The 56,674-nt window shown below is 59.8% G+C and carries 54 protein-coding genes and 2 pseudogenes (1 of these 56 cut by a window edge); 30 read left to right on the forward strand and 26 right to left on the reverse strand.

Going from position 1 to position 56,674, the window contains the following annotated elements:
- Positions 1-93: 93 nt before the first annotated feature.
- Positions 94-2,007, reverse strand: a complete 1,914-nt coding sequence (locus tag ACSFE6_RS14135; RefSeq protein WP_435428189.1) for a sigma-54-dependent Fis family transcriptional regulator — start codon at positions 2,005-2,007, stop codon at positions 94-96.
- Positions 2,008-2,306: 299 nt separating this feature from the next.
- Here ACSFE6_RS14135 and exaC point away from each other — a divergent pair, with 299 nt between their 5' ends.
- The 11 genes and pseudogenes from exaC (at position 2,307) to ACSFE6_RS14190 (ending at position 12,811) form a co-directional block, all read left to right on the forward strand.
- A complete protein-coding gene (exaC, locus tag ACSFE6_RS14140) occupies positions 2,307-3,827 on the forward strand; it encodes an acetaldehyde dehydrogenase ExaC (RefSeq protein WP_435428190.1) in 1,521 nt (506 codons plus the stop codon).
- 223 nt (positions 3,828-4,050) lie between these two features.
- Complete coding sequence (gene eat / locus ACSFE6_RS14145) at positions 4,051-5,424, forward strand: ethanolamine permease (protein WP_435428191.1); 1,374 nt, start codon at positions 4,051-4,053, stop codon at positions 5,422-5,424.
- Positions 5,425-5,613: 189 nt separating this feature from the next.
- Positions 5,614-7,008: an ethanolamine ammonia-lyase subunit EutB gene (locus ACSFE6_RS14150; protein WP_435428192.1), complete on the forward strand. Its 1,395-nt coding sequence runs from the start codon at positions 5,614-5,616 to the stop codon at positions 7,006-7,008.
- Between the two features lie 8 nt (positions 7,009-7,016).
- Complete coding sequence (gene eutC / locus ACSFE6_RS14155) at positions 7,017-7,841, forward strand: ethanolamine ammonia-lyase subunit EutC (protein ID WP_435428193.1); 825 nt, start codon at positions 7,017-7,019, stop codon at positions 7,839-7,841.
- A 114-nt stretch (positions 7,842-7,955) separates the two neighbouring features.
- Positions 7,956-8,417: a GNAT family N-acetyltransferase gene (locus ACSFE6_RS14160; RefSeq protein ID WP_435428194.1), complete on the forward strand. Its 462-nt coding sequence runs from the start codon at positions 7,956-7,958 to the stop codon at positions 8,415-8,417.
- Between the two features lie 321 nt (positions 8,418-8,738).
- Entirely contained in the window at positions 8,739-9,395 is a 657-nt protein-coding gene (locus ACSFE6_RS14165; RefSeq protein WP_435428195.1) for a DedA family protein, read from the forward strand.
- Between the two features lie 6 nt (positions 9,396-9,401).
- Positions 9,402-10,214 (forward strand): zinc-dependent peptidase, encoded by an 813-nt coding sequence (locus ACSFE6_RS14170; RefSeq protein WP_435428196.1) that lies wholly within the window; start codon positions 9,402-9,404, stop codon positions 10,212-10,214.
- 89 nt (positions 10,215-10,303) lie between these two features.
- A complete protein-coding gene (ppa, locus tag ACSFE6_RS14175; RefSeq protein ID WP_007933577.1) occupies positions 10,304-10,831 on the forward strand; it encodes an inorganic diphosphatase in 528 nt (175 codons plus the stop codon).
- A gap of 229 nt (positions 10,832-11,060) precedes the next feature.
- On the forward strand, positions 11,061-11,807 hold the full coding sequence (locus ACSFE6_RS14180) for a S24 family peptidase (protein WP_435428197.1): 747 nt from the start codon (positions 11,061-11,063) through the stop codon (positions 11,805-11,807).
- Between the two features lie 475 nt (positions 11,808-12,282).
- Positions 12,283-12,521: pseudogene (locus ACSFE6_RS14185) on the forward strand (type II toxin-antitoxin system RelB/DinJ family antitoxin).
- Positions 12,511-12,811, forward strand: a pseudogene (locus ACSFE6_RS14190) (type II toxin-antitoxin system RelE family toxin). The pseudogenes ACSFE6_RS14185 and ACSFE6_RS14190 overlap by 11 nt, the downstream one beginning before the upstream one ends.
- Positions 12,812-13,008: 197 nt before the next feature.
- On the opposite strand, the gene ACSFE6_RS14195 reads toward ACSFE6_RS14190, so the two are convergent.
- The 4 genes from ACSFE6_RS14195 to ACSFE6_RS14210 form a co-directional block, all read right to left on the reverse strand.
- Positions 13,009-13,746, reverse strand: a complete 738-nt coding sequence (locus ACSFE6_RS14195) for a hypothetical protein (protein ID WP_435428198.1) — start codon at positions 13,744-13,746, stop codon at positions 13,009-13,011.
- A gap of 9 nt (positions 13,747-13,755) precedes the next feature.
- A complete protein-coding gene (locus ACSFE6_RS14200; protein WP_435428199.1) occupies positions 13,756-14,241 on the reverse strand; it encodes a hypothetical protein in 486 nt (161 codons plus the stop codon).
- Positions 14,242-14,357: 116 nt separating this feature from the next.
- Positions 14,358-14,552, reverse strand: coding sequence for a hypothetical protein (locus ACSFE6_RS14205; protein WP_435428200.1), 195 nt, complete (start codon positions 14,550-14,552; stop codon positions 14,358-14,360).
- Between the two features lie 47 nt (positions 14,553-14,599).
- Positions 14,600-14,854: a hypothetical protein gene (locus ACSFE6_RS14210; protein ID WP_435428201.1), complete on the reverse strand. Its 255-nt coding sequence runs from the start codon at positions 14,852-14,854 to the stop codon at positions 14,600-14,602.
- A gap of 119 nt (positions 14,855-14,973) precedes the next feature.
- On the opposite strand from ACSFE6_RS14210, the gene ACSFE6_RS14215 reads away from it, so the two are divergent.
- The 7 genes from ACSFE6_RS14215 to ACSFE6_RS14245 all read left to right on the forward strand — a co-directional run bounded on the left by ACSFE6_RS14215 (position 14,974) and on the right by ACSFE6_RS14245 (position 23,069).
- A complete protein-coding gene (locus tag ACSFE6_RS14215) occupies positions 14,974-15,846 on the forward strand; it encodes a WYL domain-containing protein (RefSeq protein WP_435428202.1) in 873 nt (290 codons plus the stop codon).
- 173 nt (positions 15,847-16,019) lie between these two features.
- Positions 16,020-16,715 (forward strand): hypothetical protein, encoded by a 696-nt coding sequence (locus ACSFE6_RS14220; protein ID WP_435428203.1) that lies wholly within the window; start codon positions 16,020-16,022, stop codon positions 16,713-16,715.
- Positions 16,716-16,986: 271 nt separating this feature from the next.
- Entirely contained in the window at positions 16,987-18,102 is a 1,116-nt protein-coding gene (locus ACSFE6_RS14225) for an ankyrin repeat domain-containing protein (protein WP_435428204.1), read from the forward strand.
- 81 nt (positions 18,103-18,183) lie between these two features.
- A complete protein-coding gene (locus ACSFE6_RS14230) occupies positions 18,184-19,143 on the forward strand; it encodes an ATP-binding protein (RefSeq protein WP_435428205.1) in 960 nt (319 codons plus the stop codon).
- Between the two features lie 10 nt (positions 19,144-19,153).
- Positions 19,154-20,386, forward strand: coding sequence for a hypothetical protein (locus ACSFE6_RS14235; protein WP_435428206.1), 1,233 nt, complete (start codon positions 19,154-19,156; stop codon positions 20,384-20,386).
- Positions 20,383-22,404 (forward strand): hypothetical protein, encoded by a 2,022-nt coding sequence (locus ACSFE6_RS14240; RefSeq protein ID WP_435428207.1) that lies wholly within the window; start codon positions 20,383-20,385, stop codon positions 22,402-22,404. The genes ACSFE6_RS14235 and ACSFE6_RS14240 overlap by 4 nt, the downstream gene beginning before the upstream one ends.
- Before the next feature lie 8 nt (positions 22,405-22,412).
- The gene (locus ACSFE6_RS14245; RefSeq protein ID WP_435428208.1) at positions 22,413-23,069 is read left to right on the forward strand and encodes an OmpA/MotB family protein; all 657 of its coding nucleotides are present in this window, start codon (positions 22,413-22,415) and stop codon (positions 23,067-23,069) included.
- Between the two features lie 54 nt (positions 23,070-23,123).
- Here the strand turns inward: ACSFE6_RS14245 and ACSFE6_RS14250 are convergent, their stop codons facing one another.
- Genes ACSFE6_RS14250 through ACSFE6_RS14275 form a run of 6 tightly spaced genes read right to left on the reverse strand, consistent with a single transcriptional unit; the run spans position 23,124 to position 33,307 of the window.
- Positions 23,124-23,933 carry a YfaP family protein gene (locus tag ACSFE6_RS14250; protein ID WP_435428209.1) on the reverse strand — a complete coding sequence of 270 codons (810 nt, stop codon included), beginning with the start codon at positions 23,931-23,933 and terminating at the stop codon, positions 23,124-23,126.
- Between the two features lie 7 nt (positions 23,934-23,940).
- Positions 23,941-25,560 carry a DUF2300 domain-containing protein gene (locus ACSFE6_RS14255; protein WP_435428210.1) on the reverse strand — a complete coding sequence of 540 codons (1,620 nt, stop codon included), beginning with the start codon at positions 25,558-25,560 and terminating at the stop codon, positions 23,941-23,943.
- 1 nt (position 25,561) lies between these two features.
- Positions 25,562-30,127 carry an alpha-2-macroglobulin family protein gene (locus tag ACSFE6_RS14260; protein ID WP_435428211.1) on the reverse strand — a complete coding sequence of 1,522 codons (4,566 nt, stop codon included), beginning with the start codon at positions 30,125-30,127 and terminating at the stop codon, positions 25,562-25,564.
- Positions 30,124-30,789 (reverse strand): DUF1175 domain-containing protein, encoded by a 666-nt coding sequence (locus ACSFE6_RS14265; RefSeq protein ID WP_435428212.1) that lies wholly within the window; start codon positions 30,787-30,789, stop codon positions 30,124-30,126. The genes ACSFE6_RS14260 and ACSFE6_RS14265 overlap by 4 nt, the downstream gene beginning before the upstream one ends.
- A complete protein-coding gene (locus ACSFE6_RS14270) occupies positions 30,759-32,483 on the reverse strand; it encodes a DUF2138 domain-containing protein (RefSeq protein ID WP_435428213.1) in 1,725 nt (574 codons plus the stop codon). Before ACSFE6_RS14270 ends, ACSFE6_RS14265 begins: the two co-directional genes overlap by 31 nt.
- A 35-nt stretch (positions 32,484-32,518) precedes the next feature.
- Positions 32,519-33,307 (reverse strand): YfaP family protein, encoded by a 789-nt coding sequence (locus tag ACSFE6_RS14275; protein WP_435428214.1) that lies wholly within the window; start codon positions 33,305-33,307, stop codon positions 32,519-32,521.
- Between the two features lie 514 nt (positions 33,308-33,821).
- Here ACSFE6_RS14275 and ACSFE6_RS14280 point away from each other — a divergent pair.
- The 4 genes from ACSFE6_RS14280 (at position 33,822) to ACSFE6_RS14295 (ending at position 38,970) form a co-directional block, all read left to right on the forward strand.
- Entirely contained in the window at positions 33,822-34,064 is a 243-nt protein-coding gene (locus ACSFE6_RS14280) for an exodeoxyribonuclease VII small subunit (protein ID WP_007894317.1), read from the forward strand.
- On the forward strand, positions 34,061-34,948 hold the full coding sequence (gene ispA, locus ACSFE6_RS14285; RefSeq protein ID WP_435428215.1) for a (2E,6E)-farnesyl diphosphate synthase: 888 nt from the start codon (positions 34,061-34,063) through the stop codon (positions 34,946-34,948). The genes ACSFE6_RS14280 and ispA overlap by 4 nt, the downstream gene beginning before the upstream one ends.
- Positions 34,949-35,039: 91 nt before the next feature.
- On the forward strand, positions 35,040-36,938 hold the full coding sequence (gene dxs / locus ACSFE6_RS14290; protein ID WP_435428216.1) for a 1-deoxy-D-xylulose-5-phosphate synthase: 1,899 nt from the start codon (positions 35,040-35,042) through the stop codon (positions 36,936-36,938).
- Between the two features lie 148 nt (positions 36,939-37,086).
- On the forward strand, positions 37,087-38,970 hold the full coding sequence (locus ACSFE6_RS14295; RefSeq protein ID WP_435428217.1) for a TonB-dependent receptor domain-containing protein: 1,884 nt from the start codon (positions 37,087-37,089) through the stop codon (positions 38,968-38,970).
- Positions 38,971-39,018: 48 nt separating this feature from the next.
- Here the strand turns inward: ACSFE6_RS14295 and ACSFE6_RS14300 are convergent, their stop codons facing one another.
- The 12 genes from ACSFE6_RS14300 to nrdR all read right to left on the reverse strand — a co-directional run bounded on the left by ACSFE6_RS14300 (position 39,019) and on the right by nrdR (position 48,024).
- Positions 39,019-39,819 carry a cobalamin-binding protein gene (locus ACSFE6_RS14300; protein WP_435428218.1) on the reverse strand — a complete coding sequence of 267 codons (801 nt, stop codon included), beginning with the start codon at positions 39,817-39,819 and terminating at the stop codon, positions 39,019-39,021.
- On the reverse strand, positions 39,819-40,238 hold the full coding sequence (locus ACSFE6_RS14305; protein WP_435428219.1) for an MFS transporter: 420 nt from the start codon (positions 40,236-40,238) through the stop codon (positions 39,819-39,821). Before ACSFE6_RS14305 ends, ACSFE6_RS14300 begins: the two co-directional genes overlap by 1 nt.
- The gene (gene ribA, locus ACSFE6_RS14310; protein WP_044465292.1) at positions 40,235-40,852 is read right to left on the reverse strand and encodes a GTP cyclohydrolase II; all 618 of its coding nucleotides are present in this window, start codon (positions 40,850-40,852) and stop codon (positions 40,235-40,237) included. The genes ACSFE6_RS14305 and ribA overlap by 4 nt, the downstream gene beginning before the upstream one ends.
- A 250-nt stretch (positions 40,853-41,102) precedes the next feature.
- Complete coding sequence (locus tag ACSFE6_RS14315; protein ID WP_435428220.1) at positions 41,103-41,840, reverse strand: substrate-binding periplasmic protein; 738 nt, start codon at positions 41,838-41,840, stop codon at positions 41,103-41,105.
- A 53-nt stretch (positions 41,841-41,893) separates the two neighbouring features.
- Positions 41,894-42,397: a phosphatidylglycerophosphatase A family protein gene (locus ACSFE6_RS14320; protein ID WP_435428221.1), complete on the reverse strand. Its 504-nt coding sequence runs from the start codon at positions 42,395-42,397 to the stop codon at positions 41,894-41,896.
- Positions 42,394-43,359 (reverse strand): thiamine-phosphate kinase, encoded by a 966-nt coding sequence (gene thiL, locus ACSFE6_RS14325; RefSeq protein ID WP_435428222.1) that lies wholly within the window; start codon positions 43,357-43,359, stop codon positions 42,394-42,396. Before thiL ends, ACSFE6_RS14320 begins: the two co-directional genes overlap by 4 nt.
- A gap of 28 nt (positions 43,360-43,387) precedes the next feature.
- Entirely contained in the window at positions 43,388-43,888 is a 501-nt protein-coding gene (gene nusB / locus ACSFE6_RS14330; RefSeq protein WP_435428223.1) for a transcription antitermination factor NusB, read from the reverse strand.
- The gene (gene ribH, locus ACSFE6_RS14335; RefSeq protein ID WP_224541369.1) at positions 43,885-44,361 is read right to left on the reverse strand and encodes a 6,7-dimethyl-8-ribityllumazine synthase; all 477 of its coding nucleotides are present in this window, start codon (positions 44,359-44,361) and stop codon (positions 43,885-43,887) included. The genes nusB and ribH overlap by 4 nt, the downstream gene beginning before the upstream one ends.
- A gap of 91 nt (positions 44,362-44,452) precedes the next feature.
- Positions 44,453-45,544 carry a bifunctional 3,4-dihydroxy-2-butanone-4-phosphate synthase/GTP cyclohydrolase II gene (gene ribBA / locus ACSFE6_RS14340; RefSeq protein ID WP_435428224.1) on the reverse strand — a complete coding sequence of 364 codons (1,092 nt, stop codon included), beginning with the start codon at positions 45,542-45,544 and terminating at the stop codon, positions 44,453-44,455.
- 31 nt (positions 45,545-45,575) lie between these two features.
- The gene (locus ACSFE6_RS14345) at positions 45,576-46,241 is read right to left on the reverse strand and encodes a riboflavin synthase (RefSeq protein WP_223444952.1); all 666 of its coding nucleotides are present in this window, start codon (positions 46,239-46,241) and stop codon (positions 45,576-45,578) included.
- Between the two features lie 191 nt (positions 46,242-46,432).
- Positions 46,433-47,563 carry a bifunctional diaminohydroxyphosphoribosylaminopyrimidine deaminase/5-amino-6-(5-phosphoribosylamino)uracil reductase RibD gene (gene ribD / locus ACSFE6_RS14350; protein ID WP_435428225.1) on the reverse strand — a complete coding sequence of 377 codons (1,131 nt, stop codon included), beginning with the start codon at positions 47,561-47,563 and terminating at the stop codon, positions 46,433-46,435.
- Complete coding sequence (gene nrdR, locus ACSFE6_RS14355) at positions 47,560-48,024, reverse strand: transcriptional regulator NrdR (protein ID WP_162634909.1); 465 nt, start codon at positions 48,022-48,024, stop codon at positions 47,560-47,562. Before nrdR ends, ribD begins: the two co-directional genes overlap by 4 nt.
- A 118-nt stretch (positions 48,025-48,142) precedes the next feature.
- Between nrdR and ACSFE6_RS14360 the strand changes: the two genes are divergently transcribed.
- The 3 genes from ACSFE6_RS14360 to trxA all read left to right on the forward strand — a co-directional run bounded on the left by ACSFE6_RS14360 (position 48,143) and on the right by trxA (position 50,294).
- On the forward strand, positions 48,143-48,607 hold the full coding sequence (locus tag ACSFE6_RS14360; protein WP_435428226.1) for a YbaY family lipoprotein: 465 nt from the start codon (positions 48,143-48,145) through the stop codon (positions 48,605-48,607).
- On the forward strand, positions 48,604-49,257 hold the full coding sequence (locus ACSFE6_RS14365; RefSeq protein WP_435428227.1) for a class I SAM-dependent methyltransferase: 654 nt from the start codon (positions 48,604-48,606) through the stop codon (positions 49,255-49,257). The genes ACSFE6_RS14360 and ACSFE6_RS14365 overlap by 4 nt, the downstream gene beginning before the upstream one ends.
- 164 nt (positions 49,258-49,421) lie before the next feature.
- Positions 49,422-50,294 carry a thioredoxin gene (gene trxA, locus ACSFE6_RS14370; RefSeq protein WP_435428228.1) on the forward strand — a complete coding sequence of 291 codons (873 nt, stop codon included), beginning with the start codon at positions 49,422-49,424 and terminating at the stop codon, positions 50,292-50,294.
- A 75-nt stretch (positions 50,295-50,369) separates the two neighbouring features.
- Here trxA and ACSFE6_RS14375 read toward each other — a convergent pair whose 3' ends face one another.
- Positions 50,370-50,711 (reverse strand): hypothetical protein, encoded by a 342-nt coding sequence (locus tag ACSFE6_RS14375; RefSeq protein ID WP_435428229.1) that lies wholly within the window; start codon positions 50,709-50,711, stop codon positions 50,370-50,372.
- 136 nt (positions 50,712-50,847) lie between these two features.
- Here ACSFE6_RS14375 and ACSFE6_RS14380 point away from each other — a divergent pair, with 136 nt between their 5' ends.
- The 5 genes from ACSFE6_RS14380 to ACSFE6_RS14400 all read left to right on the forward strand — a co-directional run bounded on the left by ACSFE6_RS14380 (position 50,848) and on the right by ACSFE6_RS14400 (position 55,000).
- A complete protein-coding gene (locus ACSFE6_RS14380) occupies positions 50,848-51,426 on the forward strand; it encodes a DUF2796 domain-containing protein (RefSeq protein WP_435428230.1) in 579 nt (192 codons plus the stop codon).
- 148 nt (positions 51,427-51,574) lie between these two features.
- A complete protein-coding gene (locus tag ACSFE6_RS14385) occupies positions 51,575-52,285 on the forward strand; it encodes an ABC transporter ATP-binding protein (protein WP_435428231.1) in 711 nt (236 codons plus the stop codon).
- A gap of 1 nt (position 52,286) precedes the next feature.
- Positions 52,287-53,552, forward strand: a complete 1,266-nt coding sequence (locus tag ACSFE6_RS14390; protein ID WP_435428232.1) for an ABC transporter permease — start codon at positions 52,287-52,289, stop codon at positions 53,550-53,552.
- Between the two features lie 11 nt (positions 53,553-53,563).
- Entirely contained in the window at positions 53,564-54,082 is a 519-nt protein-coding gene (locus tag ACSFE6_RS14395; protein ID WP_435428233.1) for a DUF3299 domain-containing protein, read from the forward strand.
- Between the two features lie 219 nt (positions 54,083-54,301).
- Positions 54,302-55,000 (forward strand): OmpW/AlkL family protein, encoded by a 699-nt coding sequence (locus tag ACSFE6_RS14400; RefSeq protein WP_435428234.1) that lies wholly within the window; start codon positions 54,302-54,304, stop codon positions 54,998-55,000.
- Between the two features lie 112 nt (positions 55,001-55,112).
- On the opposite strand, the gene ACSFE6_RS14405 is transcribed toward ACSFE6_RS14400, so the two are convergent.
- Complete coding sequence (locus ACSFE6_RS14405; protein WP_435428235.1) at positions 55,113-56,042, reverse strand: NAD-dependent epimerase/dehydratase family protein; 930 nt, start codon at positions 56,040-56,042, stop codon at positions 55,113-55,115.
- Positions 56,035-56,674, reverse strand: partial view of a sugar nucleotide-binding protein gene (locus tag ACSFE6_RS14410; protein ID WP_435428236.1) — the 3' portion only. The gene runs 245 nt beyond the window's last position; 640 of the gene's 885 nt are visible here — the last part of the coding sequence; the start codon falls outside the window, past its right edge; its stop codon occupies positions 56,035-56,037. The genes ACSFE6_RS14405 and ACSFE6_RS14410 overlap by 8 nt, the downstream gene beginning before the upstream one ends.

Genomic DNA, 56,674 nt, shown 5'->3' on the forward strand with positions numbered 1-56,674 from the left:
GATTTGTTCGTTGGTAGCGTCGGATGTGGATAAGAGAAAGGGAATACATAATCCCTGTGGGAGCGAGCCTGCTCGCGAAAGCCGCGACGTGGTTTAACGGGCTATTCCGTGCTTACGAAGCTTGCGATAAAGCGTATTGCGACTCACGCCAAGCTGTTCCGCCGTATGCGTCATATGCCACCGCGTATGCTCCAGCGCGTTCAACAGCGCCAGCCGCTCGGCATCCTCCAGCGGACTATCGGACGACTCTTCAACAATCTGCGCCACCACCGGTCGCGCCTGACGGATCATGGCCGGCAAATCCTCCAGCCCGATTCGCCCGCCGTCACACAACGCCGTCAACGTGCGCAGCACATTGCGCAATTGCCGGACGTTCCCCGGCCAGGCAAACGCCAGCAACGCCTCCCGAGCCGGTCCATCGACCAGCACCGTTTCCCCACCCGCCTCTTCGGCCAGCAAGAAGTCGAGCAACTGCGACTTGTCACTGCGATCACGCAACGCCGGCAAAGCGACTTCCAGTCCATTGAGCCGGTAATACAGGTCCTCGCGAAAGCTGCCGTCCTGCACCCGCTCCAACAGATTGCGGTGCGTGGCGCTGATGATCCGCACGTTGATGGCCTGCGGTTCGCCACCGATCGGCACCACCTGGCGATCTTCCAGCACCCTTAACAGCCGTGTCTGCAAGGCCAGGGGCATGTCACCGATTTCGTCGAGGAACAAGGTTCCGCCATCGGCTTGTTGCAGCTTGCCGCGCATGCCTTCCTTGCGCGCCCCGGTGAAACTGCCACCGCGATAACCGAACAGCTCGCTCTCGATCAGGCTTTCCGGAATGGCCGCGCAATTGAGGGCCACGAACGCCTTTTCGGCCCGTTGACTGGCCTGATGGACGGCTTTGGCAAAGGCCTCTTTACCGGACCCGGTTTCACCGTTGATCAGCAGCGGCACATCCCGCTCATAAACTCGCAGGGCCTTGCGGAAATCCCCCTGCAATGCAGCATCGCCCAGGCAAATGCCGGACAATGGCGCCGATTTCTCGATGATCGGACTCGGCGTCAACGGTATCGGCACCCGTCGAGGTTGGCCGCGCAATACGACAAAAAGGCGGCGCCCGTCACGGGTGCGTAGCGGCCAACTGGCGGCGGCGTTGACGCTCGCGCGGCCGAGCAAATCATCCAGGGAGCAGTCGAAAAACGCCTCTACCGGCTTGCCCAGCAAGCCGCCGCGCACATGCCCCAGCAGGTTCAGTGCGCTCTGATTGACCGCGCAAATCCGCCCTTCCCCATCGAACGCCAACAGCCCTTCACTGAACAGCCCGACGGACTCCGCTTGCAAATGAAAGCGCAGCAACCATTGGTTGTCGAAATAGCGCAGGAAATAGCAGCTTTCGATCATCTTCGCCGACAGATTGACCAGGGCCATGGTGTGGAACTGACTCTGGCGCGAGACGTCGTGGCGTGCCGAGGACACATCGAGCACCGCAAGCAGTTCGCCATGAGGGTCGAACACCGGGCTCGCCGAGCAGGTCAGGCCGGTATGGCGACCGCGAAAATGTTCGTCCTGGTGAATCGTCAGCGCCTGGCGCTCCACCAGGCAGGTGCCGATGCCATTGGTGCCTTCGCAGGCCTCGCTCCAGTCGGCGCCGAGCCAAAGCCCGGCACGCTCGAAAATCTTCCGTTCGGCGGGGTCCGTCACGCAGTTGAGGATCACGCCCCGGGCATCGGTCAACAGGACTGCATGCCCGGCGCCGGACAGCTGCTGGTGCAGGCTGGTCATCTCGTTGCCAGCGATGTGCAGCACTTGCTGCAAGCGTTCACGACTTTCGAGCAAGCGACCATGCTCCAGCACCGTCGGTGCCATGGTCAGGGCAGGATCGAGATGGTAGTCCTCAAGACAGCGCAGCCAGGAACGAGCGATAGACGGATCGCTGCCAGGGCCGTGCAGATGGGTTTTGCCCTGGGTTACGGTCAACACTTGCTGGGCATGGCGACTCAAATGACTGTCGTGCATTTCTTATTATTCTCCCCGGGGCTCGGCGACCCGTGCGTGAGGTGATGCCCGAGCATCCTCCAGCCTAGCCCGCATTGCAATGCTGGCAAGACCGGGCCGTCACAGCCTGTGCCAGAAACGGTACAAAGTGTCACCCAGGCTGTACCGAAAGCGTCACATCCACGGTCCGTCCGTCCGACAAAAAATGCGCAAGACCTTGATTTATCTGAGCTACGGGGCGATGGCCCGGCCTTTGCTCTACGCTTATACAAGCGCACATGCGCCTCTCTTATAAGTACAAAAGCCAAGGAGAAAACATCATGCGTTACGCTCACCCCGGTACTGAAGGCGCTATCGTTTCGTTCAAAGCCAAATACGGTAACTACATCGGCGGCGAGTTCGTCGCGCCTGTCAAAGGTCAGTACTTCACCAATACATCGCCAGTGAATGGCCAACCGATTGCCGAATTCCCCCGTTCCACGGCCGAAGACATCGACAAGGCCCTGGACGCTGCCCACGCGGCGGCCGATGCCTGGGGCGCCACGTCCGTCCAGGCACGCTCCCTGATCCTGCTGAAAATCGCCGATCGCATCGAACAGAACCTGGAAACCCTGGCACTCACCGAAAGCTGGGACAACGGCAAGGCCGTTCGCGAAACCCTCAACGCCGACATCCCGTTGGCTGCCGACCACTTCCGCTACTTCGCTGGTTGCCTGCGTGCCCAGGAAGGCAGCGCCGCCGAAATCGACGGCAACACCGTGGCCTATCACATCCATGAACCGCTGGGCGTGGTCGGGCAGATCATTCCGTGGAACTTCCCGATCCTGATGGCGGCCTGGAAACTCGCTCCGGCGCTGGCTGCCGGTAACTGCGTGGTACTCAAGCCCGCCGAGCAAACCCCGCTGGGCATCAGCGTGCTGGTCGAACTGATCGGCGACCTGCTGCCACCGGGCGTGCTGAACGTCGTGCAAGGCTTCGGCAAAGAGGCCGGTGAAGCGCTGGCCACCAGCAAACGCATCGCCAAGATCGCCTTCACCGGCTCGACCCCGGTCGGCTCGCACATCATGAAATGCGCGGCCGAAAACATCATTCCGTCCACCGTGGAGCTGGGTGGCAAATCGCCAAACATCTTCTTCGAAGACATCATGCAGGCGGAACCAACCTTCATCGAGAAGGCCGCCGAGGGCCTTGTGCTGGCGTTCTTCAACCAGGGCGAAGTCTGCACCTGCCCTTCCCGTGCATTGGTGCAGGAGTCGATCTACGACGAGTTCATGCAAGTGGTGATGAAGAAGGTCCTGCAAATCAAACGCGGCGACCCGTTCGACACCGACACCATGGTCGGCGCCCAGGCGTCCGAACAGCAATTCGACAAAATCCTTTCGTACCTGGAAATCGCCAAGGGCGAAGGCGCCGAGCTGCTGACCGGCGGCAAGGTGGAAAAACTCGAGGGCAACCTGGCGACCGGGTATTACATCCAGCCGACCCTGCTCAAGGGCACCAACAAAATGCGTGTGTTCCAGGAAGAAATCTTTGGCCCGGTGGTGAGCATCACCACCTTCAAGGACGAAGCCGAAGCCCTGGCCATCGCCAACGACACCGAGTTCGGCCTGGGCGCCGGCCTCTGGACCCGCGACATCAACCGCGCCTATCGCATGGGCCGCGCCATCAAGGCCGGTCGTGTGTGGACCAACTGCTACCACCTGTACCCGGCGCACGCCGCGTTCGGTGGCTACAAGAAGTCCGGCGTCGGCCGTGAAACCCACAAAATGATGCTCGACCACTATCAGCAGACCAAAAACCTGCTGGTGAGCTACGACATCAATCCGCTGGGCTTCTTCTAAAAACCGGGGCGATTCAGGGTATCCCTGCGTCGCCCTTCCAGCCGCTTTCGCGAGCAGGCTCGCTCCCACAATGTGAAATGCGTTCTCCTGCTCGCGAAGGCATCCGCCATGACACACCCAATACCGCCCTGCCGCTCTGGCACGGGCTTCGCATGCCTGTTCCAAACATAAACGTCGCACCCGAAAGTCCAAATGTTCGAACAATAAAAAATAGAGAGGACTTATGACTATTTCTTCCACACAGCTCAAACCCACACTCGGCACCCTGCATTTATGGGGCATTGCCGTCGGCCTGGTTATTTCCGGCGAATACTTCGGCTGGAGTTACGGCTGGGGCACCGCAGGGACCCTGGGTTTTCTGGTCACGGCCTTGATGGTCGCAACCATGTACACCTGCTTCATCTTCAGCTTTACCGAATTGACAACGGCGATTCCCCATGCGGGCGGGCCGTTTGCCTACAGTCGGCGGGCCTTTGGCGAAAGAGGCGGATTGATCGCAGGCATCGCCACCCTGATCGAATTCGTCTTTGCGCCCCCCGCCATTGCCATGGCCATCGGCGCTTATCTGAATGTGCAATATCCAGAACTGGACCCGAAAATCGCCGCGGTAGGTGCCTACTTCGTGTTCATGACCCTCAATATTCTTGGTGTCAGCATTGCCGCCACCTTTGAATTGGTGGTCACCGTCCTGGCCGTCGCGGAATTGCTGGTGTTCATGGGCGTGGTGGCGCCGGGCTTCAGCTTCAGCAATTTCGTGCTCAATGGCTGGTCGGGCTCCAACGAATTCACCCTAGGCTCCATTCCCGGCATTTTCGCCGCCATTCCCTTCGCAATCTGGTTCTTTCTCGCCATCGAAGGTGCGGCCATGGCGGCAGAGGAAGCCAAGGACCCGAAACGCACGATTCCCAAGGCCTATGTCAGCGGCATTCTTACCCTGGTATTCCTGGCCATCGGCGTGATGGTGATGGCCGGTGGTGTCGGCGACTGGCGCCAGCTCTCCAACATCAACGATCCGCTGCCCCAGGCGATGAAAGCAGTGGTGGGCAATAATTCGACCTGGATGCACATGCTGGTCTGGATCGGCCTGTTCGGCCTGGTGGCCAGTTTCCACGGGATCATTCTCGGCTATTCGCGACAGTTCTTTGCCCTGGCCCGCGCCGGCTACCTGCCTCGCGGCCTGGCGAAACTCTCGCGCTTCCAGACACCGCACCGGGCCATCCTGGCCGGTGGTGTGATCGGCATCGCGGCGATTTACAGCGACGGTCTGGTCAATCTACAGGGCATGAGCCTGACAGCGGCGATGATCACCATGTCGGTGTTTGGCGCCATCGTGATGTACATCATCAGCATGTTGAGCCTGTTCAAGCTGCGTAAAACCGAGCCGCATCTGGAGCGCACCTTCCGCGCCCCGGGTTATCCGATCGTGCCGGGGATCGCACTGTTTCTGGCGCTGGTGTGCCTGGTGGCGATGGCCTGGTTCAACACCTTGATCGGCATGATCTTCCTCGGCTTCATGGTCGCCGGTTATCTGTATTTCCAGCTGACCGCCCGGCAACGTTCCGAGGCGCCAGTGGACGCTATGCTCGAAGGTATATAAATGCACCGGCGCCGGGCCGAAAGCCCGGTGCCTGCCATATTGAAGTGCACACCCATTCCCTGTGGGAGCGAGCCTGCTCGCGAATGCTTCACCGAGGTGTAATGTTGGACCGAGTCGCCTGCTTCGCGAGCGGGCTCGCTCCCATAGGGTTAGCGGTGTATTTGAGTCTTGTCAGAATCAGGAGCCTCCATGGCCGTATTTGCCCATTCCATCGGCGCCCAGACCTATCGCTTCGACAGCCTCAAGGATGTGATGGCCAAGGCCAGCCCGGCGCGCTCCGGGGACTTTTTGGCCGGTGTCGCCGCTCTCAACGATGGCGAACGTGTTGCCGCGCAAATGGCGTTGGCTGACACTCCGTTGAGCTACTTCCTACAGGAAGCACTGATTCCTTACGAAACCGACGAAGTCACCCGCCTGATCATCGACACCCACGACAAACAGGCTTTCGCGGTGGTCAGTCACCTGACCGTTGGCGGATTTCGCGATTGGCTGCTCAGCGATGCCGCCGACGAACAGGTTCTACGCGCCCTCGCCCCCGGCCTGACCCCGGAAATGGTGGCTGCCGTATCGAAAATCATGCGAGTGCAGGATCTGGTGCTGGTGGCTCAGAAGATCCGCGTGGTTACGCAGTTCCGCGGCACCCTCGGCCTGCGCGGGCGGTTATCCACACGCCTGCAACCCAACCATCCAACCGACGAACCAGCCGGTATCGCCGCCAGTATTCTCGATGGCCTGCTGCACGGTAACGGCGACGCCATGATCGGGATCAATCCGGCCACCGACAGCATCGCCTCGATCTGCGCCTTGCTGGAAATGCTCGACGCGATCATCCAGCGCTACGAAATTCCGACCCAGGCCTGCGTGTTGACTCACGTCACCACCTCGATTGAAGCGGTCAATCGCGGCGTTCCACTGGACCTGGTGTTTCAGTCGATCGCCGGCACCGAGGCGGCCAACGCCAGCTTCGGGATCAATCTGAACGTACTGAAAGAAGGTTACGACGCCGGATTGAGCCTCAATCGCGGCACCCTCGGGCAAAACCTGATGTATTTCGAAACCGGCCAGGGCAGCGCGCTGTCGGCCAACGCCCACCACGGCGTCGATCAACAGACCTGCGAAACCCGGGCCTACGCTGTGGCACGGCATTTCAATCCGTTTCTGGTGAACACCGTCGTAGGGTTCATCGGCCCGGAATACCTCTACAACGGCAAACAAATCATCCGCGCCGGCCTCGAAGACCACTTCTGCGGCAAGCTGCTGGGCGTACCGATGGGCTGCGACATCTGTTACACCAACCATGCCGAGGCCGACCAGGATGATATGGACACCTTGCTGACCCTGTTGGGCGTGGCCGGGATCAACTTCATCATGGGCATCCCCGGCTCCGACGACATCATGCTCAACTACCAGACCACTTCATTCCACGACGCGCTCTATGCCCGGCAGACACTGGGACTCAAGCCTGCACCGGAATTCGAACAGTGGCTGGCGAAAATGGGCATCTTTACGCAGCCGGACGGCAAGGTTCTGTTCGGCAACAGTCTGCCACCGGCCTTTCGCCAGGCCTTGGCGCAATTGGGATGAGCGTTGATATGGAAAAATTACCCTTCGATCCGCACAACCCCTGGCAAGAGCTGCGACGCCTGACACCGGCGAGGATTGCCCTGGGCCGCACCGGCACCAGCCTGCCCACCCGCGCTCAACTGGACTTTCAATACGCCCATGCCCAGGCCAGAGATGCGGTGCATTTGCCGTTCGATCACGCCAATCTGCGCTCGCAACTGGCGGAACGTGGGCAACAAAGCCTGTTGTTGCATAGCGCGGCGATTGACCGAAACAGTTACCTGCAACGCCCCGATCTGGGTCGAAAGTTGAGCGCCGAGTCGGCTCAGGCGTTACGTGATCACGCCGCGGCCCATCCGGGCAGAGTCGATTTGGTCATTGTGGTCGCCGACGGTTTGTCAGCATTGGCCGTTCACCGTCATACACTGCCATTTCTGGCACGGCTGGAAGAACAGATCCGCGCGGAAAACTGGTCCGTAGCCCCCGTGGTTCTGGTGGAACAGGGACGCGTTGCGGTGGCTGATGAAATCGGCGAACTGCTGGGCGCAAAAATGACGGTAATCCTGATCGGCGAACGCCCTGGACTCAGCTCGCCAGACAGCCTGGGATTGTATTTCACCTACAATCCCAAGGTCGGCCTGACGGACGCCTACCGTAACTGCATCTCGAACGTGCGCCTTGAAGGACTGAGTTACGGCATGGCGGCACACCGTTTGCTGTACCTGATGCGCGAAGCCTGCCGGCGGCAGCTGTCGGGTGTCAATCTGAAGGACGAAGCGCAGGTTCAGACACTGACGTCAGACGAGGGAGCTGACATGAAGGGAAATTTCCTGCTGAGTCCGCCGCAAGCCTGAATCGCTTCTGCATTGCACTATCGTTCCGTTTTGAGGCAGGATCGACGAACGGCCGCCAGGGTTTCCCGTTGCCGTCCCAGCCTGCAAGACAGCCACTTGAAGACGAGACCTACCATGCGGATTATTCAAGCGACCCTCGAACACCTGGATCTGCTGACCCCGTTGTTCGTCAAGTATCGCGAGTTTTATGGTTCCCTGCCGTATCCGGACTCGTCCCGGGCGTTTCTCGAAAAACGCCTGCGCCGTAAGGAATCGGTGATCTACCTGGCTCTTTCCGATGAAGACGACAACAAGCTGATGGGGTTCTGTCAGCTGTACCCAAGCTTTTCTTCGCTTTCACTGAAGCGCGTGTGGATTCTTAACGATATTTATGTCGCCGAGGACGCCCGTCGCCAGCTGGTCGCCGACCATTTGATCCGTACCGCGAAGAAGATGGCCAAGGAAACCAATGCCGTGCGCATGCGTGTTTCCACCAGCAGCAACAACGAAGTCGCGTGCAAGACCTACGAATCCATCGGATTCAAGGAAGACACCAAGTTCAAGAACTACGTGTTGCCGATCAGCGACGAGTTGTAATGCGCGATCGGATTTACCCTTTGTAGAAGCGAGCATGCTCGCGATGGTCGTGAACGATAACGCGGGAAACCAGGTACTCAGCGGTGTCCTTGGTTCATCGCGAGCAGGCTCGCTCCTACAGGGTTACGGGGTTATTAATTGTCATCAGTCTGCCAATTACCCTCCCGACATCCCCCGCTACAATCTCGACGCGCTTTTCACTTCGCAGAACGTATAATTCCGACCTTTCCGACTTGTAAGAAAAACTACACCCGTCTGTAGGCTTACGCGTAGTCATCCGCACAGGCCCGCCGAGTCGGGCCGTCATCACAGGTGCCGTCCATGGATTTCAACCCGCTCGATCTCGTCCTGCATCTCGATGTTTACCTCGACTTGCTGGTCACCAACTACGGGCCATGGATCTACGCCATTCTATTTCTCGTGATCTTCTGCGAAACCGGCCTGGTGGTCATGCCCTTCCTGCCGGGCGATTCGCTGCTGTTCATCGCCGGTGCCGTGGCGGCCGGCGGCGGCATGGATCCGGTGCTGCTCGGCGGCCTGCTGATGCTCGCGGCGATTCTGGGGGACAGTACCAACTACATCATCGGACGAACGGCGGGCGAACGATTGTTCAGCAACCCGAACTCGAAAATTTTCCGTCGCGACTACTTGCAACAAACCCACGACTTCTACGACAAGCACGGTGGCAAAACCGTGACCCTGGCGCGTTTCCTGCCGATCATTCGCACCTTTGCCCCCTTCGTCGCCGGCGTGGCAAAAATGCCTTACCCACGCTTCTTCGCCTTTAGCGTGCTGGGTACGATTCTCTGGGTCGGTGGCTTGGTCACCCTCGGCTTCTTCTTCGGCAACGTACCGTTCATCAAGTCCAACCTGTCTCTGTTGGTGGTCGGCATCATCCTGCTGTCGCTGGTGCCGATGATCATCGGCGTGATTCGCAGCCGCATTGGCAATGCTGCATCAAAAGCCCACCCGCGCTGACTCACGATGTGGTCCCTGAGCGCCTGGCGACGCCGGCGCACCCTGGCCAGGCACCCGATTGCCGATGACATGTGGCAACGGGTGCGCCGCCACCTGCGGTTTCTCGACGGCATCAGTGCCGCCGAAGACCGGTGGCTGCGCGAAGCCTGCGTCCTGTTCCTGCAAGACAAACACCTGACCGCCCTGCCCGGCGTCGAACTGCATCAGGAACAACGCCTGCTGCTCGCCGCCCAGGCGCAACTGCCCCTCATGCACCTGGGAGATCTGAACTGGTACCAGGGCTTTCACGAAATCATTCTCTATCCCGACGACTTCCTCAGCCCCCAGCGCCATCGTGACGCCAGCGGTGTCGAGCACGAGTGGGACGGTGAACACAGCGGCGAAGCCTGGCAGCAGGGACCTGTCATCCTCGCCTGGCCCGGCGTCATGGCCAGTGGTAACTGGGAAGGCTATAACCTGGTGATTCACGAACTGGCGCACAAGCTCGACATGCTCAATGGCAACGCCAACGGCTTGCCACCGTTGCACGCCGATATGCGGGTCAGCGACTGGGCCAGAATCATGCAAGAGGCGTACGACGACCTCGATCGGCAACTGGAACGCAATCCTGACGCCGAGACCGCCATCGATCCCTATGCCGCCGAAAATCCTGCCGAATTCTTCGCCGTCACCAGCGAATATTTCTTCAGCGCCCCGGATTTGCTGCAGGAGGCTTATCCACAGGTGTATGAGCAGTTGAAGCTGTTCTACCGACAGGACCCGCTGGCGAGGCTCAGGCAACTTCTCGCCAATGACCCTGTCTATCAGGCACATGACTGAGGTTCTACGACTTCTGGTACATGGCGCAGGCGTAGGAATATGCCTATAATCGCCGCCACTTTTTGGTCAACTAACGGGGGCAACGCCCAATGAGCTACAGCAAGATTCCGGCTGGCAAAGACCTGCCGAACGACATCTACGTCGCGATCGAGATTCCGGCCAACCACGCGCCGATCAAATACGAAATCGACAAAGACAGCGATTGCCTGTTCGTTGACCGTTTCATGGCCACCCCAATGTTCTACCCGGCCAACTACGGTTACATCCCGAACACCCTGGCTGACGACGGTGATCCCCTGGACGTGCTGGTTGTCACCCCTTACCCGGTTGCTCCAGGCTCCGTGATCCGCGCTCGTCCGGTCGGCATCCTGAACATGACCGACGACGGCGGCGGCGATGCCAAAGTGATCGCTGTCCCACACGACAAGCTGTCCCAGCTGTACGTCGACGTGAAGGAATACACCGACCTGCCAGCCCTGCTGATCCAGCAGATCGAGCACTTCTTCGCGAACTACAAAGACCTCGAAAAAGGCAAGTGGGTGAAGATCGAAGGCTGGGACGGCGCTGACGCTGCCCGTGCTGCGATCACCAAGTCGGTTGCTGCCTATAAAGGCTAAGAGCAACTGCCAGCCTTGAGCTGCAAGCTTCAAGAAAAACCCCGGTGATCCGGGGTTTTTTGTGGCCGCTCGAAAAGCACCTGTTAAACGTCTTGTTTAATATGGCTTGCTTCGGTGTTTTCTTGTTTAAAATTCCTCAAGAACGTCTTACATCCGGTCGTAAATTTCCCTCGAAATTTGAACGGTGCGTTTATTCAAAGCCTTTTGCCGCGTCAGTAGACTCGTGTTTATGAAAAAGAACACTAGCGGCCCTCGATTCAAAGCGCTCCTTGGAATCGCCAACATCACAACAACCGGGTTTGCCGACTTCCTGAACACGGCCCCGCAAAATGTCCATAACTGGTTCACGCGTGGCGTGCCCGCCCATTGCCTGGAAGAGGTCGCCAGAAAGCTGTCCGTAAACAGCGAATGGCTGAAAACAGGAGATGGCCCGAAAGACGCCACGCACCTGCGACTGCACGACGAATCCGGTAATGTCTTCGACGCACAGGCGATCCGCGGCGTTTATACGGTCATTGAACCCACTGACGTCGAACTCCCTCTCTTCAAGGAAACCGCCACCGCTCCAGGCTCCAGCCAAACCCACGTCGTCGAAGACCCCGATCAATCCATCCGACTGCCACGCAGCCATCTGGACTCCCTGGAAATCAACCACGCCGACGCCATCTGCGCCCACATGATCGGCAACAGCATGGCCGAACGCATCGAAGACGGATCGATTCTGGCCATCGACCGTGGCCTGACCCAGATTGTGGATGGCGAAATCTACGCCATAGAACACGACGGCATGCTGCGAATCAAATACCTGCATCGAATGCCGGGGAACGCGCTGCGATTACGCAGCCATAACCGCGAAGACTACCCGGATGAAATATTCAGGCCCGCGCAAATCGAAGAACAGAACATCAGGGTATTGGGCTGGGTGTTCTGGTGGTCGACGCTGAACAAGCGCAGGCCGGAGGTGCCGTTTCTGTGACATTGCGGCGACTTCATCGCGGGCAAGCCATGCTCCCACAGATTACGCGCCCCCCTGTGGGAGCGTGGCTTGCCCGCGAATACGATGGAACATTCACCAGGAATCTCCAATTTTTCATCAGGCCTGAGCAACCCCAGTGCTCCAACCCGCACACCAGACTGGGAATTTCCCAAAAAAATCAGTATGCTGCGCCCCACATTTGCGCATCGACCCGCCAAGCGGCTCAGATCGCACCGACAAGGCAGATGACTTTCTCGCCGAGTCCCACAGCCGGACGCAAGATCCGGATGTACGTTTTGAAGGCTGGCACGGTTTACCAAAAATGATCCACGCCAGTCCCCGAGAAGCCGGCCACAAGCCGGCTTTTTAATGCCTGGAAGAAAGTAGACCCATCGTCTGAAACCTCTACTTGAGGGTTGTCGGACCGATAGGCGATTGGTGCCATAACGACAAACGTCATTACAGGTACCTCCCCATGGCACCCATCAACATCCGCATTGACGATGAGCTGAAACAACGCTCTTTTACTGAACTGGAAAAGCTCGGAGTTACACCCTCCGAACTTCTGCGCCAAACCCTTCAGTACGTTGCAGAACGAGGCAAATTGCCTTTAAAGCTGCATTGCTCAGCGAAGAAGATGAAGCGGTTATTGCCGTCGTCACAGAACGCCTTACCGCCCCTCAGCGAGTGAAGGTAAGCCTGGATGACCTATAGCCTTGAATTTGATCGTCGAGCGTTGAAAGAGTGGAAAAACTGGCGACACCGTGCGCCAGCCGTTCAAAAAGAAGCTCATTGAAGTACTTGAAAATCCTCGGATCGAAGCCAACTGCCTTCGCGACTTGCCGGATTGCTACAAGCTAAAACTACGCAGTGCTGGTTATCGATTGATCTATCAAGTGCTTGATAAATAGGTTGTAGTGTTTGTGATTGCAATTGGTAAACGCAAACGTGAGGCGGCTTACCAAGATGCGCAGGATCGACTCGATCAGCAGGCTGCTGATTAATGGCATTTGTCTGCGCAGTGCTGCGACAAATGCCATTTACTGAAAAAACTCGGCATCAAATTAACTTCCCCTCGTTAAATATCGGGTCTCGCAAGGGAAAATGGTATTCAAGCAAAGCAGCAATCAATCGAGAAACGGAATCAGCCCCTATCAGGCGATTGGAGTTCATGCGATACCTTCGTGACCTAACACAACTGTCACTTGCGCTTAACAATCGACAACGCATTGGTAATCTTGCACTTCGACGATTGCCCGGCGCACCAGTGATTGGAAGGAAGTGGTCCCTGATTCACCAGTTGACCTATTTCGTCCTGCACCTCGATTACCGCGTTCCACAGTGAGACGCCGGGAGCTTCAACCATTGGATCGAGGCACAGCAGGTGTGTGCATTCGACCGTTTCCTCAGATGTGCCGGCGCCAACCAGTTTTCCCTGATATCCCACGACCAACAGCCAGTGCCCCTCGCCGCCAGACCAATCGACGCCGACGATGCTGGCTCGCCCGGCCTTGACGCCGCCGACCAGTTTTTCAACCATGCTCCGGGTATTGCCGCTAAGTGCTTCAACACTGATTTCATTGCCGAAACAAGTGCTCAGCCAACTCAAGTCATAAGTATTGGTGCCGTCGCCGATCAGACCGCCAAAATTCAGCAGTCGGTTGTAAAACTTGCCGAGTCGGGTCCTGCCGTCACTGAGGCTCATATAGGACGCTTCATAGCGTTCGATAATGCCGTTTGCGATCAACGCCATCATCAAACTGTAGGGCCCGCAGGCTCCATCCAGATCACCCTGGCGAAAATGCACCGCATCACCGCGTTCGGTCACGGGGCCATTGGGCGAAAGATAAAGCTGCGGCATCACATTCATTACATTCATGTATTCAACGTCCTTGATAAGAAAAACTCTGTTCGAAAACTGATGATCTTGCGTAGTCATAAACAAGCATCAGGTGCGCAGGGCTCGGCGTTCTTCCGCCTTGCCTTTCAGCCAGTAATAGCCACCTAACATCAGCAAATACCCAACCCACTTGAAGGGCAGCAGCTTCACCGCGAGCCCTGCCGCGGTCCAGTCGTCCCAGGAACGGCCGCCACCGACGAGAAACAACGCCACTGTCAGCATCTGGGTGAACAGCACATAGGCTCCACCGAACTTGAGCAGGAACAGCAAGACACGTTTGCGCTTGGCAAGGTATTGCGCCTCGCTCTCGGCTCCCGAACGAATGCCTCCCAGTACCGCACCGAGAATCAACAGGCCCACTGCGCCGAAGATCAGTGAAAGACCTGTGGATGCCTGCGCCAGATCAGCTTTACCACCATAGAGATAGATGTAGTAAGCCAGGAAGGCCAGGTAGAGGCCAAAACCCAACTTGAAAGGACGAGACATCATCGCAAAGCCAATCAGCGCTGCGACGATACCAATGAAGATCAACATGCTGTGTTGCTCCCTGCCAATTCGCTTGATTGCCAAGCAAGATCCATTAATCAAAAACGGTCGCCAGAATAATACTAATTGGCCATCATCACAAAACAGAAGCCATGACCAGACGGCTAGCGCCTGGAAAATAGCTCTGCCAGTTTTCGTTCGATCCATCCCGCCGACTGAATCTTCAACACCTGGCTGCCACACTTCGGACAGTGGCTGAACCACTCTCCCGGCCCCAGCGCATCACTGCGCGGCGCCAGTGTTTTCTTCCAGCCGCAGGCTTCACACACAACGTTAAAGGGGTGGGGTTTGATCGGCATCGCGACCTCCAGAAAGCACGTTTGCACATTTGTTCATGTCGCCCCCGTCACGATGTCGGGAGCAACGACTGCAGGATCGCCAGCTTTCCCTGCAACTGCTCGACGTGCGCCTTCTCCGCCCGCAGTGCCGAACGAAGCTCCCGGTTTTCCATCTCCCAGATTCGTGCCCAGCGAGTGGCGGTTCGGCAGACAAGCATCATCCGCCAGATGCCGCGCAGCCGCAGATACTGAAACAACAGGATCAACAGAATCAGCCCAAGCAGTACCAAAGCTCCTGCAGAAACCATATCTAACGTGTTCATATTCACTTCCTTGCGTGAGTTCAAATTGTCTCGAAGACACTCACACGATATGTAGTGATTTACGACAGGTCTAGAATGTAGACTTATACAGGTAAACAAAACGAACACATGGAGGGGACATGAAACGCAAGCAATCCATCGCACAGGTTCGCTGGGATCTGGCACTTCGCTATCGTTTGATCGAGACAGTGGTCTGGTGGGAAGGCCGGCTGACCACGGGACACTTGATCCAGAGCTTCGGGATCAGCCGCCAGCAGGCTTCGAAAGACATCAACACCTACATCTCCGAACATGCGCCTAAAAACCTTACATATGACAAACAGCTGAAGGGCTACGTACCGAGTAAAGCGTTCAAACCGCTGTTCATTGACGACAGCGCCAGCGCCTATTTGCACCTGCTGAACCAGACTCATTCCCGCGCGCCGCACGTGGAAGGTCTGGCCTTGGCGTACGCCCACACCCTGGTACTGGAAGTACCTGACCGGACGATCAGAGCCGAGGTGTTGCGCCCCTTGCTCAAAGCCTGTCGCGACAGCGAGGTGATTGAAGTCGAGTACGTGTCCCTCGCCAACCCAGCTCCGGAAATACGATTGATTGCGCCCCACACCCTGGTCTACACCGGAATGCGCTGGCACGTCCGGGCGTATTGCGAGAAAAACCGCGAGTATCGGGATTTTGTGCTCAGTCGCCTGCGCGGCCAACCGGAGTTCGAGCGCAAAGCTCACAACCTCATAGACGAGGATGAAGACTGGAACACCGAAGTGCCGGTGATCATTGAGCCCGACTCCCGCCTCACACCAGAACAGAAGGCGATCATCGAAGCCGACTTTGGAATGCTCGATGGCTCGCTAATCATTCCGACACGCCGAGCCTTGGTGAAGTACGTGTTGCAGCGCTTTCAGATCGACCCGAAAAAACTCGACCCCAAAGCCGCTGCGCAGCAGATCGTTGTGAAAAATCTGGAAGAGCTCAAACCTTGGCTGTATGAGTGAGCCCTCAACGCTTACCTGCGTTCGTGACGCGTGATGGCTGTTTACCGAAAGCAAGCCAAGTGCCACTATTGGTGTCCAGGCGGAAAATCTTTGTCATTTTCCCTTTGGAAGGGCGACCAACACTGATATCCACGGCCCAGAATTTTTAGTCAGCACACGGACAGAGGTTTCACATGACGGAAGAAAAGGAAGACAACGGCTCCGCCCTGATGAAAATTGTCGAGGCAATCGCCATCACCCCCAAGGATGCTCGTGAACTGGTCACCCAGTATCAAGAGCAGGCACGCAAGGCCAAGCCGGATGCCAGCGATGAGAGCATCCAGGAACTGGTCACTGACAAGATCATCGAGCGCTACTCCAAAATGGCAGCGGCCTCCGGTGGTGCGACGTCCCTGGCTGGTGTGATTCCGGGTATCGGAACGGCAGTGGCCATGGTTGGGGGCGGCGCAGCAGATGTTTCGTTGTGCATGAAGCTGCAAATTGATATGACCATGTGCCTTGGCATCGCAATCAACAACAAGATGTCCAATGAAGACGCCAAACATATGTCCTTTGTGATCGCTCTTTGCGGCTCGCTGGAACAAATGACCTCAAGCGGAGCGACCAAAGTAGCTTCGAAGGCGGCGGTAAGAGTCGTAAGTGAGTACCTCAAGGGTGCCACCCTTCAGACCATCAAGCAGTTGTTCAAACAGGTGGGGATTAACTTCACCAAAGCGGCGGCGACCAAGGCCATTCCATTTGGGGTAGGTCTCGTCATTGGCACTGCTGCCAATTACGCACTGACGCGTTATGTAGGTAGCGTAGCCCGGGATGTGTTCCTGCTTCATGTAGAGGGTGCCGAGAGCAGCGCCGCCATCGCGCAGCCGTAACCGCTCGCAGAAATGACCCGCGTATCGCCGCCACGCTTTGTGCACCATTGAGTGGTGGCGATACCACGTTGCACTAAGCCATAAAGTCTGCCCGAGGGCTGGCGCATCAACGCCCCCGATCTGGCTCACCTCACCCCAACACGTTAAAGATTAATGAACACAGGCCGATAGACGACACGCCAGCGTATTTCCATACGCAGTGTGTTTAGGGAAAAACCGTCGCGCAACAATGACATCGCGGCGGTAAATGGGACAGGGAGCGGTCGACATCGTGAATCACAACGCTATTGTGCGCACTCCAAAGGCACCTGCGGCCTGCCTGGCTATCGAGCTGCGGCGGGTACCGGATGACCTTCGCGACCATCTGTACTCATGGATGTGGGCATTTGCCGAGCGCTGGGCCTACGACCACGAGCAGCAACCGCCCGCGACGCTGTGGATGAAGGATGAGTGGACAACGGGTGCCGACGGCTACCCCGAACTTCATCTGGCTTGCAGCAGCAAGTTGCCCCGCCATTTCCTGACCAGGCTGGCCGAGCATTTGAATCAGTGGATCGAGAGGGCACTGAAAGATAACGGGCGCATGAAAGTCGACGCCGACGAACAATGGGTACCGCTTTTCCATTGGCAGGATGGCAAGGTCTGGAACCAAAAAGACCTGGACAACTGGCCAGACCGTGACCAGACGCCTGTACCCCATGCTCCTCCCGCCCCGGAGTACGACAACGGCATCACCTGGTACGTCGAACCCACCCGGTACTCACCCGAAGAACTTAACACGCGGGCGTTCCAGGCAGCCTGTGAGTCAGGCGATCGCGAAGACCTTGGGGAATACCTCGAGGAAAATCGAAACATACTCGATTCGTTCGAAGCCTTTGCCAAGGGTACAACGCCTTTGCATCTCGCCGCCGCGCAGGCCGATGTCGAGGCGTGTGAGGCGCTGCTGCGATACGTCTCCGAGTCCGTACCGAACAGTCATTACCAGACACCGCTCATGCACCTGGCGAGCAGTCGGGCAAAGAAGTCCTTTGGTCCCATCGTCTCCCTGCTCCACTCGACTGTTCATCACCGAGACCCACAAGGACGTACGGCATTGATGCTTGCCGCGAACGGACGAGGTATCAGCACTCGCCTGGGCAACCTGGCACTGATCAAGGCACTCGTCGCCTCGGGTGCAGACGTTTGTGATACCGACGAACAGGGGTACAGCGCCCTGGGCTGGGCCAGGAAAAACCTTCATCCGAAAAAACCGGATGCCAACAAGGACGTCATCCAGTGGCTCGAAAAACGCCAATACGAAAAGGAAGTCGAGCAATTTTTCCGGCGCAACTACGAGCACCATTTCGATGAAATGGGCGTGATGCAGATTGTGAGTCGCACTCGATAGACCACGCCAGGTGTCACCCCAATGCGCGGGTCCGCAAACATCGTATCCCCCACTCTTTTTGATGGATCAAAGGCCAAATCCATGTCATCCAATGACTACCTGCGCAGCAAAATCCGCCCACGGTTCCTTGAAGGGCTGGACGAGCCGGCAGCCCCGGCACCTGCTCCCGCCAAAGCTGAATTTCGCTGTGTCGAACCACGGTTCACGCTCGAGCGTGACGTGGTGATGTCCTGCAACCTGCAGCAGCAATTGGCTGAGGCAGTCGCCAAGATCGAGCACTACCAGACGATCTATGTCGAGTGGGGCTTCGCCGCCGCAGACCCTGCCGGTAAAGGCACAATCCTGAATTTTTACGGCCCGCCCGGCACCGGCAAGACACTCACCGCCGAAGCCTTCGCCGGCAGTCTGGGCAAGAAGATAATGCTGGTGAGCATTACCGACCTGGAAAGCAAGTTCATGGGCGATACGTCCAAAAACATTGCTGCCGTGTTCCTCAGCGCCCGGGCCGAAGACGCCGTACTGTTTTTCGACGAGGCGGACACCCTGCTGGGCAAACGGCTTTCGTCCGTTACCCAAGGCATCGACAACGAAGTCAATGCCATGCGCTCGACCTTGCTGATCGAGCTGGAACGACACGAGGGCGTCGTCATCTTCGCCACCAACTTCGCCAAGAATTACGACGCTGCATTCGTCAGTCGCATCTCCCAGCATGTGAACTTCGAGCTGCCCGGCGAACCGGAGCGTCATGCCATCTGGGCCAAGCTACTGGTGCCCGGCATTCCCTTGGCCGATCCGCGCGAAACGCTGCTCAGTTCGGCCGCGGCAGGATCGCAAGGGTTATCGGGGCGAGAGATCCGCACCTGCATGCGCCTGGCCTTGGCCAAAGCGGTCAGGGTTCAAGCCAGACCTGCCCTGGCGCTGACCCACCTGCAGGACGCGATTGAGCAAGTCGCCGGCGCGCTCGCGCAACTGCAAACCAGTCAGAGCAAAAACAACACACCAACATTGGAAGCAGCACGCAAATTACTGGGCGTCGGCTGAGGAGCGAATCATGGGTTTATTGAGTTGGGCAAAATCAAAAGTCGTGAGTGCCTTCAACACCATCAAGGAGAAGGCCGTCGCCACGGTCAACTGGTTGGCCGACAAGGCCGAAACCTTTGTGGGCGAAGTCAAAGAGATATGGAAAACGGTCAAACCCTATATCACACACGCCCGGGTCGCCCTCGACACGTTGGCCAAATTCTCTCCCTGGCCGATCGTTACGGCGATGGCGCTGGGTCTGGAGAAGTTTCTGGGTTTCCTCGAAAACATCGAAAAACACCCATTGATGGAAAAGCTGCAAAAGGCCATCGACTGGGTGATCAAGTTCGCCCGGGATATCCGCGAAAAGGTCCTCAACGACATCGAAATCAAGGAAGCCGAAGCGCGCGCGCGCACGTTCGAGGAAGCTGCTGACAGGGTTCCCGCGGCCGAACTGGCGTCGGTCAGGGTTGCCGAGTTGATCAACGCCTACCTGCTGACCAAGGCCAAAATTTTGCGTGTGGTCAATAGCGATCAGTTCAAGGACTTCAATCATTACCTGCGTGTACGCGCCGCCCAGAAACTGCTGAAGTTCTACGAAAAGCGCATGACCTCGATTGAGCAATTGAGCGACGTGGATGCGGACATGATGACCCTGATGGAAATCTCCACCCGCCTGCTGGACGAGAACCCAACCCTGACCCTCGAGCAAACTGCTGCCCTGAACGAACTGACCACCCTGCATTTCGGAAAACCGGTAGTGCCGTTCGTGTTCGAAGAAATGACCCTGGCGTGGAACGTGGATTTGCAACACCTCGAAGATCAATGGCAAACGCTCAACAAGAGCCTGGCCCGCGACAAGGTCCTGGCCAAGCGCATGGCCATGGCCAGCCGTACCGAAGCACTGACGTCGGAAGAACAAGTAGTGCTCAATGACCTGGAACGCAACCTTTACCGCGACACCCAGCGCCTGGAAAACCTGGACGCGAGCGTGCGAGAAAAACGTTCTTTCGTGTATGCATCCGAAGGCTTTTTGCAACTGCTGGAAAAAGACGAGCAGCAGTTGATTGACGATGGCCAGGAATACCTGGCCGACCGCAGCGAGGAGGTCGGAGCCCTGATCGCCCGCTGTGCCCAACAGAATGTGAAGTGGGCAGACCTGAACGAAGACGAACAAGCCTTGCTTGTCGACTTCGGAAACATCTTTGAAGACGACTGCCGCGCGCGCACCGACGCGTTCAAGGAAATCGAGGTCAGCCTGTGAACAGCGAGTTGATGAGCTTTCTGCTACCGCAGCCCGACATGTTGCAGATGGGCTTTTTTGTTTTTATCTGGAGCATCACCATCCTGACCGCACTGGCGGTCACCTTGCAGGCCAAGCCCAAGGGTTGGGAAAAAAAGTGGCGCGGCGGCAATCTGGAATCATCGGCGCTGCAAGCGGATCACGGCTCGGTCCATGATCTAAGTGAAACAGTGGCCACGACCGCTGAAAAGATCGCCAGCATCATGCCGGGGATGTTGCTGGTGGTGGGATTGCTGGGCACCTTCCTGGGTTTGGGCATGGCACTGGACCATGCCTCGACCATTCTGCAAAAAAGCGGTAACGCCTCCGTGGGGGCCATGGGTGGCGCCATGCAGGATCTCACCGCAATGATGCAGGGGCTGGGGACCAAGTTCAAAACGTCCACCTGGGGCATCATGGCCTTCATTCTCCTGAAGGTGTGGGATTTGCTGCTCGGTTACGAGAGCCGTCGGATGGCGTGGTGCATTACCAAGGTAAAGGACCAACTGGAACGCTCCCGAGAACAGCAAGAGGCTGCCAGCAAGGCACATGACGCCTTCCTCCATGGCTGCATTGCCAATGCTGCCAAATACGTAGGCGGCGCCATGGGCAAACAGGCAGATGCGATGAAGCTGCTGTGGCAACAGCAATTGAAAATTCAGCAAGGTACTGAAAACGCAAAACAACAGTTACTGCAGACGGGCTTCGACAACCTGAACACCGGCATTGTCGGCGTAACCCAGGGTCTGAGTGCACTGCTCCAAAGCCAGGCCGACAGCCAGCAAGCCGTGGTCAACGAGATTGCCAGCTCCGCCGAGCGCACCGAGCGCGCACTGAATGAGCTTGTCGAAAGCAATCGCAGCCATTTGCAGACGGGATTCGAGGACCTGAACACCGGTATCGCCGGCGTAACCCAAGGCCTCGGTGCTCTGCTGCAAAATCAGGCCGACAGCCAGCAAGCCGTGGTCGGCGAGATCGCCAACTCCGCCGAGCGCACCGAGCGCGCACTGAGCGAGTCCGCCGAGAGCAACCGCAGTCATTTGCAAAGTGGCTTTGAAGTGCTCAATACCGGAATTACCGGCGTCGCACAGGGTATCGATGGACTACTCCAAGGCCAGGCCGACAGCCAACAGATCCTGCGCGAAGGCCTTGCCATTTCCAACGAGATCGCAAGCTCCAGCAAGCGCGGCGAACTGGCACTGACGGCATTCACCGATAGCAACCATGACAACCTGCAAGCCTTGCAGACGGCTGCGCAAACCATGGGCGATGCCGGTATCAAAGTGGCGCAGTCTGCCACCGAGCTACAAGCCGTGGTGGATAACCTGAACGTGGGCATGACGCAAGTCATGGAAGGTGTGAAAGCCGACCTGAACAGCACTTTGACCACCATGAACAACGACTTCAGCCGAAATCTGAACACCATGGGGACGCAGCTGGAAATCGCGACCGGCAACCTGGCTCAGGTGATGCAATCGGTTAAGGTCGATCTGGGTTCGACCATTCACACCATGAACGAGGACTTCGGCAAGAACCTCGTCAACATGACCTCCAGCCTGAGCGAGGCCACACAAAACATCACCGTTGCTATTGGCAGTATGTCGACCGAGGTCGAGGCTGCCATGAATACCGTAAAAGGAAGCATGGAGAAAACAGCCGAGGCACAGATGACGACTTCCCGAGAGTTCGAGATGGTCAGTGAGCATTTGAACGCCAACATCCTTGAGGTCCAGGAAGTCGTCAAGAAACTGGCCAAGGATATTGTCCTCGGCCTCAAAGCCGTGTCCGAAAGCGGCCAACGCATGGTCTCGCTGGACAAGCGTTACGACAAGGTGTCGGAAATGCTCATCGCGGTTCCAGCCTCCCTCGATGCCTTGGCCAGCGCTGCGACACGGCCACCCGTGGATCTCTCCCCGCTTCAGCAATCCCTTGAACAACTCACCGATGTCGCCCACAGCATCAACGAGTCGGTCACGGCCAGAAAAGCCGTTGAGGCCTGAGTGCGCACATGAAAGAGAAACCAAGCGAGTGGGTATCCATCTCTGACCTGATGGCTGGCGTGATGGCCGTGGTGATGTTGCTGCTGGTGGTTTCGGTGCTGCAAAACCAGTTCGCCGAACTCAAGCGCCAGGAGGAGAAAAACCAGAGTGCGGTCAGCGAACAGGAAAAAGTAACCGGCCTATTGCAGGAGATGAAATCCGCGCTGGATGAACAGGGCGATACGGGACTTGTGTCCTTCGATCTGGCCGGAAACAAAATGACCTTGGGCGACAAGATGTTCGCCCGTGGCAGCGCATGCCTGACCGAAGAGGCACAAAAGCAATTACGACTTGTCAGCCCGCGTATCGCCAGGTTTTTCCAGGGTTCAGGCCAGGCGCAGGTACTGGTGGAAGGGCACACCGACAACATCCAGGTGTCGCGTCCTGTAACGGACTTCGCCAAATTCTGCACGGTATATGACGACAACTTCACCTTGTCTGCCGCACGTGCACGTGAAGCCCGCAAGTTGCTCATCGAATCGCTGGAGGCGACACAAGCCAAACGCGTCATCGTAGCGGGCTACGGCGACTCCCAACCTCTGCCGAACCTCGATCCTGCCGATGAACACAACCGGCGCGTCGAAGTGCAGTTCATCAATCGCTCGGATTCGACCCCACGCATTTGATTGTGCGATCCGGCCTCGACTCACTCGCTGAGTCGAGGCCGCCGTGCCTATTGCTCACGGATAACTAAACCCCTTCACCAACGTCAACTCCCCCACCGCCCGCATCGGCACCAGAAACGTTTCCACTTTCTCGCTCGGCGTCCCCTCCTCGGTAATCACCGTCACTTGCGCGGTGGTCAGCGGTTGTACCGCATCCTCCTGCCCTTCCTCATCACTGCGATAGCCACCGCCGAAGTAGTTCACATACACCAGATATTGCCCCTTGATCGGCGCGGGCATGGCGAAGATTTCGGGGCCGTAGCCGGTGGTGACGTCGACATCGAGTGCCGCGCCGTTGGGCACGACGCGGTCGCCGTACCAGATGTGGGCGCCGTCGGGGGTGATGAGGTGCAGGTCCAGGTCCGTGCCGTCGCTGTCCCAGGCCAGCAGTACGCGCAATTTGGCGGGTGTCGCGCCGCCGCTGGCATTGAGGAACTGTGTGCGTTGGCGGTGCTGACCGTCAGGGCTGCGGACTTCAACGCTGTTGCTGCCATTGGGGAAGGAGAACGGGCGATCGAAGCGGCCGGCGGAGTCGATTTTCAGCGGCATGCTGACGCCGTTGACGATCAATCGGCCGGGCTCATTGGATTTAGGTGTGGCGTTGATCTGGCCACTGATACGTGCGGTGTTGGCCTGGCCGGCAGGCGTGTTTACGGAAGAGGCCGGGTAGTTGACTGACTGGCGGAAACTTTCGCCCTCGCCTTCGGGAGCGCCAGTGCGCCAGCCGCCGACTGGGGTGTCGAGTTTCACGCCGCCGGCCATCGCTGGCGATAGAGCCGCGAACGCGCAGAGCAACAGCAAGACCTGTGGATAACGAAATGTCATGGTCTGTCTATTCCAGCAAAAGGTGACGGGCGAGCCCTTCGATGTAGGTTTCATCCTGGCCATTGGGGTGTGCTTCGAAGGCCAGGTGCAGGTATTCGTGGGTCAGGTCGAGGCGGTCCTGCAACGAGAGGACGCCACGCACGTAGATGCGCTGGCGTTCGCGGTCGACATAGGGCCGACCGAACGCCAGGCGGCAGACGGCGAAGGTGCTGACTTCGTTGTAGCCGGTTTCACTTTCCAGGCGCGGACGCCACCCGCGTCGCTGCTTCTGCAGCCAGTCCTGTGCGGCGGGCAAGGATTCGCAGGAGGCGACGGGGTTGTCCCAGCGGCTGAGGCTGGCGCGTGGATACGCGTGCAACAGGATGGCGTCGTAACGTTGGCCTGCGCGGGCCTGTTCGACGGCTTGCTGCCAGGACAGCTTGTCCGGGCCGGGTTGATCGGAGTGGTAGGTGACGGTGCTGCCGGCCAGTACCAGATCGCTGGTCCACGCGGCGATGTTGCGTGCTTCGGCATTGGCCGGACGTGGAGCGACCCGCTGGCGCTGACTGCTGTCGTCAATGCTCAAGCAGTCGCCATTGCGCGTGGCGTTTTGCAGCAGGTAGGTGCGGATGGCTACGGCCAGGGCTTTGGCGGCTTCTGCGGGTTCCGGAGTGGCTTCACGCTGGAGCACACGGGCGACGTACTCTTCGCGATCCAGGCGGGCGACGAGCTTGTCTTTCAGTAAAAACAGTTCTCCATCGCTGTGGATATCGAGCTGATTGCCGTTGGCGAATTCGACACGATAATCGCCTCGTAACGGCCCCGAAACCGCCTCACCGCTACTCGTCGATACCCGTTCAAATGGATAGCGGGAGAACAGGCCGACTTCAACACAGCGTCCAGCATCAATTGGCCATTGAACAGGCACAACCGCTGATAACGCCGCCGTGTAATCACGCAAAACCCGCTGGCTGGTCCCGCGTCCGCCGGCCCAGATCGGCGTGCCATCCACCGTCCATCCGGCAAATCCACCCTGACGCGACGCAGGGTCCTGATCACCCAACCAGCTCCAGGTTTTCACCCGCAACCGGCTGCCGAGTTCCCCCGCGACGTTGCCGTCAGCAGCGTTCAACACGACATCGAGCAACACGCGCCGTGCCTGCTCCTGCCCAGGCATTACCGCCAACATGTGCAATAACTCGGCGACAGGGACCCGCGTCGCAGGCTGCAATGACCGCACATTCAACAACCACTCCGGCGCCTGCCGCGATTGCCAGTACGCCCGCCAATCCGTATCGACGATTCCCAGGCGCGCCGGCTCGAAATACAAACCGCAGGATTTCACCAGCGCCTGATCCCGCTCGATCCTGCCGCCCGTGGTGCAGCAGTACACTTCCTCTTTCGAGAGCCCTCGACATTCATAAGCCGGGTCACGAGCACCGGTGTCGAGCAGCCAACCGTAAACGAACAACTTCCACACACTGCCCAATGGCGCCTGCAACGTATCCGGCAACGGCTCGCGGGACAGCAATTGTGTCCGGTTCAACGACAACAATTCACCCTTGAACGCCAGACGCAAGGGTTCGTCCTGCGCCATGGACAGCGCAGGGATCAAACACAGCATCCAGTAGAACAAAGGCCGGAACATGTCAGTGGACCGTGACCTGACCAAGCGCCGGTTTCTGTTCCTGAGCCTGATGCTGGGGTGCATACACTTGAGTGAAACGCACCGGCGGCAAGTTGAACTGGCCCTTCTGCGAGAAACGCACCAGATGCCGAAGGCGTAATTCGCCGCTCAGCGCATCCACCGGCACGGCATAGGCCAGTTGTCCCGGCTCGAATCTGGCCTTTTCCAGCGCCGTCGGCTCAGTACCGGCCTTGCCCATGAGCTTGATGCCCCAGGTGGTGCGCTCGACATCGGCGCCGGGAGGTAGCGGTACTTCGAGCAGACCGTAACGCAGTGGTTTGGCGGCCTTGCTGGTCAGGATGACTTCGTCCAGATACAGGCTGTCGCTGGACAATGGCGTGGTACCGAGCGGTTCGAGCTTGAAGGTGAAAGCTGCATCGCCGGGCACCAGGCGCGACAGGCGACGGGTGATGGTGACGGCCATTGGATCAACCGATGGCTGGCGGGTTTGGAAACTCAACGCGGCACGCAGAGGACGCTCTTGTGTTCCGCTCAACGACAACACCGCTGGCACGGGCGAAGCACCCTGCCACGTCCAATACATCTCTCCGGTTTCACCGTATCTTTTCTTCCAGCCATCACCCGGCGCCAGTGCGATGGTCGGGGAAGCTTGTTCGATACTGCGCTGCAACCATATCAACGCCAATGCGCGCTCCAGGGTCGATTGCTGCGGCAGCAGACGCTGAAGCAATGCGTGAGCGCGGGCCTGATCGAACGGTTGCAGCGACAGGTTCAACGCCTCGGCAAAGGGTTGGGAACTGACCGCCAATCGCTGCTGTGCATCGGCCAGTTGCCGGTTGAAAGGCTCCGGCAGCGCGACTTTCGATTGCCTGGCCAACGAGGCAGTCAACACCCGAGCCGCCGACAGACCGAGCGCCGAATCCGGATCACTCATGACGAGACTGTCTTCACCCCCCTCCATCAAGTTCGCGGCGCTGCCCTCACCTGCTTGCGCCAATTCTTCCATCAAACCGCTGAGCAAGGTGTTCACCGGCAATTGCATCTGCCTGGCAAACGACAAGATCAGCGCGCGCTGCAACAGCGGCGTGTTTTTCGCCTGTTTGGCATAGACCTCCAGCACCCGCTGCCAATGCTCCGGCGGCAGGCTCAGCTCCAGCACTTTGCTGGCGTGCCAGTCGGCGTAATAGGCATAGGCCGTGAGGAACGCATCCGGCTCACCGTCCATGCCCCACCAGGTGAAGCTCGCCGACGGCCCGGCCATCTGCACCAGACGCAAGCGGCTGTTTTGCATGATCAGGCGCAAGCGATCACGGATCTGCGGACTCGACGCCAGGGTCGGATAAGCGATGCTCAGCGGCAGCAGTCGACTGGCGGTTTGTTCGACACCGCCATATGGGTAACTCAGCAGGTCATCGAGTGCCGAGCGGAACAGCGCTTGCGGGCTGTCATCCAGACGCAGGCGAATATCCGTGGCGTCCGTCGGCAGAGTCAGCGGCGTCTCGCCGCTGGCCACGTCCAGGCTTTGGGTTTGCGTGACTTGCCATCCCTCACCGGTTGCGCTCAAGCGCACGGCCAGTGCATCGGCGATCTTGCCGTCCTGTACCAACTCGGCGGTCCACTCGCCACTGCTCAACGCGAGCGCCGGCAACGCGATGTAATTGATGCCGCTATTGAGCGTGACGGGAATGCGCTGATCGTTGCCCGCGTAATGAATCACCAGCTCGGCCTTGACCGGGCTTTGCGCCTGACTGAAGGCAAACACGCCGAGATCCGGTTTGTCGCCCGCGCGGAATTTGCTCGGCCCGCTCCACTTCAGGTACAGCGGTTTTTCCGAGCGCACGAACTGCTTCTTCTGCCCGACCTGACCGTCATCGGCGATGGCCCGGGCGGTGATGCGCCAGCGGGTCAGCGAGTCCGGCATCTTGAAGGTGAAACGGGTCTTGCCGCTGGCATCGGTTAGCAGCTCCGGCTGCCACGCCGCCGTGTCGACGTCTTCACGACGTGGCCGCTCCAGCACCTTCACCCCGCGCTCGCTGCGATTGGCCTTGCCCGGTGCACCGGGGCTGCCCGGTAGCGCGACGTCGTAGCTGATGAACGACAGGCTGGCGCTGGTGCGCACGTTGTTGCGCCGTGGGTGGTAGAAGAATTGGTCGATGGTCGGCGCCACTTCCGGTTGCAGCGCATAGACCATTTCGTCGACCACACTGACCGTCAGGTGCGCCGGTATAGCCTTGCCGGCGAACTGGGTGGTGAGATCGACCGTCACCGTATCGCCCGGCTGATAGGTCTCCTTGTCGGTGCTGATCGCCACGTCGATTTGCGGTGTAATCACCTTGATCCCGGCGTTCTGGAAACTGTATTGGCCACCCTTGGTGTACAAGACCGAGAACGTCAGGTTCGGCGTGAAGCTGTCCTTTACCGGGATACGCGCGCGGTATTGGGTGTCACTGAGTTTTTCCATTTTCAACCAGTCGCCACCTTTGGATAGCAGCGCCGTGGCCTCGACCTTGTCGCGCTCCAGCGACAGCAGTGCATCGCTGACCGGCTCGGGGAACGTGATCAGCGCCAGCGCTTCATCGCCGGCCTTGTACTCGGGTTTGTCGAGGACGATTTCGACTGTGCCGGGAACGGCTTTGACGCCATCGCCCGTGACCGAATGCCCGGTGGCACCAAGGGTTCGACCGTGATCATCCCTGAGCGTCAGGTTGTAAGTGCCGGGACGCTCGAAGGCCAGCGTGAAGCTTTTATCGGTCGCCGCCAGCTTGCCTTCGCCAGTGCTCTGGTCTTCCAGGTGAACCCAACCGTAGCTGCTTGGTGCGACCGACGCGACTGGCTCGCTTTCATTGGTGTTGGCGTAGCTGAACGTCACCTTGCCGCCCACCGCGCTGAAGCGCTGCGGTGCGCTCAAGCGGAAATTCGCCGCACCGCGGTCGATGAGGATTTCCTTGGTGGTCTTGACCCGATACGCCGCGCCATCACTGGCAAACACGGTGAGCATGTAGCGGCTCGGTTTCTCGGCGGCGGGCAAATCGAGGGTGGCGTTGCCCTTGGCGTCGGTGGTCAGTTCGGTGCTGGTCAGTTCCACCGGGAATTGCCCGAGATATTGCAGTTCGTTGTCGACCATCGACAGTTGCTGGGCGCGTAGACTCAGGCTGAGCTTGGCGTTGGCCACCGGCTTGCCGTCCGGATACAGCAACACCAGATTGCCCTTCACCGGTTCGCCGGTGCGGTAATCCTGTTTGGCCAGGTTCAGCGAAACCTCGAAGTGCGGCTTGATGTATTCCGCCACACGAAAGGCGCTGCTATAAGCCTGATCCTTGTAGTTGAAACGCAGCTCATAACCACCGGCCACGGCATTGTTGGGCAACTGGAAACGACCTTGGGTGCCGGCCTTGGAATCGAGTTTCAAGTCCAGGCTTTGCAGCGCCGTTCCAGTCGCATCCAGCACGGTCACGCTGACATCGGCGGCCGCTGGCTGCACCGAGTCCCGGGCACTTTTGAATTCGCGACCGACGACTTTCAGTGACACCCAATCCCCCGGCCGATACAGCGGGCGGTCGGTGAAAGCATAGAGTTTGGTGTCGTAGATTTCGCTGTCGTAGTAGAAGTTTTCCGAGACGAAAACCCCACCCTCTTCGTCCTCGCCGATCACGAACGAACGCTCGGGGCTGACGTGTTTGAGCCGCAGCAATCCGTCGGCATCGGTGGCGCCACTGCTCATCACACCCAGGCCATCGGTCCACAACACATTAACCTTGGACACCGAGCTGCCCTCGTGTTTGCGCGCGGCCCACACCAGCAATTCATCGCCGGCAATCTTGCTCACCGCCACGGTGTTGGAGACGAACACCATGGTCGTTGCGCGGTACTTGCCGATCAGCGCTTCCACCAGGTACAGGCCCGGTTTCAGGTGGCCCAACGGGATATAAACGTTGCCTGGCGCAACGCTGACGAATTCGCTGGAGGACCCGGCCAGGTTCACGCCCTCGGGTGGCTGGATCGGCTTGGCTTGCCACAGCGGATAACGGAACTGACTGACCACTGGCAGGCCCGGAATCAAGGCGAATTGCGGCTGCGCGTCGTAGGGCGTCGGCGCGACCATGGCAGCACCCATCTTCAGTTCCGGTACTTCTTCGGTGACCTGTTTACGCGACTCGTAGGAAAACGCCCGCTGCATCACCCGACGGGATTTGCGGTACCAGTTGTCCCACAGGTAAGCCAGGGTGTTCGACAACCCTTCGCCCTTGAACTGGCCGTCGCTGACCACGCGGTGCAGGTTCTTCTGACGTTTGAGGAAGTCCAGCGGCTTGTCGATCCGGTACACACGGATATCGGCACCGCCGTACGGCTCCATGCGGAATCGACGGTAGTCACGACCCGGCGCCTCGAGGCGCACCATCGCCTGTTCGTCGCTGGCGAAACTGCTGTCGGCCAACAGGAAAAAGCTTTCACCGGCCACCGGCGTATAACCGCTCGGTTCGACGGTGTCTTCGGCCTGCACCGCCGAAAAAGGCAGTACCAGCACCAACAACAGAGGCAGTAAACGCAACATGCGGGCACCGATCATTGGGAGAGAAAATTCAATCGATAGACGCCGATGAAGTTGGGGTTGGCTGCATCGGGTATCCATCGGGTGTCCTTCCATGTCATGAGTTGTTGCAGGCTTGCCGAACGCATGCCGTTATCGGTGGGGGTGGTGGTACCGGTGTGATAGGCAATGTAGCGGCCCATCCAGATCATCAGGTGCTGGTCATCGCCCTGATCGAAGAACATCAGGTCGCCTGGCCTCGCTTGCGAAACATCGCGGCCAACCAGATGACTGTTGAACTGAATCAATTTGATTGCGTTGACGTAAGGTCCGACCTTGCCGCCACCCTGCTGCCATTGTTGGGCGAGGCCACGCTGGGCATCAGTCAGTTGCAATTCCGGCGGCAGGTAGCGATTGGACAGGCCATTGCTGCGCAGCCATTTTTCGTCGTGGACTTTCAGCGCTTCGTTGGCGGCGAAGCGCACCAGCCCGGCGCAGTCCTGCTGATACCAGCGCGGGCTCGGGCCCTGGCTCAGTTGTTCCTGGGCAATGCGCACGAACCAGGCGCGGAACACCTGGGATTGCTGCACATCCAGTGGTGGTGTTTCGACGGCCAGAACAGGTCCTGTCAGCAGCAGCGCCAACAAACCGAAACGTCGGATCAATCTGGTCACAGCGCTTTCCACTCCAGCGGCAGCCATTGCCAGTGGCCATCGGGCTCGCTGCCTTCGGGCAGGGTCAGGGCGTACTTGCCGTAACCGCCGAGGGTGCGCAGTTTCGGAATCAGAAAGGTTTGCGCGGCGTTGTAGAACACCGGTTCCATGTCCTGGGGCAGGCTGTCGAGGGTTTCCCGTTGCATCAGTTGCGCCATGGCATCCGGGCCGAAGTAGACCGGCATCAGCACGTCTTTGGGTACCACGTCGGCCATTGGCGGGAAGCGCTTGTCGAGGGTCCCAAGGGCCTTGTCCACCAACTTATCGTCGAGGGAGAACAGCAATGTCGAACCGTGGCGCGCCAGGCTCACGCGCATGAAGGCCTTGCCGGTGATCGCGTCCGGGTTCTCGGCTTCCTTGGCCGCGTAGGGGCCGAAATTGGAACTGACCTGACGCTGCCACTGATGCGCCTGGCCCTCCTGTTTTTCCACCACCGGGAATGCATGATCATCGACGTTGCCCTCATAGGCGCCGACCATCGAACCGAATAGTTTGCCCAAGTCGCCGTCGAGTTTGGCGCTGTCCTTGTCATTCAGGCTGGCCACCAATAACGGCGTGTACAACCGCGAATCGGCGTACCAGCACAGGCCCGCCGCACCGGCCATGTGCTCGGTCAGCGCCTGCGCCACCTTCTCTTCAGCGCCGAGTTTCACCAGCAACGGCTTCTGTTGTTCGGCGGCCAATGGCAGCGCCACGCAGGCGCTGGCACCCATTGGCATGGCTTGCCAGACCGGTTTGAAATCGAAATCCGGCTGGTTTTTCAGTTCATCCATGGCCAGGAAGCTGTGCCACCCCTTATCGTCCATGTCGAAACGCAGGCCGGCGAAGTTCGGGATAAAACGCTGATACCCCATGACCAGGACACTGGCATTGACCGACAACCGCTGCTTGACCTCAGGCGCCCGGGGCTCCAGGCCGAAGGCCTCAGGGAACAGTTTGTCGCCACCCAGCAGCGCGGCAATGGCTTGGGTCGAGACACTGCCCGATTCCGGAGTCACGCCGCTTTGCGGGTCGTAGAGTTTGGTCGGATTCGACAACACCACCAGTTTGTCGCCATGGGAGGCGAACACCAGCGCCTTGCTGGCGTTGAAGGTGAGCTGATAGAGCGCCACGTCATCGGTGCCGACTTTCACGTCAGCGATCTTGCTCAGTTGCGAATCATCCAGCGCCACTTTCGCCAGCGGCTCCAGCACCTTGGCCAAACCACCGCGATCCATCACCAACAGGAAATCCTTGAGCCGGCCATCCGCCCCGCGCCACAGCGCGATATCGGCCGGTTGATCGAACAGTTGCTCGATCAAGGTGTCCTGCAGTTTCAGGTCGTGCTCGTAAATGATCCGTCGCAGACTGCCGATCAACCCGAGTCGGTCGGCGTGGGTTTCGTAATAGAAGACGAAATCTTCAGTCAGGGTTTGCTTGAGGAACGGCACCGCCAACAGGTCCTTGGGCAACTGGCTCAGGGACCGGGTTTCCAGCAAGCCATCAGGACGGCTCATGCCGAGCTTTTCCGCCGCCAGTTGTGGTACCGGGGCCTTGCTTTTATGCAGCCACCAACCCATGCCGCCAGCCACGCCCGCGACCAGACATAACCCGGCCACGATGATTGGCCAGCGACGGGACGGCTTCACGCCCGGCGTTTCGGCGGCCGGGGCTGCTCCCGGTAAATCAGTGTTATCGCTCATGAATACAAACCCAATTCATCCGTGGTGCGGGATGCTCAATAGTTGAAAGTCTTGACCAGCAGCAGGTCGCCGATCGCGCGCAGGGGCACGATGAAGGTCTCGCGTTTTTCGTCGACGGTGTTTTCGTTGAGCACCAGATTGATCTGCGAGGTGATCACCTCATTCTGGTTGCTGGTCTCATCGAAGTTATAGCCGCCGCTGCCGAAGTTGCCCCAATAGTTCACGTAAACCAGATAGGTGCCATGCAGGGGCGCGGTCATGGTGAACATTTCCGGGCCGGGGCCATCGACACCGTCCGGATCGAGGCCGCCGCCGTTGCTCATCGCCGGGCGCGTCCAGAACGCATGCTGGCCATCGGGCGTGATGATGTGCAGGTCGAGTTCAGCTTTGGGATCGTCCCAACCCAGCACCAAGCGAATCCGCGCTGGCGTGCGCAAATTGTTGGCTTCGTAAAATTGAACGCGTTTGAGCGACTGGCCCTCGGCACTGCGCACTTCGACGCTGTTGGAGCCGGCGCCGAACGCATACGGACGGGCGAAACGCCCTTGGTCGTCGGTGTACAGGTTCAGTGGATTGCCGTTTACCGCGAGGGTATGGGGGCCGCGTTGTGTGCCAATGGCCTTGAGCTGGCCCTGGATCATCGTGCGATTGCGCTGCACGCCCCGGTCGATGGGTGGCGTGGGGTAGGCGACTTGCGGGTTTTCCGTGTGGTCCAGCAAGCCGTTGAAGCGCCAGCCGCCCACCGGCTCCGACAACTCGGCACTGGGCGCGGCCAGGACCGGAGCACAGACCCACCCGATCAGCAGCAACAGAAATAAACGCATGTGACGCCTCCTGCCATGCATGACGAAACCTTGCGCCTGATCCTCGGCGCGTTACAGATGTGGATACTGCGTTTCGTCTGAAAGACCCGTGAAGAGTGGGTCGTTGATGGCGCGAAGATTAGTCGCTCTGTTTGGGCCTAACAATCGGATAATTCCTACAATGCTGCGCGAATCACGGCTGTGGATAGATGGTGAGCCGAATAGCGAACTTATTCGGCTCACGAAATGAGCCGAATAATTCGTAGTGTCTGGTTCGCCACTTACTTGGTGGGGAGAGGATTTACTGTGGCGAGGGGATTTATCCCCGTTGGGATCACGAAGCGCCCCCAATGACCGTTCAGGTAGATTGAATTGTCTGCATTTACGACTGCTCCGCAGCCGAACGGGGATAAATCCCCTCGCCACAGGTCCCGTTGTGCCCTGTACAACCTGGCCGAAACACCCCGCTCATTTGCCCATAAACCCCCTATCTGCTAGTGTCGCGCCGGTTTAACGTCAACCGGAAATCGCCGCCATGGCCCGCAAAAAAGCTGCACTGGATTTCGAACAGTCCCTCGCCGACCTGCAAACGCTGGTGGAGCGTCTGGAGAACGGTGAATTGTCGCTGGAAGACTCGCTGACCGCTTTCGAGCAAGGCATCGGCCTGACCCGCGATTGCCAGGCGGCGCTGGCCCAGGCCGAGCAAAAGGTTCAGGTGCTGCTCGAACGTGATGGCGAGTTGGCCGAGGAACCCTTCGACGCGGATCAACCAGAATGATTGCAGCGTACTCGGCGACCAGCCAGGCCCGTGTCAACGCGGCTCTGGAAACCCTGTTCAATGCGCCTCTGCCGGAACTGGCGCGGCTCTATGAAGCGATGCGCTACAGCGTCATGAATGGTGGCAAGCGCGTGCGTCCGCTGCTGGCCTATGCCGCTTGCGAAGCGCTGGGCGGCAAGGCCGAACAAGCCAACGGCGCAGCTTGCGCGGTGGAACTGATTCACGCCTATTCGTTGGTGCACGACGATTTGCCGGCCATGGACGACGACGATCTGCGTCGCGGCCAACCCACCACCCACAAGAAATTCGATGAAGCCTGCGCGATCCTCGCCGGTGACGGCTTGCAGAGCCTGGCCTTCAGCGCCCTGCTCGACCCGCGCCTGAGCAGCCTGGATGCAGACATCCGCCTGCAAATGGTCACTGCCTTGGCCCAAGCCGCAGGCCCGGCAGGCATGGTCGGCGGTCAAGCCATCGATCTAGGTTCGGTCGGGTTGAAGCTCGATCAGAAAGCGCTGGAACAGATGCATCGCCACAAGACCGGTGCGCTGATCGAAGCCAGCGTCAAACTCGGCGCCCTGGCCAGTGGCCGGGCCGAGAAGGACGAACTCAAATCCCTGCAGACGTATGCACAGGCCGTCGGCCTGGCGTTCCAGGTCCAGGACGACATTCTCGACGTCGAAAGCGATACCGAAACCCTGGGCAAACGCCAGGGCGCCGACATTGCCCGGGATAAGCCGACCTACCCGGCCCTGCTCGGCCTCGACGCGGCCAAGGCTTACGCCCTGGAGCTGCGCGATCAGGCCCTGCACGCGCTGCGACCGTTTGACGCGGCCGCCGAGCCATTGCGTGACCTGGCCCGCTATATCGTCGAGCGCCGCCACTGACGGCGAATCCGCCAAAAAAGACCAACGCGTGGGCAGGGACCGATGCATCAGGTAAACTGCCGCATCTTTTATACCTATAACGATTCGCCTGATGCCCACGACGTTTCATGAGATTCCCCGCAAGCGCCCGACCACGCCCCTGCTCGACCGCGCGAACACGCCGGACGGCCTGCGCCGGTTAGGCGAAGCCGAGCTGGAAACCCTGGCCGATGAGTTGCGCCTGGAATTGCTCTACACGGTCGGTCAGACCGGTGGGCATTTCGGTGCCGGCCTGGGCGTGATCGAGCTGACCATCGCGCTGCATTACGTGTTCGACACACCGGATGACCGGTTGGTGTGGGACGTGGGTCATCAGGCCTATCCGCACAAGATCCTTACCGGTCGCCGCGAGCGCATGGGCACCCTGCGTCAGAAGGACGGCATCGCCGCCTTCCCGCGCCGCTCCGAAAGTGAGTACGACACCTTTGGCGTCGGCCACTCCAGCACCTCGATCAGCGCCGCACTGGGCATGGCCATCGCCGCCCGCCTGCAGAACAGCGATCGCAAGGCCATTGCCGTGATCGGCGACGGTGCCCTGACCGCCGGCATGGCGTTCGAAGCGCTGAACCATGCGCCGGAAGTGGACGCCAATATGCTGGTGATCCTCAACGACAACGACATGTCGATCTCGCGCAACGTCGGCGGCCTGTCGAATTATCTGGCGAAGATCCTTTCCAGCCGTACCTACGCGAGCATGCGCGAAGGCAGCAAGAAAGTGCTGTCACGCCTGCCCGGCGCCTGGGAAATCGCCCGTCGCACTGAAGAGTACGCCAAAGGCATGCTGGTGCCCGGCACGCTGTTCGAAGAGCTGGGCTGGAACTACATCGGCCCGATCGACGGACATGACCTGCCGACCCTGATCGCCACCCTGCGTAACATGCGCGATCTGAAAGGCCCGCAGTTCCTGCATGTGGTCACCAAGAAAGGCAAAGGCTTCGCCCCGGCGGAAGTCGACCCGATCGGTTACCACGCCATCACCAAGCTCGAACCGTTGAACGCCCCCGCCGCCGCACCGAAAAAGGCCAGCGGACCGAAGTACTCCGGTGTGTTCGGCGAATGGCTGTGCGACATGGCCGCTGCCGATCCGCGTCTGGTCGGGATCACCCCGGCGATGAAGGAGGGCTCCGACCTGGTGGCGTTCAGCGAGCGTTTCCCGCAGCGCTACTTCGACGTGGCGATTGCCGAACAGCACGCCGTGACCCTCGCCGCCGGCATGGCGTGCGAAGGCGCGAAACCGGTGGTGGCGATCTATTCGACCTTTTTGCAACGCGGCTACGACCAGCTGGTGCATGACGTGGCGGTGCAAAACCTCGACGTGCTGTTCGCCATCGACCGCGCCGGCCTGGTCGGCGAAGACGGCCCGACCCATGCGGGCAGCTTCGACCTGTCGTTCCTGCGCTGCATCCCCGGCATGCTGGTGATGACCCCGAGCGACGAAAACGAACTGCGTAAAATGCTCACCACCGGCCACCTGTACGAAGGCCCGGCGGCAGTGCGCTACCCTCGCGGCAACGGTCCGAACGCGACCATCGAGAAAGACCTCGAACCGATCGAAATCGGCAAAGGCGTGGTGCGCCGCCAGGGCAGCAAAGTCGCCCTACTGGTGTTCGGTGTGCAACTGGCCGAGGCACTGAAAGTCGCCGAGACGCTGGATGCCACCGTGGTCGACATGCGCTTCGTCAAACCGCTGGACGAAGCACTGGTGCGTGAAATCGCCGCCAGCCACGAGCTGCTGGTGACCGTCGAAGAGAACGCGATCATGGGCGGAGCCGGTGGCGCGGTCAGCGAGTTCCTTGCCCGGGAAAACATCCTCAAGTCGATGCTGCACCTGGGCTTGCCGGACCTCTACGTCGAACACGCCAAGCCTGCTCAGATGCTGGCTGAATGCGGACTGGATGAAGCCGGGATCGAAGCGTCGATTCGCGAGCGCCTGCAACTGCTGAACATCTAAGCACCAGACACATGCAAAACCCTGTGGGAGCGAGCCTGCTCGCGATAGCGGTCTGACAGTCATCCTTTCCTTGACTGACACACCCTCATCGCGAGCAGGCTCGCTCCCACAGTTGTTAGCGTCACACCAGACCTGCCATGGACTTTCCTTGAAACTCTCCCCCCTCGCCCTGACGCTGACCCTGCTGCCGGCCGGCCAACTCTTGGCCGAATCTTTCGAACGCGAGCAGGCCCTGAAACTGCCCGACGTACTGATCAGCGCCAACCGTCAGGTCGAAGCCCGCAACGACAGCAGCGCCGCCAACACGGTGTTCACCCGAGAAGACATCGATCGCCTGCAGCCGAATAGCGTCACGGACCTGCTGCGCCGCGTGCCGGGCGTGCAAATCGCGCAAACCGGCGGGCGCGGCAGTCTGCCGGGGGTCTACATTCGCGGTACGCAATCGGCCCAGAGCCTGGTGCTGGTGGACGGCCAGCGGATCGGTAACTCGACCTCCGGCGACAGCAACCTGCAGCACATCAACATCGAACAGGTCGAGCGCGTGGAAGTGCTGCGCGGCTCCCGTTCGGTGATTTATGGCAGCGACGCGATTGGTGGCGTGATCCAGATCTTCACCCGCCGTGGCAATGAACCGGGCTTGCGGCCGCAACTGCACATGGGTGTTGGCAGCAACCAGACCTGGGAGCGCAGCCTTGGCCTGTCCGGTGGCGATGAGAAAACCCGCTTCAATCTCGGCGCCAGCCTCGATGAGACCGCCGGGATCAACCGCACCCACGAGTCCTATCCCAGCGATGGCGACCATGACGCCTACCGCAACCAGTCGTTCAGCTTGAGCCTCAGCCATGCGTTGAACGAGGACATCGAAATCGGCGCCAACCTTCTGGATAACCGTGGCAAAAGCGAATTCGACAACCCGTTCGGCCGCTTCGACCTGGAGACATTCGAGTCCGTCCAGCAGCAGCCCTACAGCGAATTCGACGTCAGCAGCTTGAGCAGCTACCTCGACGCACAGGTCAACGACCTGTGGAAAACCCGCGTCGAATTCGGCCACAGCGAAAACCGCGAGAAGACCCTCGACAAACTCAGCGATGAACGCAGCGTGTTCAATACCTACCGCGACTCCGTGAGCTGGCAGAATGACCTGACCCTCAATGAGCGCAACAGCTTGATCCTCGGCGGTGACTGGTACGAAGACCGGGTCAACAGCAGCACGGTTTTCGACGAAGACAGTCGCTGGAACCGCGCGGTGTTTATCCAGCATCGCTACCACTCCGACAGTTTCTCCACCGAGCTGGGCTTGCGCCGTGACCAGAACCAGCAATTCGGCGGCCAGAACAGCTGGAGCGGCACCTTTACCCTGCCGCTCAACCCGGACAACGATCTGCTGTTGACCTACAGCGAAGGCTTCCGCGCACCGACCTTCAACGACCTGTATTACCCGGACTTCAGCAACCCGGACCTCAAGCCTGAAACCTCGAAAAGCTATGAGCTGCAATGGCGCAGCCAAATGACCGAGGACAGTCGTCTGGAGGCCTCGCTGTACCGGACGGACCTGAAAGACGCGATCATCTTCGGCAGTAACTCACGCCCGGAAAACGTCGCCTCCGCGCGGATCAACGGCTTTGAAGCGGCCTTGAAGCAGGAGTTGTTCGGCTGGCAGAGCAACCTTGGCATCGCGATCATCGACCCGCGCGACCGCGACACCGGTCATACCCTGGCACGCCGTGCACGACGGACCTTGAGCCTGGATGTGGATCGGCAGTTTGATCGACTGGGTCTCGGCGCCAGTTGGCAGGCGGTCAGCAGCAGTTATGACGACTTGAACAATCAGCAGCCCTTGGGCGGTTACGCCTTGCTGGGATTACGCAGCAGCTGGGAGCTCAATCGCGAAATCAAGCTGGAACTCAAGGTGGATAACCTGCTGGACAAGGATTACAGCCGGGTTTTGTACAGCCATGAGGGCAATCAGTACGGGTATCGTGAAGAAGGTCGGGCGTGGATGTTTGGAGTGACCTGGATGCCGGAGATCTAATAGCGACCCGGTCACCTGTGGCGAGGGGATTTATCCCCTCGCCACAGGTCAGCGGTGTGGTTGAATCAATTGGCACAGCTTGGCCGTCGCTTCGACCATCTGCCCGCTCGGGCGCTCCAAGCCTTTGTCGGTCACCAGCAACAATTGCTTGTTCGCCACGGCCGCCACCTGCGGCCACACCATCCACGCATCGAGCTGCGCCTGATCGCCGGCCAGAATCACCTCGGGGTTGCGCTGCAAGACCGCCTCAATGCTGATTTGCGGTGCCGGCAATGTCAGATCGGCAAACACGTTGCGCACACCGCAGACGTCCAGCGCATCGCTGATGATTTGCCCGCCACCAACGGTGTACAGCGGTCGATCCCAGACTTGATAGAACACCCGCAATGGCTGATCCCGCCGATAACGCTGGCGTAGCTCAGCCAGCCGCTGGCGCAAATTGTTGGCCAATACGACGCCACGCTCGGGTCGACCGAGTTGCGCGGCAATCGCTTCGATCTGTGCGGTGAGTTGGGCAAAGTTGTGCGGTTCGGCGACGAACGTGGGGATGTTCAAGCGCTGGAGCTGTTCGCGCTGCGCCGGACCCACGCTGCCGGGCCATAGCAACAGCAAATCGGGTTTCAGGCTGAGCAGGCGCTCCATGTCCAATTGGCCGTAGCGGCCAACGGACGGCAGGTTCTGCAGTTCGGCAGGACGCTCACCGGCATCCAGAACACCGACCAAAAGGTCGGCTGAACCCAGCTCGACAACGATTTCCGAGAGTGAGGGCGCCAGACTGACCACCCGCTCGACGGCGGCGGCCGAACCACTGACGGCCAGCAGCAAAAATGCCAGCCAGACAGGACGCATCAACCGAGTTGACGCGGAATACGGTAGAGGTAGAACAGCACCGCCGTCGACAGCGCCAACAGCATCAACGGCACGGCTTCGAGGCCGACAAACACCGCCAATGCACCGATCCAGGCCGGCAGACCGGCAACAAGAAACGCCGTGCGTCGCTTGGCGGCCAGGTTGATCCACGCGGCGGGTTCTTCAGGGGTGTCGAGGGCTTTCTGGGTGGCAATCAACGCGTGTTTGTAGCGGCCAAAGAACTTCAGGCTGACAAACATCGACGCAACGCCGGCGATGAACAACGGCATCGCCAGCACCGGCAGAATGGCTTCTCCCTGGCCGAACACACCGTTGATTACGAACAGTGGCAACAAGGCCAGCGCCAGGTATTGCCACCAGTTGACGGACAGTCGCCGCCGAACTTGGCCGCGAGTCACGCCCGGTCTACCTCGCCCTGATGCTCATTGCCCATCATGTGGTCCAGTTTGCTGGCCTTGGTCGCCAGGTACAGCTTGTTGTGCGGGTTGTGCCCGGTGTGCAACGGCACGCGCTCGGCGACGACGATGCCCATATCGGTCAAGGCTTTGACCTTGCGCGGGTTGTTGGTCATCAGGCGCAGGGATTTCACACCCAGATGTTCCAGCATCGGCAGGCACATGGCGTAGTCACGCTGATCAGCGGCGAAGCCCAGGCGCTCGTTGGCTTCAACGGTGTCAGCGCCGCCATCCTGCAATTCGTAGGCACGGATCTTGTTCAGCAGGCCAATGCCACGGCCTTCCTGGCGCAGGTACAGCAACACGCCGCGACCTTCACGGGCGATGGCCTGCAACGCGGCCTCCAGTTGCGAACCGCAGTCGCAACGCTGGCTGAAAAGGGCATCGCCAGTCAGGCATTCGGAGTGCAACCGGCCGAGTACCGGGGCACCGTCGGCGATCTCACCCAGGCTCAGCACAACGTGCTCGCGGCCAGTAGCTTCATCGAGAAAGCCGTGCATGGTGAATTGCGCAAAAGGCGTTGGCAGCTTGGAAGCGGCGACAAAAACGACAGGCACCGGTGTGCTCCTGATCTAAAAGTCTGAAGATTCGCAGGACGGCATTGTAACAGCAGGTTCCGACAGGCGCTTAGGCTGAATTATCGGCGATAACTATCAAAAAGTTTGATATCCGCTTCACTTCAAGCCCTTGTGGGAGCGAGCCTGCTCGCGAATGCGGATTGTCAGGCGAGGAAAATGGTGACTGACAGACCGCTTTCGCGAGCAGGCTCGCTCCCACAGGGTTAATCATCAGCGGTGAAAATGGTGGTCAGTTTGATTCAAATGGATAAGGCTGCTTCCAACGCTCGAAGATCGGTTTCAACTCACCGCTTTTCACCAACGCCTCCATGCGCTCGTCGAACAACGCCATCAACGTGCGCGCCTGGGGCGTCTTGGCAAAACACAGGTACAGCGGTAATTCCGCGATATGCGTGCGGCGCAGCTGGGACGGATCCTTGGCCCGGTTGAGGACGTAATCGACCTCGGTCAGCGCATCGATATAGAAGTCGGTACGGTTGTGGGTCAGCATCGAAACGATCCCGGTGCGCCGGATCACTTCGTCGTAGTGCCGTATGTTAGGAAGATAATCCTGGTAATCGTAGCCACGGACCCACGCCAATCGATAATTGCCCAGGGTTTCCGGGGTCGGTACCGGGCTGCTGGCCAGCCCCAGGGCATAGATATGATCGGTATCGAAATTCCAGTGCGGGTACAGCAGCTCAGCGGACTCGTCGCGATAGGAGCCGACGCAAGCGTCCACTTCGCCGCGCTCGGCCAGGCCCATTGAACGCAGGTAAGGCTCGGTGCGAATGTCCAGCTTGACGCCCGCCGGTTCGAAGACCTTGCGCAATACGTCCCAGCCCAGCCCATGGCCATCGGCTGCGGTGTAGTCTTCCCATTCTTCGCTGGCCAGGTGAATCACGGACGGCGTCGTTGCAGCTTCCTCTGCCTGTACAATCGAGCAGAACAAGGCGAACACCATCACCATCAACCCGCGTCGAGCCATCCTTAGTTCTCCCAGTTGAAGCGCTCCTGCTTATCGCCCCATGACCACTCCGGTCAGGCGAAAATCCACACCAGTCCCTGCATCGCCAACCAGGCAAACACCCCGGCCAGGACGTCATCGAGCATGATCCCCACGCCGCCGTGTACATGCCGGTCAACCCAGCGAATCGGCCACGGCTTGAGAATATCGAAGAAGCGGAACATCAGGAAACCTGCCAGCAACCACTGCCAACCTTCCGGCACCAGCCACAGGGTGATCCACATCCCGACCATCTCGTCCCAGACGATGCCTTCGTGGTCGTGCACACGCAAATCGTCGGCCACTTTGCCACACAGCCAGAAGCCGAACAGCATGGTGACGCCCAGCATCAGCCAGTAACCCCAATCGGGCAACATTTGCCATAGCGGGATAAAGGGTAGCGCAACTAACGACCCCCAGGTGCCCGGTGCCTTTGGCAAGGTGCCCGAGCCGAAGCCGAACGCCAGGAAATGCCATGGGTTGTGCCAGACCGACGGCGGTACGTTTTCCGCCGGGACCTGCTTGGGATGGTCTGTCACGGTGTCTCCCGAAAATGTTGATAACCCCGGATTTGCGGGGTGATGTCTTGTCCGTCGGCATCCAGCAGCGTCACGCCCTGCCCCCTCACAACGCGTCCGATCACATGGATCGGCCAACCGTCAGCCAGCAAGGCCGGCAACTCGACGGACGGTAGGGTGAAAGCCAGAACGTAATCATCGCCGCCACTGAGCGCGGCATTTTGTGCGCCCGACTGACCGAGGAACGCGACCAGGGCCGTCGACAGCGGCAAGCGCTCGCGCTCGACCTGCAGGCCGACGCTCGATGCGAGGGCGATGTGCCCGCAATCGGCGAGCAAGCCATCGGAGATATCCAGCGCCGAAGTCGCCTTGCCACGCAACGCCTGACCCAACGCCAACTGCGGTTGCGGCGACCAGTAATGCGCCAGCAACGGGTCGGCGATGATCGCTTCGGCGCTTCGCTGGCCCAGCACCAGCGGCAACGCCCCGGCCCCATTGCCCAACTCGCCACCGACGCATAATAAGTCACCCGGCTGCGCACCGCTGCGGGTCAACGCCAGACCGCCCGGCACCCGACCGAACACGGTCATGGTCAGGCTAAGCGGCCCGCGAGTGGTATCGCCGCCCACCAACGCGACCCCGCAGCTCCGCGCCATGAGGTTCAAACCACGGGCATAGGCTTGCAGCCAATCGGTGGTCACCGTCGGCAAGGTCAGGGCAAGGGTAAAGGCAACAGGGGTGGCGCCCATGGCGGCCAGGTCGCTGACCGCTACAGCCAGCGAGCGCTGACCGAGCAGAAACGGGTCGCAAGGGTCTGCGAAGTGCACACCGGCCACGAGGGTGTCGGTGGAAATCGCCAACTGTTCCCCCGGGGGAACAGCCAGCAAGGCGCAGTCATCGCCAATGCCGAGGGCAACGCCTTCGCCGCCCTGCGCACAGGGCGCGGCGGCGAAGAAATTGCGGATCAGCTCAAACTCGCCCATGGCTTCGTGCGGACATTACAAGCGCCGATCAGCGCTTGAACGCCTTCACTTCAGCTTCACGCAGGCGCGGGGCCAGCTTGTCGAGCACACCGTTGACGAACTTGTGGCCGTCGGTGGAACCGAAGACCTTGGCCAGTTCGATACCTTCGTTGATCACAACGCGGTAAGGCACGTCGACGCGCTTGAGCAGTTCCCAGGTGGACAGGCGCAGAACCGCCAGTTCAACCGGGTCGAGCTCGTCGATGGCCAGGTCCAGGCATGGCACCAGGGCGTTGTCGATTTCGGTACGGTTGGCCGGAACCCCGTGCAGGATTTCGCGGAAGTACGCACCATCAACATCAGTGAAATCGTTGTCGACCCGGAACTGCGCTTCGATCTCGTTCAGCGACTGCTTGGCCATGTGCCATTGGTACAGGGCCTGAGTCGCGAGCTGACGGGCTTCGCGACGCTTGGCACTTTTCGATGGCTTGCCGGCATCCGCAGGCTTGGGATCGCGCGGGTTGAAACGATCGCTTTCGTCGCTAATCACTTGGCCTCCAACTGCGCCAGCAGGCTGACCATTTCCAGAGCGGACAGGGCAGCTTCGGCACCTTTGTTACCGGCCTTGGTGCCGGAACGTTCGATGGCTTGCTCGATGGAATCAACGGTCAGGACGCCGAAAGCGACCGGTACGCCGAACTCCATGGACACCTGGGCCAGGCCCTTGGTGCATTCGCCCGCCACGTATTCGAAATGCGGAGTACCGCCACGAATGACCGCGCCCAGGGCGATGATTGCCGAGAATTCGCCTTTCTGAGCGACTTTCTGCGCAACCAGCGGAATTTCGAAGGCGCCAGGGGCGCGGATGATGGTGATGTCGCTTTCGCTCACGCCATGGCGAACCAGGGCATCAACTGCACCGCTGACCAGGCTTTCAACGACGAAGCTGTTGAAACGGCCCACTACCAGAGCGTAGCGGCCTTTAGGGGCGATGAAGGTACCTTCGATGGTCTTCAGGGTCATTCGATAGATCTCTTAAAGAGCCGGGACGCGTCTTCTACGCGCCCCTCAGTGATTTTTTAACCGCGAATGCAGGGCCGGAAACAACCGGTCATTATTCGGAGGGCACGTATTCTACAACTTCCAGATCGAAACCGGATATCGCATTGAACTTCATCGGTGCCGACATCAGGCGCATTTTGCGCACGCCCAGGTCCCGCAGGATCTGCGAACCGGCACCCACGGTGCTGTAGGTGGTCGGTTTTTTCACGGCCGCGTGATCGGCGGTTTCGCGAATATGCGCCAGCAATACATCGCCATCCAATGGGTGACCGAGCAACAGCACTACGCCGCTGCCGGCCTCGGCAACCGCGGACATAGCGGCGCGCAGGCTCCAGCGGCCCGGTTGCTTGACCATCAGCAGGTCGCGCAGCGGGTCCATGTTGTGCACGCGCACCAGGGTCGGTTCTTCGGCGCAGATGTTGCCCAGGGTCAGGGCCATGTGCACGTCGCCTTCCACGGCATCACGATAGGTCACCAGGTTGAATTGGCCCAGTTCGCTGTCCAGAGGCTGCTCGGCAATCCGCTGAACGGTACGTTCGTGGATCATCCGGTAGTGAATCAGGTCGGCGATGGTGCCGATCTTGATGTTGTGTTCGGCCGCGAAGGCTTCCAGTTCGGCGCGACGGGACATGGTGCCGTCGTCGTTCATCACTTCGCAGATCACACCGCTCGGCTCGAAGCCAGCCATGCGCGCCAGGTCGCAAGCCGCTTCGGTATGACCGGCACGGGCCAGGGTGCCACCGGCTTGGGCCATCAGCGGGAAGATGTGGCCAGGGCTGACGATGTCTTCGGCCTTGGCATCACGGGCGGCCGCCGCTTGCACGGTGCGCGCGCGGTCAGCCGCGGAAATGCCGGTGGTCACGCCGGTAGCCGCTTCGATCGATACGGTGAACTTGGTGCCGAAACCGGAACCGTTGCGCGGCGCCATCAACGGCAGCTTGAGCGTTTCGCAGCGTTCGCGGGTCATCGGCATGCAGATCAGGCCACGAGCGTGCTTGGCCATGAAATTGATGTGTTCGGCCTGGCAGCACTCGGCGGCCATGATCAGGTCGCCTTCGTTCTCGCGGTCTTCGTCATCCATGAGGATGACCATCTTGCCTTGGCGGATGTCTTCAACCAGTTCTTCGATGCTATTGAGCGCCACAAGGCACCCCCATTCTTTTAGAAATTGAGTTTCAGGATTTGAGATAGCCGTTGGCGGCCAGAAAGCTTTCGGTAATGTTGCTGCCAGCTGTTGGCTCTGCGGCCTTGTCACCCAACAGCAGGCGCTCCAGGTAACGGGCCAGCAGGTCCACTTCCAGATTCACCCGGCGACCCGGCTGGTACGACGCCATGATGGTTTCGCTCAGGGTGTGCGGAATGATCGTCAGCAGGAACTCGGCGCCATCGACCGCGTTCACGGTCAAGCTGGTGCCGTCGACGGTGATCGAGCCTTTATGGGCGATGTACTTGGCCAGTTCTTTCGGAGCGCGGATACGGAACTCCACCGCCCGAGCATTTTCGGTGCGGGCAACCACTTCGCCCACGCCGTCGACATGGCCGCTGACCAGATGCCCGCCGAGGCGAGTGGTCGGGGTCAGGGCTTTTTCCAGATTGACCGGGCTGCCGCTCTTCAGGTCGTTCATGGCTGTGCAGTCGAGGGTTTCACGGCTGACGTCCGCCGCGAAGCCATTGCCCGGCAATTCAACGGCAGTCAGGCACACGCCGTTGACCGCGATGCTGTCGCCCAGTTTGACGTCGCTCAGGTCGAGCTTGCCGGTTTCTACATGGACCCGCACATCTCCGCCTTTCGGGGTCAATGCACGGATACTGCCGATGGATTCGATGATGCCGGTGAACATGGGGTTCTCCTCGAGAACAGGGCCAGCGCTATAGCAATGGCCAAGAATTATACGCTCGCCGCTCAGTCAGCGTGAGAGCGTAGCGAGCGAAGGAAAGACAAGGCAAAAACAGGCAAGGAAGCGGAGTTTACGGATTGTAAATGAGCATTCCGAGCCTGTTTTTAACGCAGTATTTCCGAGCGTAGTAGCTCTCACGGTGACTGAGGCAAAGGAATGGCAGTGACTCGCCAATCATCGCCCACCGCGCGAATTTCGGTGATTTTAAGCTCGGGCGCATCCTTCATTTGCGCGAGCGGCCAATCCAGCAGCGGCCGCGCCGAGGAGCCCAAAAACTTGCCGGCGATGAAAATCTGGAATTCATCGACCAACCCGAGCTGAGCGAAAGCACCGGCGAGCCGTGGACCGGCCTCGACCAACACCTCGTTGACGCCACGGTTGGCGAGTTCGACCAGTAATTGATGCAAATCGACCTGGCCATCGTAGCCCGGCACGATCAGGCACTCCGGACCGTTGGCGTACTGCTCTTCTACCGCCATGCACGTAGCAACCAGCGCCGGTCCCGCCTTGAAGAACGGTGCATCCAGCGGCACGCGCAGGCGGCCGTCGACCAGCACACGCAGCGGCGGCCGGCTCATCGCCAGCGCGGTTTGCTCGGCATCCAGCCCCAGCTCATCGGCGCGCACGGTCAAACGGGCATTGTCGGCCAACACTGTATCGGCCCCGGTCAGCACCACGCTGGCCTGGGCCCGCAAACGCTGCACCGCCGAACGCGCCGCCGGACCGGTGATCCACTGGCTCTCGCCGCTTTCCATCGCCGTGCGACCGTCCAGGCTCATGGCCAGCTTGACCCGTACGAACGGCAAGCCATGTTCCATGCGCTTCAGGAAACCCTGATTGAGCTTGCGCGCCTCGCCTTCCAACACGCCGCTTTCGGTAACGATCCCGGCCTGCTCCAGGCGTTGCAGACCGCGACCGGCGACTTCCGGGTTCGGGTCCTGCATCGCCGCAACGACCCGTGCCACGCCGGCATTCACGAGCGCGTCAGCGCAAGGCGGTGTGCGGCCGTGGTGGCTGCAAGGCTCGAGGGTCACGTAGGCTGTGGCGCCACGGGCCAGTTCACCGGCAGCGCGCAGGGCGTGGACTTCGGCATGGGGTTCGCCAGCGCGAACGTGCCAGCCCTCGCCGACAATCTGCCCGTCACGCACGATCACGCAACCGACTCGCGGGTTGGGGTGGGTCGTGTAATGGCCGTGGCGCGCCAGCTCCAGCGCGCGAGCCATGTAATGGGCGTCGAGGATGGCAAGCTCTGCAGGCGTGGTCATTCTTTCTCCGGCTCCCGTGCCAGGCGATCGATCTCTTCGCGGAACTCGTTGAGGTCCTGGAAGCGGCGATACACCGAAGCGAAGCGGATGTAGGCGACTTCGTCGAGCTTTTTCAGCTCGGTCATCACCAACTCACCGACCACGAGGGATTTGACCTCGCGCTCGCCGGTGGCGCGCAGTTTGTGTTTGATGTGCACCAGCGACGATTCGAGGCGCTCGACACTCACCGGGCGCTTCTCCAGCGCACGCTGCATGCCGGCGCGGAGTTTTTCTTCGTCGAACGGCTGGCGACTGCCGTCGGTTTTGATCAGGCGCGGCAACACCAGTTCAGCGGTTTCGAACGTCGTGAAACGTTCGCCGCAGGCCAGGCATTCACGCCGGCGGCGCACCTGTTCGCCCTCGGCGACCAGACGCGAGTCGATGACCTTGGTGTCGTTGGCACCGCAGAAGGGACAGTGCATGGTGGCAGGCAACAAAAAAAGGGAGGGCCATGGTAGCGCATCCCGGTGGCAAGACAAGCCATAGGGTTTGCGGTATACAGACTGGCTATATATGGACTACACCCTGCTGGAGCCGTAAATGTCCCCAAGACCGCTCGTTTTGCTTAGTCTTTTCAGCCTGTTGGTGGCCTGCAGCAGCGATGCCCCTCAGCCCCAGCCGCCGACGCCCGGCCCCGCGCCGCAACAAGCGCAGAAGAAAGCCAGGGAATCGGCCAACCTCGGTCCGTTGCCGGCCTATCAGCGTGAACTGAGCGGTACATTACAAGGCGTACCAGACGGTGCCGAAGTCGAACTCGCGCTGCTGGTGATCGATGAAAAAGACCGCCCGCAGCAACTGCTCGCCAGTGCCAATCTGATCGGCACCAATCAAGTGTTGCCGTTTCACCTGCGCTTCAACCCGGACGCCTTTCCGGCCGGCGCACGGGTTGAACTGCGCGGTCGCGCCAGTCAGTCCGGCCAGTTGATCCTGCATCTGCCGTCGCAACTGATTACCCAACCCACCACCCAGGCACTGGGCCAACTGCAATTCGTCAAAGCCCCATGAACACACCGCTCGGCCTGCAACAGGCGTTGAGTGAACTGCTCGGCGATGCGCGACTGGTGGCCTGCGACCTGCCGGACACCGACCTGAAGTTGTGGCTGATCGACGGCGACAACATGGACCGCGCCTTCAGCCCGGAAGAAACCCGGCGCATTCTGCATGAGCCGCCCTATTGGAGTTTCTGCTGGGCCAGTGGTTTGGCGGTAGCCCGCTACCTCGCCGAATTCCCCGAGTGGGTCAAAGGCAAGCGAGTGCTGGATTTTGGCGCTGGCTCCGGGGTGGCCGGGATTGCCGCGGTGAAGGCCGGGGCGCTGGAAGTGGTGGCCTGTGACCTCGATCCGCTGGCCATTGCGGCCTGCCGGGCGAATGCCGAACTCAATGACGTACAGCTCAATTACTCGACGGATTTCTTCGCCGAGGCCGATCGCTTTGATTTGATCCTGGTGGCGGACGTGCTGTACGACCGGGCGAATCTGCCATTGCTCGATGAGTTCCTCAGTCGCGGCCGGGAAGCGCTGGTGGCGGATTCGCGGGTACGGGATTTCCGTCATCCGTTGTATCGGCGTATTGAAATGCTGGAGGCCATGACGTTGCCGGATCTGTGTGAGCCGGAGGAATTTCGGCATGTGAGCCTGTACCATGCGCGTCGCTAGTCAAAAGCTTCGCGAGCAGGCTCGCTCCCACAGTTGATCAGCGTCATCCCTAGTGGGAGCGAGCCTGCTCGCGAAGGCGTCCTGTCAGGCAACGTACACCTCGCTTCCGGCCACACCCCACCAGGCCGTATAGTTGCCCCATTCACGCTCCCAAGAGATCCCCCATGAGTCAGCAAACGCCGTACATCTTCGACGCCACGACTGCCGATTTCGACCAGTCGGTGATCGAGAACTCTTTCCACAAACCGGTGCTGGTGGATTTTTGGGCCGAATGGTGTGCGCCGTGCAAAGTGCTGATGCCGATGCTGCAGACCATCGCCGAGAGTTATCAGGGCGAGTTGCTGCTGGCCAAGGTCAACTGCGACATCGAGCAAGACATCGTCGCCCGGTTCGGTATCCGCAGCCTGCCGACCGTGGTGCTGTTCAAGGATGGCCAACCGGTCGATGGTTTTGCCGGTGCGCAACCGGAATCGGCGGTACGTGCGCTGCTTGAGCCTCATGTACAGATGCCACCACCGGCCGCCGCCGATCCGTTCGAACAGGCCCAGGCGCTGTTCGATGACAGCCGTTTCGCCGATTCCGAAGCCATCCTCAAAGTGCTTCTGGGCGAAGACAACACCAATGCCAAGGCACTGATCCTTTATGCTCGCTGCCTCACTGAACGCGGTGAACTAGGGGAAGCGCAAGCCGTACTCGACGCGGTCAAGACCGATGAACACAAGGCCGCCCTGGCCGGTGCCAAGGCGCAGATCAAATTCCTGGGCCAGGCCAGGGACTTGCCGGATGCCGCCGACCTCAAGGCCAGGCTGGCGAAAAACCCGCAGGACGATGAAGCGGTCTATCAACTGGCAGTCCAACAATTGGCCCGCCAGCAGTACGACGCGGCGCTGGATGGCTTGCTCAAGCTGTTCATGCGCAATCGCAGCTACAGCGAAGGTCTGCCACATAAAACCTTGCTGCAGGTGTTCGAACTGCTGGGCAATGATCACCCGCTGGTGACCACGTATCGTCGCAAGTTGTTTGCTGCGTTGTACTGAACACCCTCTGTAGGAGCCGGCTCGCTGGCGATGGTGATCTCAAGAACGCCATCGCCAGCAAGCCGGCTCTTACGGTTATTCGATCCAGCGGTAGATCGGCGTATCCCCGCCGCTCTCCACCTTCACGTCCGCGCTATGGCGCAAGCGCACCAACAGGCGCTTGCCCGATGCCGCGTTGCCGGTCAGTCCTTCCAGTTGCTCCAACAGATCCGGCCCGCTCAATTGCCCGGCCTTGCGCAATAAATCCCTGGCGATCTTCCACAGCGCATCATCCTGACTCACGGATTTGGCCGGCGCTGCACTGACTTCGGTTTTCTCCACCTGTATCTGTGCACCCAGCCGCGCCCAATCGGCGTCATCCATCTCCAGCGTCAAATCCACCGGCCAGTCGCCGATACTTCCGCGAATTCGCAACATAGGTCTGCTCCGCATATTTCCTCACTGGCATGCTCCCATGGGACTTGTGCAACGCCAAGCAGACAGTCAAACTCTCCGCACTTACGTTATAAGATTACATAACATTTTTTTCATGTTGCTTTTTGGAGACTCGTCCATGCGCCGTCTGCTGCTCGCTTTGCCGTTTGCCTTGTTGCCACTGGCTGTCGCCCATGCGGCAGACGAGCATGATCATGACCATGAGCACGGCAGCCTCGGCGCCCATGAACACGGCGTTGGGCGCTTGAACGCAGCGCTGGACGGCCAGACCTTGGAGCTGGAACTGGAAAGCCCGGCGATGAACCTGGTGGGCTTCGAACATGCCGCCACCACCGATGCCGACAAGGCCAAGGTGGTCGCAGCCCGCACTCAGCTCGAAAACCCGCTGGCGCTGTTCAACCTGCCAAAGGCCGCGGGCTGCGTGGTGGCCCGTCAGGAACTGGAAAGCCCGTTGTTCGGCGATAAATCGGACGATGATCACGACGAAGACGCCAAGGACGAGCATCACCACGACCACAGCGAAATCCACGCTCATTACCAGTTCACCTGCGCCACACCCGGCGCACTGAAAACCCTGGATCTGGCGAATATTTTCAACACGTTCCCGGCGACCCAGAAAATTCAGGTACAACTGATCGGCCCGAGCGGGCAACAAGGGGTTGAAGTGACGGCCAAAGCTGCTTCCCTCAAATTCTGAATTCACCCTCGATCCCCTGTAGGAGCGAGCCTGCTCGCGATGGTCGTGAACAAAAACACGGCCATCCTGAATGAACGCGGCGTCTGTGCGTTTTTCGCGAGCTGGCTCGCTCCTACAGGGGAGTCACCACCCACCTGACCGGTTACACATGACCCAAGCACTCATCGAACTGTCCGACCTGGACTTCAGTTGGCCCGGTCACCCGCCGTTGCTGGATATCCCGGCCTTTCGCCTGGAGCCAGGGGAAACTTTGTTCCTCAAAGGCCCCAGCGGCAGCGGCAAAACCACCCTGCTCGGCCTGCTCGGCGGTGTGCAGAAGCCTGATCGCGGCAGCATTCGCCTGCTCGGCCAGGAGCTGACGGAACTGTCAGCCGGCGCCCGCGACCACTTCCGCGTCGATCACACCGGCTACATCTTCCAGCAGTTCAACCTGCTGCCGTTTCTGTCGGTGCGCGAAAACGTCGAACTGCCCTGCCATTTCTCGAAACTGCGGGCCGAACGGGCAAAACAGCGCCATGGCAGCGTCGATAAAGCAGCCGCAACGCTGCTCGCTCATTTGGGGTTGAAGGATGAACACATCCTCAGTCGCCGCGCCGACTCGCTGTCCATCGGCCAGCAGCAACGGGTCGCCGCTGCCCGCGCACTGATCGGTCAACCGGAGCTGGTGATCGCCGACGAGCCAACCTCCGCCCTCGACTACGACGCCCGCGAGAACTTCATTCGCCTGCTGTTCGCCGAATGCCGAGATGCCGGGTCGAGCCTGCTGTTCGTCAGCCATGACCAGAGCCTGGCACCGCTGTTCGATCGCCACCTGTCGCTGGCCGAACTCAATCGCGCCGCCACGTCCGCAGAGGTCTGAGATGTATTTGTTTCGTCTAGCCATGGCCAGCCTGGCTAATCGCCGCTTCACCGCGATTCTCACCGCGTTCGCCATCGCTTTGTCGGTCTGCCTGCTGCTGGCCGTGGAACGGGTGCGCACCGAAGCCAAGGCCAGCTTCGCCAGCACCATCAGCGGCACCGACCTGATCGTCGGTGCACGCTCCGGTTCGGTGAACCTGCTGCTGTATTCGGTGTTCCGCATCGGCAACGCCACCAACAATATCCGTTGGGACAGCTTCGAACATTTCGCCAGCAACCCGAAGGTGAAGTGGGCAATCCCGATGTCCCTCGGCGACTCCCATCGCGGTTATCGCGTGATGGGTACCACCGAAGCCTATTTCGAGCACTACCAGTACGGTCGCCAGCAGCATCTGGAGCTGGCCGATGGCCGCGCTTTCGCCACCGATCCGTTCGAAGTGGTGCTCGGCGCCGAAGTGGCGGATGCGCTGCACTACAAGCTCGGCGACAAACTGGTGCTGGCCCACGGCGTGGCGGCGATCAGCCTGGTCAAACATGACGACAAGCCGTTCACCGTGGTCGGCATTCTCAAGCGCACCGGTACGCCGGTGGACCGCACGCTGCACATCAGCCTTGGCGGCATGGAAGCGATTCACATCGACTGGCACAACGGCGTACCGGCTCGCGGCAATGGCCGGGTCAGCGCCGATCAGGCGCGCAACATGGACCTGACGCCACAAGCGATCACCGCGTTCATGCTTGGCCTCAACAGCAAGATTTCAACCTTTGCCCTGCAACGTGAAATCAACGAATTCCGTGGCGAGCCCATGCTGGCGATCCTGCCGGGTGTGGCACTGCAAGAGTTGTGGAGCCTGATGAGCACTGCGGAAAAAGCGTTGTTCGTGGTGTCGCTGTTCGTGGTGCTGACCGGGTTGATCGGCATGCTCACGGCGATTCTCACCAGCCTCAACGAACGCCGTCGCGAGATGGCGATTCTGCGTTCGGTGGGCGCCCGACCGTGGCACATCGCGACGTTGCTGGTGCTGGAGGCGTTCGCGCTGGCGCTGGCCGGTGTGATTGCCGGGTTGGCGCTGCTGTATGTGGGCATCGCCGCCGCCCAAGGATACGTGCAAGCCAATTACGGGTTGTTTCTGCCGCTGGCGTGGCCGAGCGAGTATGAATGGACGCTGCTGGCTGGCATTCTGCTCGCCGCCCTGTTGATGGGCAGCGTGCCGGCCTGGCGCGCGTATCGCCAATCCCTGGCCGATGGCCTGTCGATCCGTTTATGAGGATGTTGAAAATGCGCCGCGCTCTGTTTGCGCTGTTGATGCTGGTCGCCCTGCCGCTGTGGGCAGCCGAGCCGAAAGAGCTGACCTGGTCGGAAATGATCCCACCGGACGCCCCGGCGGAAGTGCCGAACATGACGCCCCTGCACGACCTGTCGAAAATGAGCGATGCCCTGTCCGCCGAATCGGCGCCGGCGGCCAGGCAGGATATGCCCAACGCGCCGGTGGTCAAAGCCCTCGATGGCCAGAACATTCGCCTGCCGGGGTACATCGTGCCGCTGGAAGTGAGCGAAGATGGCCGCACCACGGACTTTCTGCTGGTGCCGTATTTCGGCGCTTGCATCCACGTACCGCCACCGCCGTCGAACCAGATCGTGCATGTCAAAAGCGAAGTGGGCGTGAAGCTCGACGAGTTGTATCAGCCGTACTGGATCGAGGGTGCGATGCAGGTCAAACCGTCCACCAGCGAGTTGGCGGATGCCGGGTATCAGATGGAGGCCGACAAGATTTACCTGTACGAATTGCCGGAGTGAATCCAGTCATTCGTCGTCGCCTGAAAAATAGTCTTCGCGAGCAGGCTCGCTCCCACATTGGAATGCATTCCCCTGTGGGAGCGAGCCTGCTCGCGAAGGGGCCATCGAAAACGCCCTAAAACTGGAGTGATCACCGTTTCCTTGAGCTGAGTCAAAAGTCAGAATCATTAGCCGCCTTACCATTGGACATCAAAATTTCTAACGTCCTTTGGAGCCCCCATGAACAGACCCCTGCTCGGCGCCTCGCTGTTTGCCCTCGCGCTCGCAGCCCCGCTTGCCCATGCTCACCAAGCCGGTGACATTCTCTTGCGTGCCGGTGCGATCACCGTCGACCCCAATACCGACAGTTCCACCGTCAAGGTCGATCAGGGGCCATTGAGCGGTGCCGACCTGGGCGGTAAGGCAACGCTGAGCAGCGACACGCAACTGGGTCTGAACTTCGCCTACATGATCACCGATCATGTAGGTATCGAACTGCTGGCGGCCACACCGTTCGAGCATGACGTCAAACTCAAGGGCACAGCCCTGAGCGCCGCCAACGGCAAGCTCGGCAGCTTTAATCAACTGCCGCCAACCCTGAGCCTGGTGTACTACCCGCTCGACTCCAAGTCCGCGTTCCAACCGTATGTCGGTGCTGGCATCAACTACACCTGGATGTACGACGAACACCTGAGCAGCGAAGCCCGCGCCAATGGTTTCAGCAACTTCAAAACCGAAAACTCCTGGGGCATGGCTTGGCAGGTCGGTGCCGACTACATGCTGACCGACAACATCCTGGTCAACGCCCAGTTGCGCTACATCGACATCGATACCCGCGCGACCGTGGAAAACAACGCCATCGCACCGGGCACCCGGGCACGGGTGAACGTGGATGCGGATCCTTACGTCTACATGGTGGGTGTGGGCTACAAGTTTTAAAGAATGTTCACGTGGTGGTGAACTTGGCCAGGGGGGTACATTGCTCTAAAAGCAATCTCTGGCCACAAAAAAGGCGCCTCTCAAGGGCGCCTTTTTTGTGGGTTTAAAAAACTTAGCGTCCCAGCAGCCGAGCCAGCCCAACGCTCATCGGGGTCTGCTGCGGACGGGTAAAACGCTCCAGCAATCGCCGATTGTTCGCCCGCGAATGGCGGATGTCACCGGAACGCGCCGGGCCGTAGTTCACAGCTGGCAGTTCACCGACGACATCCTTCAGTGCTTCAAGCATTTGCTTGAGTGTGGTCGCCTGGTTCCAGCCGACGTTGACCGCACCGATTTCCACCTGCGGCTTTTCGATAGCTTGCACCAGCAGATCGACCAGATCTTCAACGTAGACAAAATCCCGCGTCTGCTCACCATCGCCAAACACCGTGATCGGCAGGCCTTTCTGCGCCCGCTCACTGAAGATGCTGATCACACCGGAGTACGGCGAGGATGGATCCTGGCGCGGGCCAAAGATGTTGAAGAAACGAAAAATAACCGGCTCCAGGGAATGCTGGCGCCGGTAGAAATCGAAGTAATGCTCGCTCGCCAACTTATCGGATGCATAGGGCGTCAACGGTGCCTTCGGCGTGTCCTCATCAATCGACTCGCCTTCGCCATTGTTGCCATACACCGCCGCGCTGGAAGCAAACAACACACGTTTCACACCGGCCAGGCGCATGGCTTCACAGATATTCAGCGAACCGATGAAATTGCTCTGGTGCGTCTTCACCGGATCGTCCACCGATGCCTGCACCGATGCCACCGCCGCCAGATGCGCCACAGCACTGCAACCGGCCATCGCCCTTGCCACCAGCGCAGCATCGGCGACGTCACCGACGATCAATTCGATCCTGGGATTATCCAGCGGCAGGTTGCTGCGCTTGCCAGTGGACAGGTCGTCGAGCACTCGCACCGAATGGCCCTTGGCGAGCAAGGCGTCGGTCAGGTGCGAACCGATGAAACCGGCACCGCCGGTGATTAAAACGGGGCCGTCAGCCATGGCGGTAGAACCTGTCCAGTAAGCCGGGAAGCGCGGCACGCCAGGCGCGTGGTTTGATCCCGAAGGTATGCAGAATTTTCTTGCAGGCCAATACCGCGTGTTGCGGCTCTTCAGCGGCATCCGGGCGCGCGGCGTGGGCCTGGGCGGTCGGCGCTTCGATGGCCAACGGATGCAGCGCGCGCGCCTCGGTGAGAATCGCCTGCCCCAGCGCCAGCGGCGTGGTCGCCTCATGCCCGGCGTAGTGGTAAGTCCCCCACAATGGCGCCGCGCAGTCGAGTTGCTTTAGGACCGAAATGATCACCCGGGCGGCGTCGTCCACCGGCGTCGGATTGCCCCGGCGATCATCGGCCAGCAGCAACTCTTCAGGCTGCTCGGCCCGACCGAGGAAACGTCCAAGGGTACCTTCGGGACTGTCATCGAGCAGCCAGCCAAAGCGCAGCAACACATGCTGCGGGCAGGTAGCACGCACGCTCTGCTCGATCCGCCACAAAGCCTGACCACGCAGGCCCAGGGGCACCGGCTCGTCTTTTTCGCTGTAGGCGGTGGCACGTGAGCCGTCGAATACGCGATAACTCGAAGGCTGTAGCAAAACGATGTTGTGATGCTGGCACAGTTCGGCCAGGCGCTCGACC

The organism is Pseudomonas baetica (assembly GCF_051216495.1).
Classification (GTDB): Bacteria; Pseudomonadota; Gammaproteobacteria; order Pseudomonadales; family Pseudomonadaceae; genus Aquipseudomonas; species Aquipseudomonas baetica_B.

What these genes read in the sequence shown, in the direction of transcription:
- ACSFE6_RS14400 (WP_435428234.1), top strand. Translation starts at nt 54,302, where the DNA reads ATGAACAGACCCCTGCTCGGCGCCTCGCTGTTTGCCCTCGCGCTCGCA.
- ACSFE6_RS14380 (WP_435428230.1), top strand. Translation starts at nt 50,848, where the DNA reads ATGCGCCGTCTGCTGCTCGCTTTGCCGTTTGCCTTGTTGCCACTGGCT.
- ACSFE6_RS14395 (WP_435428233.1), top strand. Translation starts at nt 53,564, where the DNA reads ATGCGCCGCGCTCTGTTTGCGCTGTTGATGCTGGTCGCCCTGCCGCTG.
- ACSFE6_RS14315 (WP_435428220.1), bottom strand. Translation starts at nt 41,840, where the DNA reads ATGGCTCGACGCGGGTTGATGGTGATGGTGTTCGCCTTGTTCTGCTCG.
- ACSFE6_RS14275 (WP_435428214.1), bottom strand. Translation starts at nt 33,307, where the DNA reads ATGCGTTTATTTCTGTTGCTGCTGATCGGGTGGGTCTGTGCTCCGGTC.
- ACSFE6_RS14360 (WP_435428226.1), top strand. Translation starts at nt 48,143, where the DNA reads ATGTCCCCAAGACCGCTCGTTTTGCTTAGTCTTTTCAGCCTGTTGGTG.
- ACSFE6_RS14300 (WP_435428218.1), bottom strand. Translation starts at nt 39,819, where the DNA reads ATGCGTCCTGTCTGGCTGGCATTTTTGCTGCTGGCCGTCAGTGGTTCG.
- ACSFE6_RS14135 (WP_435428189.1), bottom strand. Translation starts at nt 2,007, where the DNA reads ATGCACGACAGTCATTTGAGTCGCCATGCCCAGCAAGTGTTGACCGTA.
- ACSFE6_RS14220 (WP_435428203.1), top strand. Translation starts at nt 16,020, where the DNA reads ATGACGGAAGAAAAGGAAGACAACGGCTCCGCCCTGATGAAAATTGTC.
- ACSFE6_RS14235 (WP_435428206.1), top strand. Translation starts at nt 19,154, where the DNA reads ATGGGTTTATTGAGTTGGGCAAAATCAAAAGTCGTGAGTGCCTTCAAC.
- ACSFE6_RS14260 (WP_435428211.1), bottom strand. Translation starts at nt 30,127, where the DNA reads ATGATCGGTGCCCGCATGTTGCGTTTACTGCCTCTGTTGTTGGTGCTG.
- ACSFE6_RS14170 (WP_435428196.1), top strand. Translation starts at nt 9,402, where the DNA reads ATGTGGTCCCTGAGCGCCTGGCGACGCCGGCGCACCCTGGCCAGGCAC.
- ACSFE6_RS14180 (WP_435428197.1), top strand. Translation starts at nt 11,061, where the DNA reads ATGAAAAAGAACACTAGCGGCCCTCGATTCAAAGCGCTCCTTGGAATC.
- ACSFE6_RS14150 (WP_435428192.1), top strand. Translation starts at nt 5,614, where the DNA reads ATGGCCGTATTTGCCCATTCCATCGGCGCCCAGACCTATCGCTTCGAC.
- ACSFE6_RS14195 (WP_435428198.1), bottom strand. Translation starts at nt 13,746, where the DNA reads ATGACTACGCAAGATCATCAGTTTTCGAACAGAGTTTTTCTTATCAAG.
- ACSFE6_RS14245 (WP_435428208.1), top strand. Translation starts at nt 22,413, where the DNA reads ATGAAAGAGAAACCAAGCGAGTGGGTATCCATCTCTGACCTGATGGCT.
- ACSFE6_RS14385 (WP_435428231.1), top strand. Translation starts at nt 51,575, where the DNA reads ATGACCCAAGCACTCATCGAACTGTCCGACCTGGACTTCAGTTGGCCC.
- ribD (WP_435428225.1), bottom strand. Translation starts at nt 47,563, where the DNA reads ATGACCACGCCTGCAGAGCTTGCCATCCTCGACGCCCATTACATGGCT.
- nrdR (WP_162634909.1), bottom strand. Translation starts at nt 48,024, where the DNA reads ATGCACTGTCCCTTCTGCGGTGCCAACGACACCAAGGTCATCGACTCG.
- dxs (WP_435428216.1), top strand. Translation starts at nt 35,040, where the DNA reads ATGCCCACGACGTTTCATGAGATTCCCCGCAAGCGCCCGACCACGCCC.
- ACSFE6_RS14405 (WP_435428235.1), bottom strand. Translation starts at nt 56,042, where the DNA reads ATGGCTGACGGCCCCGTTTTAATCACCGGCGGTGCCGGTTTCATCGGT.
- ACSFE6_RS14160 (WP_435428194.1), top strand. Translation starts at nt 7,956, where the DNA reads ATGCGGATTATTCAAGCGACCCTCGAACACCTGGATCTGCTGACCCCG.
- ACSFE6_RS14205 (WP_435428200.1), bottom strand. Translation starts at nt 14,552, where the DNA reads ATGCCGATCAAACCCCACCCCTTTAACGTTGTGTGTGAAGCCTGCGGC.
- ACSFE6_RS14250 (WP_435428209.1), bottom strand. Translation starts at nt 23,933, where the DNA reads ATGACATTTCGTTATCCACAGGTCTTGCTGTTGCTCTGCGCGTTCGCG.
- ACSFE6_RS14365 (WP_435428227.1), top strand. Translation starts at nt 48,604, where the DNA reads ATGAACACACCGCTCGGCCTGCAACAGGCGTTGAGTGAACTGCTCGGC.
- ribH (WP_224541369.1), bottom strand. Translation starts at nt 44,361, where the DNA reads ATGACCCTGAAGACCATCGAAGGTACCTTCATCGCCCCTAAAGGCCGC.
- ACSFE6_RS14230 (WP_435428205.1), top strand. Translation starts at nt 18,184, where the DNA reads ATGTCATCCAATGACTACCTGCGCAGCAAAATCCGCCCACGGTTCCTT.
- ACSFE6_RS14215 (WP_435428202.1), top strand. Translation starts at nt 14,974, where the DNA reads ATGAAACGCAAGCAATCCATCGCACAGGTTCGCTGGGATCTGGCACTT.
- ACSFE6_RS14390 (WP_435428232.1), top strand. Translation starts at nt 52,287, where the DNA reads ATGTATTTGTTTCGTCTAGCCATGGCCAGCCTGGCTAATCGCCGCTTC.
- eat (WP_435428191.1), top strand. Translation starts at nt 4,051, where the DNA reads ATGACTATTTCTTCCACACAGCTCAAACCCACACTCGGCACCCTGCAT.
- ACSFE6_RS14345 (WP_223444952.1), bottom strand. Translation starts at nt 46,241, where the DNA reads ATGTTCACCGGCATCATCGAATCCATCGGCAGTATCCGTGCATTGACC.
- ACSFE6_RS14200 (WP_435428199.1), bottom strand. Translation starts at nt 14,241, where the DNA reads ATGTTGATCTTCATTGGTATCGTCGCAGCGCTGATTGGCTTTGCGATG.
- exaC (WP_435428190.1), top strand. Translation starts at nt 2,307, where the DNA reads ATGCGTTACGCTCACCCCGGTACTGAAGGCGCTATCGTTTCGTTCAAA.
- ispA (WP_435428215.1), top strand. Translation starts at nt 34,061, where the DNA reads ATGATTGCAGCGTACTCGGCGACCAGCCAGGCCCGTGTCAACGCGGCT.
- ppa (WP_007933577.1), top strand. Translation starts at nt 10,304, where the DNA reads ATGAGCTACAGCAAGATTCCGGCTGGCAAAGACCTGCCGAACGACATC.
- ACSFE6_RS14210 (WP_435428201.1), bottom strand. Translation starts at nt 14,854, where the DNA reads ATGAACACGTTAGATATGGTTTCTGCAGGAGCTTTGGTACTGCTTGGG.
- ACSFE6_RS14375 (WP_435428229.1), bottom strand. Translation starts at nt 50,711, where the DNA reads ATGTTGCGAATTCGCGGAAGTATCGGCGACTGGCCGGTGGATTTGACG.
- ACSFE6_RS14165 (WP_435428195.1), top strand. Translation starts at nt 8,739, where the DNA reads ATGGATTTCAACCCGCTCGATCTCGTCCTGCATCTCGATGTTTACCTC.
- ACSFE6_RS14255 (WP_435428210.1), bottom strand. Translation starts at nt 25,560, where the DNA reads ATGTTCCGGCCTTTGTTCTACTGGATGCTGTGTTTGATCCCTGCGCTG.
- eutC (WP_435428193.1), top strand. Translation starts at nt 7,017, where the DNA reads ATGGAAAAATTACCCTTCGATCCGCACAACCCCTGGCAAGAGCTGCGA.
- ACSFE6_RS14280 (WP_007894317.1), top strand. Translation starts at nt 33,822, where the DNA reads ATGGCCCGCAAAAAAGCTGCACTGGATTTCGAACAGTCCCTCGCCGAC.
- trxA (WP_435428228.1), top strand. Translation starts at nt 49,422, where the DNA reads ATGAGTCAGCAAACGCCGTACATCTTCGACGCCACGACTGCCGATTTC.
- ACSFE6_RS14265 (WP_435428212.1), bottom strand. Translation starts at nt 30,789, where the DNA reads ATGGCTGCCGCTGGAGTGGAAAGCGCTGTGACCAGATTGATCCGACGT.
- thiL (WP_435428222.1), bottom strand. Translation starts at nt 43,359, where the DNA reads ATGGGCGAGTTTGAGCTGATCCGCAATTTCTTCGCCGCCGCGCCCTGT.
- ACSFE6_RS14270 (WP_435428213.1), bottom strand. Translation starts at nt 32,483, where the DNA reads ATGAGCGATAACACTGATTTACCGGGAGCAGCCCCGGCCGCCGAAACG.